This window comes from Microvirga sp. GN3 (assembly GCF_055792825.1).
The window spans coordinates 1-54,341 of sequence record NZ_JBVVAK010000033.1 but is presented as its reverse complement, the minus strand read 5'-3'; the positions used below and the strand labels follow the sequence as shown (position 1 = coordinate 54,341).

Annotated in this window: 57 protein-coding genes and 2 tRNA genes (1 of these 59 running past the window's edge); 39 read left to right on the top strand and 20 right to left on the bottom strand. The window is 62.9% G+C overall.

Features of this window, described 5'->3' with window-relative positions:
- Positions 1–399 carry the end of a tRNA dihydrouridine(20/20a) synthase DusA gene (dusA, locus tag ACS5Q1_RS17525; protein ID WP_473099382.1) on the top strand. The gene continues 600 nt to the left of window position 1, outside the view, so only the last 399 of its 999 coding nucleotides appear in the window; its start codon lies off the left edge, out of view; it ends in the stop codon at positions 397–399.
- A gap of 179 nt (positions 400–578) precedes the next feature.
- Here dusA and ACS5Q1_RS17520 read toward each other — a convergent pair whose 3' ends face one another.
- From ACS5Q1_RS17520 to cobS, 3 genes are read right to left on the bottom strand one after another with little or no spacing between them, the layout of a single operon-like run.
- Positions 579–1,286, bottom strand: a complete 708-nt coding sequence (locus tag ACS5Q1_RS17520) for a retropepsin-like aspartic protease family protein (protein ID WP_473099381.1) — start codon at positions 1,284–1,286, stop codon at positions 579–581.
- Positions 1,283–1,498, bottom strand: a complete 216-nt coding sequence (locus ACS5Q1_RS17515) for a DUF1289 domain-containing protein (RefSeq protein WP_473099380.1) — start codon at positions 1,496–1,498, stop codon at positions 1,283–1,285. Before ACS5Q1_RS17515 ends, ACS5Q1_RS17520 begins: the two co-directional genes overlap by 4 nt.
- A 15-nt stretch (positions 1,499–1,513) precedes the next feature.
- Complete coding sequence (cobS, locus tag ACS5Q1_RS17510; RefSeq protein WP_473099379.1) at positions 1,514–2,350, bottom strand: adenosylcobinamide-GDP ribazoletransferase; 837 nt, start codon at positions 2,348–2,350, stop codon at positions 1,514–1,516.
- Between the two features lie 77 nt (positions 2,351–2,427).
- Between cobS and cobT the strand changes: the two genes are divergently transcribed.
- Positions 2,428–3,453: a nicotinate-nucleotide--dimethylbenzimidazole phosphoribosyltransferase gene (cobT, locus tag ACS5Q1_RS17505; protein WP_473099378.1), complete on the top strand. Its 1,026-nt coding sequence runs from the start codon at positions 2,428–2,430 to the stop codon at positions 3,451–3,453.
- Entirely contained in the window at positions 3,450–3,962 is a 513-nt protein-coding gene (locus ACS5Q1_RS17500) for a thermonuclease family protein (RefSeq protein ID WP_473099377.1), read from the top strand. The genes cobT and ACS5Q1_RS17500 overlap by 4 nt, the downstream gene beginning before the upstream one ends.
- A 21-nt stretch (positions 3,963–3,983) precedes the next feature.
- On the opposite strand, the gene ACS5Q1_RS17495 is transcribed toward ACS5Q1_RS17500, so the two are convergent.
- Positions 3,984–4,406 (bottom strand): VOC family protein, encoded by a 423-nt coding sequence (locus ACS5Q1_RS17495; RefSeq protein ID WP_473099376.1) that lies wholly within the window; start codon positions 4,404–4,406, stop codon positions 3,984–3,986.
- A gap of 104 nt (positions 4,407–4,510) precedes the next feature.
- Here ACS5Q1_RS17495 and ACS5Q1_RS17490 point away from each other — a divergent pair, with 104 nt between their 5' ends.
- From ACS5Q1_RS17490 to ACS5Q1_RS17465, 6 genes are all read left to right on the top strand, one after another.
- Positions 4,511–5,146, top strand: a complete 636-nt coding sequence (locus ACS5Q1_RS17490) for a uracil-DNA glycosylase family protein (RefSeq protein ID WP_473099375.1) — start codon at positions 4,511–4,513, stop codon at positions 5,144–5,146.
- 171 nt (positions 5,147–5,317) lie between these two features.
- Complete coding sequence (locus tag ACS5Q1_RS17485; protein WP_473099374.1) at positions 5,318–5,479, top strand: hypothetical protein; 162 nt, start codon at positions 5,318–5,320, stop codon at positions 5,477–5,479.
- Positions 5,480–5,562: 83 nt separating this feature from the next.
- Entirely contained in the window at positions 5,563–5,919 is a 357-nt protein-coding gene (locus tag ACS5Q1_RS17480; RefSeq protein WP_473099373.1) for a hypothetical protein, read from the top strand.
- Between the two features lie 539 nt (positions 5,920–6,458).
- Positions 6,459–7,250: an enoyl-CoA hydratase-related protein gene (locus ACS5Q1_RS17475; protein ID WP_473099372.1), complete on the top strand. Its 792-nt coding sequence runs from the start codon at positions 6,459–6,461 to the stop codon at positions 7,248–7,250.
- 13 nt (positions 7,251–7,263) lie between these two features.
- On the top strand, positions 7,264–7,470 hold the full coding sequence (locus tag ACS5Q1_RS17470) for a hypothetical protein (protein ID WP_036352233.1): 207 nt from the start codon (positions 7,264–7,266) through the stop codon (positions 7,468–7,470).
- A 106-nt stretch (positions 7,471–7,576) separates the two neighbouring features.
- Positions 7,577–9,931, top strand: a complete 2,355-nt coding sequence (locus ACS5Q1_RS17465) for a caspase family protein (protein WP_473099371.1) — start codon at positions 7,577–7,579, stop codon at positions 9,929–9,931.
- A 63-nt stretch (positions 9,932–9,994) separates the two neighbouring features.
- On the opposite strand, the gene ACS5Q1_RS17460 is transcribed toward ACS5Q1_RS17465, so the two are convergent.
- From ACS5Q1_RS17460 to moaA, 3 genes are read right to left on the bottom strand one after another with little or no spacing between them, the layout of a single operon-like run.
- Complete coding sequence (locus tag ACS5Q1_RS17460) at positions 9,995–10,915, bottom strand: NAD(P)-dependent oxidoreductase (RefSeq protein ID WP_473099370.1); 921 nt, start codon at positions 10,913–10,915, stop codon at positions 9,995–9,997.
- Positions 10,916–10,921: 6 nt separating this feature from the next.
- On the bottom strand, positions 10,922–11,707 hold the full coding sequence (locus ACS5Q1_RS17455) for a transporter substrate-binding domain-containing protein (RefSeq protein WP_473099369.1): 786 nt from the start codon (positions 11,705–11,707) through the stop codon (positions 10,922–10,924).
- Positions 11,708–11,736: 29 nt separating this feature from the next.
- A complete protein-coding gene (gene moaA / locus ACS5Q1_RS17450; RefSeq protein ID WP_473099396.1) occupies positions 11,737–12,774 on the bottom strand; it encodes a GTP 3',8-cyclase MoaA in 1,038 nt (345 codons plus the stop codon).
- Positions 12,775–12,868: 94 nt separating this feature from the next.
- On the opposite strand from moaA, the gene ACS5Q1_RS17445 reads away from it, so the two are divergent.
- Positions 12,869–13,237, top strand: a complete 369-nt coding sequence (locus ACS5Q1_RS17445; RefSeq protein WP_203440370.1) for a gamma-butyrobetaine hydroxylase family protein — start codon at positions 12,869–12,871, stop codon at positions 13,235–13,237.
- Positions 13,238–13,308: 71 nt separating this feature from the next.
- Here ACS5Q1_RS17445 and ACS5Q1_RS17440 read toward each other — a convergent pair whose 3' ends face one another.
- Positions 13,309–13,893: a L,D-transpeptidase gene (locus tag ACS5Q1_RS17440; RefSeq protein WP_473099368.1), complete on the bottom strand. Its 585-nt coding sequence runs from the start codon at positions 13,891–13,893 to the stop codon at positions 13,309–13,311.
- 247 nt (positions 13,894–14,140) lie between these two features.
- Between ACS5Q1_RS17440 and ACS5Q1_RS17435 the strand changes: the two genes are divergently transcribed.
- Positions 14,141–14,215 (top strand) — tRNA-Val (locus ACS5Q1_RS17435).
- Between the two features lie 68 nt (positions 14,216–14,283).
- Here ACS5Q1_RS17435 and ACS5Q1_RS17430 read toward each other — a convergent pair.
- The gene (locus tag ACS5Q1_RS17430; RefSeq protein WP_473099367.1) at positions 14,284–14,985 is read right to left on the bottom strand and encodes an HAD family hydrolase; all 702 of its coding nucleotides are present in this window, start codon (positions 14,983–14,985) and stop codon (positions 14,284–14,286) included.
- A 229-nt stretch (positions 14,986–15,214) separates the two neighbouring features.
- On the opposite strand from ACS5Q1_RS17430, the gene ACS5Q1_RS17425 reads away from it, so the two are divergent.
- From ACS5Q1_RS17425 to ACS5Q1_RS17410, 4 genes are all read left to right on the top strand, one after another.
- Positions 15,215–15,646, top strand: coding sequence for a hypothetical protein (locus tag ACS5Q1_RS17425; RefSeq protein WP_203440367.1), 432 nt, complete (start codon positions 15,215–15,217; stop codon positions 15,644–15,646).
- A 126-nt stretch (positions 15,647–15,772) separates the two neighbouring features.
- The gene (rpiA, locus tag ACS5Q1_RS17420) at positions 15,773–16,468 is read left to right on the top strand and encodes a ribose-5-phosphate isomerase RpiA (protein ID WP_473099366.1); all 696 of its coding nucleotides are present in this window, start codon (positions 15,773–15,775) and stop codon (positions 16,466–16,468) included.
- A gap of 30 nt (positions 16,469–16,498) precedes the next feature.
- On the top strand, positions 16,499–17,005 hold the full coding sequence (locus tag ACS5Q1_RS17415) for a DUF2059 domain-containing protein (RefSeq protein ID WP_473099365.1): 507 nt from the start codon (positions 16,499–16,501) through the stop codon (positions 17,003–17,005).
- 213 nt (positions 17,006–17,218) lie between these two features.
- Complete coding sequence (locus tag ACS5Q1_RS17410) at positions 17,219–17,542, top strand: DUF2853 family protein (protein WP_203440364.1); 324 nt, start codon at positions 17,219–17,221, stop codon at positions 17,540–17,542.
- Between the two features lie 77 nt (positions 17,543–17,619).
- On the opposite strand, the gene ACS5Q1_RS17405 is transcribed toward ACS5Q1_RS17410, so the two are convergent.
- The 3 genes from ACS5Q1_RS17405 to ACS5Q1_RS17395 all read right to left on the bottom strand — a co-directional run bounded on the left by ACS5Q1_RS17405 (position 17,620) and on the right by ACS5Q1_RS17395 (position 20,641).
- The gene (locus ACS5Q1_RS17405; protein WP_473099364.1) at positions 17,620–19,119 is read right to left on the bottom strand and encodes a tripartite tricarboxylate transporter permease; all 1,500 of its coding nucleotides are present in this window, start codon (positions 19,117–19,119) and stop codon (positions 17,620–17,622) included.
- 8 nt (positions 19,120–19,127) lie between these two features.
- On the bottom strand, positions 19,128–19,601 hold the full coding sequence (locus ACS5Q1_RS17400; protein WP_473099363.1) for a tripartite tricarboxylate transporter TctB family protein: 474 nt from the start codon (positions 19,599–19,601) through the stop codon (positions 19,128–19,130).
- Positions 19,602–19,669: 68 nt separating this feature from the next.
- The gene (locus ACS5Q1_RS17395) at positions 19,670–20,641 is read right to left on the bottom strand and encodes a Bug family tripartite tricarboxylate transporter substrate binding protein (protein ID WP_203440361.1); all 972 of its coding nucleotides are present in this window, start codon (positions 20,639–20,641) and stop codon (positions 19,670–19,672) included.
- A gap of 230 nt (positions 20,642–20,871) precedes the next feature.
- Here ACS5Q1_RS17395 and gor point away from each other — a divergent pair, with 230 nt between their 5' ends.
- The 4 genes from gor (at position 20,872) to gltX (ending at position 27,494) form a co-directional block, all read left to right on the top strand.
- Complete coding sequence (gor, locus tag ACS5Q1_RS17390) at positions 20,872–22,257, top strand: glutathione-disulfide reductase (RefSeq protein WP_473099362.1); 1,386 nt, start codon at positions 20,872–20,874, stop codon at positions 22,255–22,257.
- Between the two features lie 334 nt (positions 22,258–22,591).
- Positions 22,592–23,977 carry a class II 3-deoxy-7-phosphoheptulonate synthase gene (locus tag ACS5Q1_RS17385; RefSeq protein WP_473099361.1) on the top strand — a complete coding sequence of 462 codons (1,386 nt, stop codon included), beginning with the start codon at positions 22,592–22,594 and terminating at the stop codon, positions 23,975–23,977.
- Between the two features lie 386 nt (positions 23,978–24,363).
- A complete protein-coding gene (locus ACS5Q1_RS17380) occupies positions 24,364–26,097 on the top strand; it encodes an NAD+ synthase (RefSeq protein WP_473099360.1) in 1,734 nt (577 codons plus the stop codon).
- Positions 26,098–26,153: 56 nt separating this feature from the next.
- On the top strand, positions 26,154–27,494 hold the full coding sequence (gene gltX, locus ACS5Q1_RS17375; protein ID WP_473099359.1) for a glutamate--tRNA ligase: 1,341 nt from the start codon (positions 26,154–26,156) through the stop codon (positions 27,492–27,494).
- 122 nt (positions 27,495–27,616) lie between these two features.
- Here gltX and ACS5Q1_RS17370 read toward each other — a convergent pair whose 3' ends face one another.
- The 3 genes from ACS5Q1_RS17370 to ACS5Q1_RS17360 form a co-directional block, all read right to left on the bottom strand.
- Positions 27,617–28,378 (bottom strand): ABC transporter permease, encoded by a 762-nt coding sequence (locus ACS5Q1_RS17370; protein ID WP_473099358.1) that lies wholly within the window; start codon positions 28,376–28,378, stop codon positions 27,617–27,619.
- A complete protein-coding gene (locus tag ACS5Q1_RS17365) occupies positions 28,375–29,346 on the bottom strand; it encodes an ABC transporter ATP-binding protein (RefSeq protein WP_473099395.1) in 972 nt (323 codons plus the stop codon). Before ACS5Q1_RS17365 ends, ACS5Q1_RS17370 begins: the two co-directional genes overlap by 4 nt.
- Positions 29,347–29,519: 173 nt before the next feature.
- The gene (locus ACS5Q1_RS17360) at positions 29,520–30,644 is read right to left on the bottom strand and encodes a DUF2865 domain-containing protein (RefSeq protein ID WP_473099357.1); all 1,125 of its coding nucleotides are present in this window, start codon (positions 30,642–30,644) and stop codon (positions 29,520–29,522) included.
- Positions 30,645–30,800: 156 nt separating this feature from the next.
- Here ACS5Q1_RS17360 and ACS5Q1_RS17355 point away from each other — a divergent pair, with 156 nt between their 5' ends.
- Complete coding sequence (locus ACS5Q1_RS17355; protein ID WP_473099356.1) at positions 30,801–31,184, top strand: VOC family protein; 384 nt, start codon at positions 30,801–30,803, stop codon at positions 31,182–31,184.
- A 62-nt stretch (positions 31,185–31,246) separates the two neighbouring features.
- Positions 31,247–31,756, top strand: coding sequence for a CreA family protein (locus ACS5Q1_RS17350; RefSeq protein ID WP_473099355.1), 510 nt, complete (start codon positions 31,247–31,249; stop codon positions 31,754–31,756).
- A gap of 15 nt (positions 31,757–31,771) precedes the next feature.
- On the opposite strand, the gene ACS5Q1_RS17345 is transcribed toward ACS5Q1_RS17350, so the two are convergent.
- Entirely contained in the window at positions 31,772–32,377 is a 606-nt protein-coding gene (locus ACS5Q1_RS17345) for a LysE/ArgO family amino acid transporter (RefSeq protein ID WP_473099354.1), read from the bottom strand.
- Between the two features lie 91 nt (positions 32,378–32,468).
- Between ACS5Q1_RS17345 and ACS5Q1_RS17340 the strand changes: the two genes are divergently transcribed.
- Positions 32,469–33,359 (top strand): LysR family transcriptional regulator ArgP, encoded by an 891-nt coding sequence (locus ACS5Q1_RS17340; RefSeq protein ID WP_473099353.1) that lies wholly within the window; start codon positions 32,469–32,471, stop codon positions 33,357–33,359.
- On the opposite strand, the gene ACS5Q1_RS17335 is transcribed toward ACS5Q1_RS17340, so the two are convergent.
- Positions 33,356–33,679, bottom strand: a complete 324-nt coding sequence (locus tag ACS5Q1_RS17335) for a hypothetical protein (RefSeq protein WP_473099352.1) — start codon at positions 33,677–33,679, stop codon at positions 33,356–33,358. The genes ACS5Q1_RS17340 and ACS5Q1_RS17335 overlap by 4 nt on opposite strands.
- A gap of 293 nt (positions 33,680–33,972) precedes the next feature.
- Here ACS5Q1_RS17335 and cysS point away from each other — a divergent pair, with 293 nt between their 5' ends.
- The 4 genes from cysS (at position 33,973) to ACS5Q1_RS17315 (ending at position 38,368) form a co-directional block, all read left to right on the top strand.
- Positions 33,973–35,442 carry a cysteine--tRNA ligase gene (gene cysS / locus ACS5Q1_RS17330; RefSeq protein WP_473099351.1) on the top strand — a complete coding sequence of 490 codons (1,470 nt, stop codon included), beginning with the start codon at positions 33,973–33,975 and terminating at the stop codon, positions 35,440–35,442.
- A gap of 142 nt (positions 35,443–35,584) precedes the next feature.
- Positions 35,585–36,094 carry a GNAT family N-acetyltransferase gene (locus ACS5Q1_RS17325; protein WP_203440341.1) on the top strand — a complete coding sequence of 170 codons (510 nt, stop codon included), beginning with the start codon at positions 35,585–35,587 and terminating at the stop codon, positions 36,092–36,094.
- Entirely contained in the window at positions 36,091–37,686 is a 1,596-nt protein-coding gene (cimA, locus tag ACS5Q1_RS17320) for a citramalate synthase (RefSeq protein ID WP_473099350.1), read from the top strand. The genes ACS5Q1_RS17325 and cimA overlap by 4 nt, the downstream gene beginning before the upstream one ends.
- A gap of 232 nt (positions 37,687–37,918) precedes the next feature.
- Positions 37,919–38,368, top strand: coding sequence for a DMT family transporter (locus ACS5Q1_RS17315; RefSeq protein WP_473099349.1), 450 nt, complete (start codon positions 37,919–37,921; stop codon positions 38,366–38,368).
- A gap of 5 nt (positions 38,369–38,373) precedes the next feature.
- Here ACS5Q1_RS17315 and ACS5Q1_RS17310 read toward each other — a convergent pair whose 3' ends face one another.
- The gene (locus tag ACS5Q1_RS17310) at positions 38,374–38,982 is read right to left on the bottom strand and encodes an LOG family protein (RefSeq protein WP_203440337.1); all 609 of its coding nucleotides are present in this window, start codon (positions 38,980–38,982) and stop codon (positions 38,374–38,376) included.
- 128 nt (positions 38,983–39,110) lie between these two features.
- On the opposite strand from ACS5Q1_RS17310, the gene ACS5Q1_RS17305 reads away from it, so the two are divergent.
- The 12 genes from ACS5Q1_RS17305 (at position 39,111) to ACS5Q1_RS17250 (ending at position 52,308) form a co-directional block, all read left to right on the top strand.
- Positions 39,111–40,412: a LysM peptidoglycan-binding domain-containing protein gene (locus ACS5Q1_RS17305; protein WP_473099348.1), complete on the top strand. Its 1,302-nt coding sequence runs from the start codon at positions 39,111–39,113 to the stop codon at positions 40,410–40,412.
- Between the two features lie 94 nt (positions 40,413–40,506).
- Positions 40,507–42,420, top strand: coding sequence for an ABCB family ABC transporter ATP-binding protein/permease (locus ACS5Q1_RS17300; RefSeq protein ID WP_473099347.1), 1,914 nt, complete (start codon positions 40,507–40,509; stop codon positions 42,418–42,420).
- Between the two features lie 166 nt (positions 42,421–42,586).
- The gene (locus ACS5Q1_RS17295; protein ID WP_473099346.1) at positions 42,587–43,288 is read left to right on the top strand and encodes a phosphatidylserine decarboxylase; all 702 of its coding nucleotides are present in this window, start codon (positions 42,587–42,589) and stop codon (positions 43,286–43,288) included.
- A gap of 138 nt (positions 43,289–43,426) precedes the next feature.
- Positions 43,427–44,281: a CDP-alcohol phosphatidyltransferase family protein gene (locus ACS5Q1_RS17290; protein WP_203440329.1), complete on the top strand. Its 855-nt coding sequence runs from the start codon at positions 43,427–43,429 to the stop codon at positions 44,279–44,281.
- Between the two features lie 106 nt (positions 44,282–44,387).
- Positions 44,388–45,038: a Maf-like protein gene (locus ACS5Q1_RS17285; protein ID WP_203440327.1), complete on the top strand. Its 651-nt coding sequence runs from the start codon at positions 44,388–44,390 to the stop codon at positions 45,036–45,038.
- A gap of 86 nt (positions 45,039–45,124) precedes the next feature.
- A complete protein-coding gene (gene yacG / locus ACS5Q1_RS17280; RefSeq protein ID WP_203440325.1) occupies positions 45,125–45,328 on the top strand; it encodes a DNA gyrase inhibitor YacG in 204 nt (67 codons plus the stop codon).
- Positions 45,329–45,429: 101 nt separating this feature from the next.
- A tRNA-Phe gene (locus ACS5Q1_RS17275) sits at positions 45,430–45,505 on the top strand.
- Between the two features lie 599 nt (positions 45,506–46,104).
- On the top strand, positions 46,105–46,350 hold the full coding sequence (locus ACS5Q1_RS17270; RefSeq protein ID WP_473099345.1) for a BrnA antitoxin family protein: 246 nt from the start codon (positions 46,105–46,107) through the stop codon (positions 46,348–46,350).
- 90 nt (positions 46,351–46,440) lie between these two features.
- Positions 46,441–46,647: a hypothetical protein gene (locus ACS5Q1_RS17265; protein ID WP_473099344.1), complete on the top strand. Its 207-nt coding sequence runs from the start codon at positions 46,441–46,443 to the stop codon at positions 46,645–46,647.
- 228 nt (positions 46,648–46,875) lie between these two features.
- A complete protein-coding gene (locus ACS5Q1_RS17260) occupies positions 46,876–47,628 on the top strand; it encodes an ImuA family protein (protein ID WP_473099343.1) in 753 nt (250 codons plus the stop codon).
- Entirely contained in the window at positions 47,546–49,054 is a 1,509-nt protein-coding gene (locus tag ACS5Q1_RS17255; RefSeq protein WP_473099342.1) for a DUF6504 family protein, read from the top strand. The genes ACS5Q1_RS17260 and ACS5Q1_RS17255 overlap by 83 nt, the downstream gene beginning before the upstream one ends.
- Entirely contained in the window at positions 49,051–52,308 is a 3,258-nt protein-coding gene (locus tag ACS5Q1_RS17250) for an error-prone DNA polymerase (protein WP_473099394.1), read from the top strand. The genes ACS5Q1_RS17255 and ACS5Q1_RS17250 overlap by 4 nt, the downstream gene beginning before the upstream one ends.
- A 93-nt stretch (positions 52,309–52,401) precedes the next feature.
- Here the strand turns inward: ACS5Q1_RS17250 and ACS5Q1_RS17245 are convergent, their stop codons facing one another.
- Both ACS5Q1_RS17245 and ACS5Q1_RS17240 read right to left on the bottom strand, forming a co-directional pair.
- Positions 52,402–53,169 carry a calcium-binding protein gene (locus ACS5Q1_RS17245; RefSeq protein WP_473099341.1) on the bottom strand — a complete coding sequence of 256 codons (768 nt, stop codon included), beginning with the start codon at positions 53,167–53,169 and terminating at the stop codon, positions 52,402–52,404.
- Positions 53,170–53,288: 119 nt separating this feature from the next.
- Positions 53,289–53,513 (bottom strand): hypothetical protein, encoded by a 225-nt coding sequence (locus ACS5Q1_RS17240; RefSeq protein ID WP_473099340.1) that lies wholly within the window; start codon positions 53,511–53,513, stop codon positions 53,289–53,291.
- Between the two features lie 321 nt (positions 53,514–53,834).
- Here ACS5Q1_RS17240 and ACS5Q1_RS17235 point away from each other — a divergent pair, with 321 nt between their 5' ends.
- Positions 53,835–54,212 carry a hypothetical protein gene (locus tag ACS5Q1_RS17235; protein ID WP_203440314.1) on the top strand — a complete coding sequence of 126 codons (378 nt, stop codon included), beginning with the start codon at positions 53,835–53,837 and terminating at the stop codon, positions 54,210–54,212.
- Positions 54,213–54,341 lie beyond the last annotated feature (129 nt).

Below are 54,341 nucleotides of genomic sequence, written 5' to 3'. Positions count from 1 at the left end.
ATCGCCATCAATGGCGGAATCAAGACCATGGCCGAGGTGCACGAGCACCTGAAGCATGTAGACGGCGTGATGCTCGGCCGCGTGGCCTATCACGAGCCTGAAATCCTGCTTGGGGTCGATCCCGAGCTTTATGGCGAAGCTTCCCCCGTTGTGGACGGGTTCGAGGCGGTCGAGGCCTATGAGCCCTATATCGCGGAGCAACTCGCGAAGGGCGAGCGCCTGCACAACATCACCCGCCACATGCTCGGCCTCTTCACCGGCCGCCCCGGCGCACGGGCCTATCGCCGTCATCTGGCGACGGAGGCGGTGAAGCCTGGGGCGAACCTGCAGACGTTGCGGGATGCGGTGGCGCATGTGGCGCGGGGCGAGGCGGTGCCTGCGCTCAACGCTGCCGAGTAAGTTTGCTGTCATCCCGGGGCCGCGCAGCGGGGCCCGGGATCCATAACCACAACCTTCAACCAGTTCGGCGCCGTCAGCATTTATGGATTCCCGCCTTCGCGGGAATGACAGTGTTGAGGTCAGACACCTCATCCTGCACCCGATCCCGAATCGGCTTTGCCGTCCAGGATGACGAGGCTCTACCCCGCGCTTTCCTTGCCCCGCAAAATCAGCCGGTTGCCCCGCACCTCGTAAGAGCCCAGCCGCTCGAGAAAGCTCATCCCGAGCAGATTGGCATGGAGTACGCCTGAACGGGCGATCAGCGCGCGGACGTTACGCTCGGTGATCGAGCCGATGGTCAGGCGGTCGATGATGATGGGGGCGGCGAGGGCGCTGCCGTTGGCGGTCGCGACGGGGATGGAATAGTTGAGGCTGTCCGGCTTGAAGCCGAGGGCTTCGGCATTCTCCGCGCGGAGCACCACGGTGCTGGCGCCGGTGTCGAAGATGAAACGGGTCTCGTGGCCGTTCACCTCGCCCCGCACCATGAAGCTGCCATCCGTCCGGCGTGCGGCCACCACCTCGCCCTCCGGTGTGACGACAGTGCGGCCGACCGCGATGTCGCCGATGGCGCGGTCGATCACGGTCTGCAATTCGCCTCGCGATGCATAGATCGCCAGCAGGGCGATAAGAATGCCGCCGCTGATCGCGATGGATTGAACGCCATAGGTCCAGTGCCGGGAAAAGCCGTCGACGATGGAACCGGCCATGAGGAAAGAAAGGCCGCCGAGGGCCAAAAGGCCGGATGCTTCGAGAGCCGAGAACTCGCCGACGGGATCATCGGCGAAGAGCCCGACCAAGAGGGCGGCCAGGAGAAGGAGGAAGCCCGCGCCGCGAATCCCCGGCATCATTCCGCCTTGTCGGGTTCGGGCGCGAAGGGCGATTCAAGGGCGAAGGCCTCGCGCATGCGCTCAGGCAAATCCGCCATGATGCGCTGGCGCTCCTCCTCCGGAATTCGATACCAGCTGGCGATCTCCTCCCGCGTGCGGCCGCAGCCTTCGCAGAGCCCGGTTTCAGGGTCGAGAGTGCAGACTCGGATGCAGGGGCTGGAGACGCGGGTCATTCTACCTTCATGTCGTCACGGCTGGATGATGGTCAAGAGGCCGATCAACGCAGCGATTTCCGCCACCTGCTGCGCGGCGCCCGCAACATCTCCCGTCTGCCCGCCGAGGTGGCGCGAGGCGAAGCCGGTGAGCGCAGCACCCGAGAGGGCCGACAGCACTAGCATCAGGGCGATGCCGAATGGAGGCAGGTCGGCAGTCGCCCCCAGAAGGACGGATATTCCGCCCGCGATTCCCGCCGCGAGCCAAAACGTCTCCCGCGCCGGCTGCCCGACAGACCGGGCGATTCCGTCCCGGCGGGCCGGGGAGAGGAAGACGAGGGGCATGAGGCCTGCCGTACGGGACAGGGAAGCGACGATGAGAACCACCGCGATAACGGCGCTGCCGTCGATGCGCGAAGCAAGTGTGGCGAGAGCGCCGATCCTGAGTGCGAGGGACAGGAACAGGGCCGAGGCACCGAAGGAGCCGATTCGGCTGTCCCGCATGATCTCCAGGCGCTTTTCGCGGGTCGAACCGCCGAAGCTGTCGGCCATGTCGGCAAGCCCGTCCTCGTGAAGCCCCCCGGTCGTGATCACCATGGCGGCGACCGCGAGGATGGCGGAGAGCCAGGGGCCGAGCCCGAGCGTCAGCGCCAAGCCCAGCAAAGCCGCCGGCAAGAGGCCGATCACGAGGCCAGCGAGGGGAATCATCCGTACCAAGCGCGGAAAACTCGGCAGCGCATGGGCGTTCTGCTCCCACGGCAGGGCTGGCACCGGAAGGCGGGAATAGAAGCGCACGCAATGGGCTAGGTCGGCCGCAGCCGCCTGCCAGCCGCTCAAGGTCGCGGCCTCACCCTGTTCAAATTGCTCCGACATGCTTCACCCCGCGTGCATGGGTCGTTATAGGTCACGCCTCTTCGCGTTCTGCAATGCCCCTTGGGCCGGAGCCCTCCATGTCTGATGCCGTGTCCTCACCTTTCGACGATATCCGCCGCCTGATCACGACCATGCCGGGTCCGGACGAGGCCGCCGTCGAGGCTGTGCGGCTGCGGGATCAGCAGCTCACCAAGCCCGCCGGGAGCCTGGGCCGTCTGGAGCGGATCGCCGAGTGGCTCGCCGCCTGGCAGGCCAAATCGACCCCGACCGTCGACCGTCCGCTCGTCTGCGTCTTCGCGGCGAGCCATGGCGTCACCGCCAAGGGTGTCTCGGCTTTTCCCTCGGACGTGAACCGCCAGATGCTGGAGAACTTCGCCGCGGGCGGGGCCGCCATCAACCAGATCTGCGCGGCCTACGGCCTGGGCTTCAAGGTCTTCGATCTCGCCATCGACATGCCGACCGGCGACATCACCGAAACTGAGGCCATGGACGAAAAGGCCTGCGTCGCCACCATGGCCTTCGGCATGGAGGCGATTGCCGGCGGCACGGATCTTCTCGCCATCGGCGAGATGGGCATCGGCAACACCACTGTTGCGGCTGCGATCTACACGGCGCTTTACGGCGGGCCGGCCGAGCATTGGGTGGGACGCGGCACGGGCGTGGACGACGAGGGCCTCAGACGCAAGGTCGCGGCGGTCGAGGCGGCCATCGCCCATCACGGCGACAACCTGAAGGATCCGCTTGAGGTGCTGCGCCGCCTCGGCGGACGCGAGATTGCCGCCATGGTCGGCGCGATCCTGGCCGCGCGGCTGCAGCGGATCCCGGTGGTGCTCGATGGCTATGTGGCGACGTCTGCCGCTTCCATCCTCCACGCCATTCACCCCTTGACCATCGATCATTGCATCGCCGGCCATTTGAGCGCGGAAGGCGCACACCAGGATGTGCTGACCCGACTGGGCAAGGTCCCGCTGCTCGCGCTCGGCATGCGGCTGGGCGAGGGCTCGGGCGCGGCTTTGGCCGTCGGTCTTGTGAAGGCGGCGGCGGCGGTCCACAGGGACATGGCCACCTTTGGGCAGGCAGGAGTTTCCGAGCGCCTGTCGTGAGGTTTCGACGTCGCCGCTCCCGGTCGAGCGGCATCACCTCGCTGATCGTTGCGCTGGGGCTCGCCGGCGGGGCCGGGCTCGTGCTGAAGCCGAGTGGGCGCTCGCTCGAGGGCAGGGCGCAGGTCACCGATGGGGATACGATCCGTATCGGCGAGACCCGCATCCGCATCAAGGGCATCGACGCGCCGGAGCTGGAGCAAAGATGCGCTCGCGCTGGGCGGACTTACGCCTGCGGCGAGATCTCACGCCGGGCGCTGATCGATCTCGTCTCCGGCGAGACTGTGCGCTGCCGCGCCACCGGCCGCGACCGCTATCAGCGCATCCTGGCGCGCTGCACGGTGGACAGTCGAGACATCGGCGCCCGTATGGTGGAGGACGGCTGGGCCGTCTCCTATGGGCGCGATTACGACTATGAGGAAACCCGCGCCCGCAATCGCTCGATCGGTCTCTGGGAGGGCGAGTTCGAGCGGCCGCAGGACTGGCGTAGGGCGCATGTTCACGGCGGCTGATTTTAGCCGAGACTGTTCCGGTCAATCGGTTGGGAGGAAGGCCGGATTCCAGACGATTTCCCAAACATGCCCGTCCGGGTCCTGGAAATAGCCGGCATAGCCGCCGTAGAACGTGTCCTGCGCTTCCTTGAAGATGGTTGCGCCGGCTTTCCGGGCCTGTTCCATCACCGCGCCGACTTCGCTCTTGCTTGCGACGTTGTGGCCGATCGTGAAGCCAGTCGGAGAGCGGGCCATCTTCGGGAGGCCCGTGTCATGAGCGATGTCGTTCTGCGCCCAGACTGCCAGCTTCAATCCCGATTGCAGGTCGAAGAAGGCGACGGCACCGTGTTCGAACTCCTTGCCAATGATGCCTTCGGTCGCGAGCCCCAAGCCATCGCGGTAGAAGGCAACGGATCGCTCGAGATCGTCGACGCCAAGCGTCAGCACTGAAATGCGCGGTTTCATGGATCCTCCCGACGGGCTCCTCGTTCCCGATGGCGACAAGCTGCCACCGCGCGGGAGCGCCGGCAATCCTCGATAAATCCCGTTCCGATCCCCATCTGGCGAGGATGGATTCCCCACACAATTTCGACGATCTCGCCTCACAACTGAGAGCCTGCCGCATCTGCCGGGACGCACCGCGCTATGGAACGGCCCTGCCGCATGAGCCGCGGCCGATCATCCAGGGCAGCGTGACCGCGCGCCTGTGCATCGCCAGCCAGGCACCCGGAACCCGTGCCCATGCGAGCGGAATCCCGTTCGACGACCGCTCGGGCGCACGGCTGCGCGACTGGCTCGGGATCGACAAGGCCACCTTCTACGATGCCTCCAAGATCGCTATCGTGCCCATGGGCTCCTGCTTTCCCGGGCAGGATGCCAAGGGCGGCGATCTCGGCCCGCGCCGGGAATGCGCCGAGGCCTGGCGCCAGCCGCTCTTCGAGGCGCTACCCCATCTCGATCTCGTCCTGCTGATCGGGCAATACGCCCAGGCCTGGCATATGGGCGACGATTTCAAGGATGGGCTGACCGAGACCGTCAGGCGCTGGCGCGAGATTCTTAGCAATCCGCGGCATCCCCGCATTTTGCCGCTACCGCATCCCTCCTGGCGCAACAACGGTTGGCTCAAGAAAAATCCCTGGTTCGAAGTCGAGCTTTTGCCTGCGTTGCAGGACAAAATTCGTATCCTGTTCTCTCAGAGTAGTTAAAATGCTTACATTTATTTTAAAAATACTTATATTTGAAAAAGTAAAATTTAATGAATCTGGCTATAATAACTTGGAACGATAGTCAGTTGGTACCGTTTCCATGTCGGAGAGTAAATACATTTTATGTCAAATATTAAAAAAGACGACGATAATATCTTTGCCGGACGGCACATGCGTGATGCTCAAGCCAAGTGGGATCGTCTGTCGCTGTCGGATCTCGCGCAGATCAAGACGAAGGCGCAGCTGATCGCCCGGATAGAAGAACGGTATGTGCTGCCTCACGAAGTGGCCGCCCAGGACGTCGAAATTTGGGGGCTGGACCGGCATTTCTGAGCTTATCGGCCTGTTGATTGACCGCAGGGAGTGAATGTCCGTTCGTGCATGGCGGCCTGCACGGACATCAAAGGAGTGGCCCCATGAAATCTCACCATTTTGCCGTTGGAGATCATGTTCTTTATACGGAGCAGCGTTTTCCTCATCTCGTCTGCAAACAGCCTTACACGATTGTCGGCTGCCTGGATTCAAGGCGTCCCGAGCCGCAATATCAGATCCGATCCGCCTCCCGGCCTTACGATTGTGTCGCCGGCGAAGATGAACTGCGTCAGGATGCATCGCCGATGAGCGCCTTCCAAGAGGTGGATATCCTGGAGCTTCTTGATGGCACCGGCATGGACGAGCCTGCCAACCTCAACCTCGTTCCTTGGCCGAGCCTGCCACGCAGGGCCCGGCACAAGAACGAGCCGGCTGATCCGGTGAGACGCTTGCAGCCGTGATGAGGCGCGGACCCGTTCTGACGGAGAACGCGCGGATGTCATTCATTCTCGCCGGGCTCGCCGTCGTTTTCTGCTTCGGCATTTTCTTCGTGATCTTTCTCTAATCCTCGAAACCATCCGGCGAGAGGCCTTTGCGGCAGGTCTCGTCGATCTCGAAAGGAATTCCTGTGTCCGAGTATCTTTATGCTCGTGGGCAGCATGTGATATTCACAGCCAAGCGGTTTATCGGTCCTGCCTGGACCGGTGCGTTCGTCGTCACCAAGCTTTTGCCGTCGGGAGGCGAGGAGCCTCGTTACGAGATCAGAAGCACAGGGGAAACCTATAGTCGAGCGGCGAGGGAGAGCGAGCTAAGTGCTCGGTTCGAGGTCTTCGAGCCGACCGATCTCTGACGCGACGCCGCGTGAAAGATGCCTGACTGATGGACGTGCCGATAGATCGGCTATCGGCTCCATTATCCTTCCTTAGTCTGAACCGGGCTTTTCCGGGTTCTCCGCTCGGAGATCCGTACTATGTTCCAGCTCAACAAAGGAGCTTGAGGCATGAGCCCGACCACCCTGCGCTGCACCGTCGACGGACCGGTCGCGACGATCACGCTGGCGCGGCCCGAGCGGATGAACGCGTTCAACGCCGCCATGCACGCAGAACTGCGTGAGGCGCTGGACCGGTGCGAGCGGGACGAGGCGGTGCGTGTCGTGGTCCTTACCGGCGAGGGGCGCGCCTTCTCCTCGGGCCAGGATCTGACGGTGGATTTGAAGCGCGATGAGCAAGGGCGCCTCGATCTCGGACCCGCACTTGAGCGGGATTACAACCCGCTGGTGCTCAGGCTCTCCAACTATCCGAAGCCGATCATCGCGGCCCTGAACGGGCCTGCGGTTGGCGCTTCCATGAACATCGCGCTTGCCTGCGACATCGTCGTGGCGGCGCGCTCGGCCTATCTGCAGGAAGCCTTTGCCAAGATCGGCCTGATCCCGGATGCCGGCGGCACCTGGATCCTGCCGCGCCTCGTCGGCCCCAAGCAGGCGCTCGCCCTCATGCTGAGCGCCGAGGCCGTTCCGGCCGAGGAGGCCCAGCGCATGGGGCTCGTCTACAAGGTGTTCGACGACGTGTCGTTTGCCGTCGATGTGGCGGCCTTCGCTGCAAGGCTGGCAGAAGGGCCGGGGCTCGCCTATCGCCTGACCAAGCAGGCGGTGGCACAAAGCCTGTCCAACGATCTGGAATCCCAGCTCAAACTCGAAGCCAGGCTTCAGACCGAAGCCGGATCGAGCCAGGATTTCATGGAGGGCGTCGCCGCCTTCCGCGAGAAGCGCGCTCCCCGGTTCGCGGGACGATAAGGAGATCAACCCGATGCGCCCCACCTACTGGATTCTCGGCCTTGCGACTTTAAGCATCGTGATCGGCCTCTTCATGTCGCGCGATCCGGAGCGCGCCGAGCGGCTCAACCAGATGTACCGAGACGCGGCACTCACGGGCGAGACGCGCCAGATGGTACTCATGGGACTCGCCATCGCGATCGGCGCCTTCGTCGTCTATCTGACGATGACGCGGCGGTGACGCTTCAACCAAGGCTGCTTGTCCCGTTTTGTTCACGGCCCATTCAACTGTCCTGACCTTTTCTGTTCGCGAGTACCCGCAGAGCGGGTGAAAGGGTGCGTGAACCGTGTCTTATCTGAAACGTGCTATCGTTTTTGTCGCCTTTGCTGTTGCCGCCGTCGTCGGTCAGGCGTCCCTGGCGTCCGCTCAGGATCGTCTCGCGCTGGTCGTCGGGCAGGGTACTTATCAGGGCCGCCCGCTTCCGACTACCGTCAACGATGCCGGCCTGATCGCCCAGACGCTCACCAGCGCCGGGTTCGAGGTCATCCAGGGTCGCGATCTTGGCGCCAATGATCTGCGCAGCCTCGTCCGCGACTTTCTCGACAAGGCTCAGGACCTGGAGCCCGACTCCACGGTGATGGTCTATCTGGCCGGACATGGGATGCAACTCGAAGGCGATAACTATCTCCTTCCGGTCGATGCCCGTATCGAGCGCGACGTGGACGTTCCGATCGAGGGCTTTCGTCTCTCCGATCTCGTCCGCTCCCTCGAGCGCAGTCCCGCAAAGGTGCGGGTGATCGTTGCCGATATGGGGCGGGAATATCCGCTGGGCTCCACCGGCGAGCCGATGGCCAAGGGCCTTGCTCTCATGGAGCCGCCAGCCGGTTTCGTGATGGCTTTCTCCTCGGCTCCCAACATCGTCGCCAGCGATGGACAGGGACCTTATGGTGCCTATGCGACGGCGCTTGCCGAGATGATCCGCCAGCCGGGCATGTCTCTCGACGAAGCCTTTGCCCGCACGCGGCTTCGCACGCACGAGGCCACGAACGGCCTGCAGATCCCATGGCATTCGGCCAATCTCGGCAATGCTTCCTTCGCCTTCTTCGAGCAGGCGGAAGCCGCGGCCCCGCTAGTGCGCGAGGTCCGTCGGATCGAGGATGTGCCTGCCGAAGAAGCCTATGCCATCGCTGTCGAGCGCGACACGATCCAGGGCTATCAGGACTTCCTGCGCCGCTATCCGGACCATCGCCTCGCCCGCCGGGTGACCGCGCTGCTGGCTGCGCGCCGTGAAGCCATCGTCTGGCGCCGCACGCTCGCGAGTAACACGCGGGAGGCCTATTGGACCTATCTGCGGCGCTATCCGACCGGCCCGCATGCGGCGGATTGCCGACGCCGGCTGCTGCGGCTTTCTGCGCCTTACGCTCCGCCGGCGGCTTTCGAGGAGGTGGTCTATGATGACCTCCCGCCGCCGCTGCCCGGCGTGGAGCGGGTCGAAGTGGTGGAGGTCGTGACGATCATCCGCGATGTGCCGCCGCCCCGCGCGCCAGCCTATCTTTTGCCGCGGTGGGACGAGGACGAGGAGTTCGTCACGATCATCCGTGAGCCACCTCCGCCGCCGATCATGGCCGGCGTGCTGCCGATCCCAATGGCGATCCCGGTTCCGGTGCGCGCCCGTCCTCCGCGCTCGTTCTATCAGCCTATCGCGCCGGTGACGCCGCGCGGGCCGATGGCCATTCCCGTGGCCGCCCCGCCGGTCTTCGGCGCCCTCATGGGCGACGAGCGTGGTCCCCGGCCACGCCGCGGGCTTCGTCCCGAGCCGGTCGTTCCGCGCCAGCCCGGGCTTGCCGCGCCGATCCGGCCGATCCCGGTCTCAGCGGAGCCGCGGGCTCCGCGCGAGGAGAGAGGCGCCCGCCCCGGCGAGCCGCCGCGGGTGCGCCCCGGCCGCATTCCCGCGCGCCCGATCCCGCTCGTGAACATCCCCGAGGAGCGGCTCCGTCCCGGCCGGTCCGATATCGGTGAGCCGGCCCGCCCGGATGTCACGCGCGGCTCGCGCCCCGAGGCGCCGGTGCGGGACGCTGCCCGTCCCAGGGATCAGAGACCCGATCCGGACGAGGTTCTTCCGCGGACACAAAGGCCCGAGAGGCCCCGGATCGACATCGACCGCGATCGCTCCGACAGGGGCAGAGATAGGGATAGGGTAAAGCCTGATTCCGACCGCCGCGATGCATCACGATCCGTGAGGCCGCTGCCGGATGCGCCAGGCCTGACGGTGCCGGAGGAGCGTCGTCGCTCACGGGACGTGGATGCTCCGCGTCCGCGCATCGAACGACCGGCTTCGGTGGAGCGGCCGGACAGGGAGCATTCGTCGCGTCCCCAAAGGCCGTCTCCGTTCGACGATCCGCGGTTCGACGGTCCTGCGCGTGGGCAGCCGCGCGGAGACGACAGGGCGGAACGGCGGATGCGCCAGCTCCAGGAGGAGCGCCCCGCCGCGCGGATTGCGCCTCCCGTGGAACGTCCACGTCCGTCACCTCGGATCGAGGCGCCGGCGCGCGAGGAACGCGCCTTCCGCGAGCAGCCTCGTTCAGGTCGGGACATGGACAGGTCGCCCCAGATCCGTCCCTCTCCCTCCGGAGGACGCCAAGGCGGCAACAATTCCGAGCGCTGCCGTCCCGGACGGCCCTGCGCCGAAGAAGTGCGCTGAATAGAAAAGCGCCGGAGCTGAAGGGCTCCGGCGCTTTGCTTTCGATATCGCTCTTAAAAAATCTTACTTGTCGAGCCGGGCGATCAGGCTCGACGTATCCCAGCGCTTGCCACCCATCTTCTGCACGTCGGCGTAGAACTGGTCGACCAGGGCGGTGACCGGCAGGCTGGCGCCATTCTTGCGGGCTTCGCCCAGCACGATGGACAGATCCTTGCGCATCCAGTCGACGGCGAAGCCGAAATCGAACTTGCCCTGGTTCATGGTCTTGCCGCGGTTCTCCATCTGCCAGGAGCCGGCGGCGCCCTTCGAGATCACCTCGAGCACCGCCTCGATGTCGAGGCCGGCCTTCTTGCCGAAATGAATGCCCTCGGCGAGACCCTGCACGAGTCCTGCGATGCAGATCTGATTGATCATCTTGGTGAGCTGGCCTGCACCGGCCGGGCCCAACAGACGCGAAGCCCGAGCAAAGCTCATGATCACAGGCTCGGCCTTGGCATAGACATCCGCGTCGCCACCGCACATGACCGTGAGAACGCCGTTCTCCGCGCCAGCCTGCCCGCCCGAGACGGGAGCGTCGATGAAGTTAAAATCCTTGTCCTTGGCGGCAGCATAGAGTTCGCGTGCCACTTCAGCCGAGGCGGTGGTGTGATCGACGAAGATGGTGCCTTTGCCCATGCCATGGAAGGCGCCGTCGGGACCGAGCGTGACTTGGCGCAGATCGTCGTCGTTGCCGACGCAGGCAAACACGATCTCCTGCCCCTCGGCTGCTTCGCGCGGCGTCTTGGCGGAGCGCCCACCGTTCTCCGACACCCATTGTTCGGCCTTTGCCGTCGTGCGGTTATAGACCGTCACCTCGTGGCCCTTCGCCTTGAGGTGGCGCGCCATGGGATAGCCCATTACGCCAAGTCCGAGGAATGCAACCTTCGCCATCGTCTGCTCCCTAGATTTCCTCTCGGTTCTAGGAAGTGAGAGGGCGTGGGTCAAACGCCTCTACTTGATATCGAAGGAAAAATATTTGGCGCGGATCCGGTCATAGGTGCCGTCGGCCTTCACCTGTGCGATGGCGCGGTTGAACTGCTCGCGCAGGCCGTCGTCCCCCTTGCGCAGGCCGATGCCGTAGGCTTCACGCTTATAGGCGGGCTCGGCCGGCGCGTCACCGAGGATATGGCAGCAGGCTCCCTCGCGGCTTTCCAGGAATTTCGACAGGAGCAGTTCGTCGGCGAAGACGGCATCGATGCGGCCGACGAGCAGATCGAGATTGGCCTCCTCCGCCTTGGCGAAGAGGACGATCTCGGAGTCCTTGTAGAAGGTCTTGAGATAGGTCTCGTGATCGGTGCGCTCGATGGTGCCGATCTTCTTTCCCACCATGGCGGCAGGCGTAACCTCGCCGGGGGCCGTCTCCTTGGAGCCGATAAAGACGGCTGGGATGCGATAGTAGGGATCGGAGAAGGCGATCCTCTTCTGGCGCCGCTCCAGGATCTCCAGCGACGACATGATCGCATCGTATTCGCGGTTCACGAGGCCCTTGACGATGCCGTCCCAGGCATGGGGCACCAGTTCGCATGTGGCCTTCATCGCCTCGCAGAGGCTCTTGAGTAGGTCGACCTCGAAGCCCTGCAGCTCATTGTTGGCATCGATGAAGTTGAAGGGCGGATAGGCGCCTTCGACGGCGACGCGGACCGTGGGCTTTTGTGCGGCGGCATCCTGCGCAAGACCCGCATGACTCCCGAATCCGATGAACAGGCCCGCAAGGATCGCGAGTCTTCGCGCGAACATTGAAACTCTCATACTCATGATAAAGCGCCTTATCCCCCTGTGACGCTCATGTGGCGGCTCAGCGCAGGGCGGGCATGGCGCCGGTCGATGATGAAGTCGTGGCCCTTTGGCTTGCGGGCGATGGCATCGACAATCGCTCGATCAAGAAGCTCGTTGCTCTCGGAGGCGCGCGCCGGCGCCCGCAGGTCGGCGGCATCCTCCTGGCCGAGGCACATGAAAAGCTGGCCGGTGCAGGTGAGGCGCACCCGGTTGCAGCTCTCGCAGAAATTATGGGTCATCGGCGTGATGAAGCCGAGCCGACCGCCGGTCTCCTTCACCCGCACGTAGCGCGCCGGTCCGCCGGTGCGGTCGGCGAGATCCTCCAGCGTGTAATGCGCAGCGAGACGTGCGCGCACCAGCGAGAGAGGCAGGAACTGGTCGATGCGCTGCCCGTCGATCTCGCCGAGCGGCATCACCTCGATGAGGGTCAGATCCATGCCACGTCCGTGCGCCCATTCAAGCAGCGACTCGATTTCGTCCTCGTTCACGCCCTTGAGGGCGACGGTGTTGATCTTGATCTTGAGACCGGCATTCTGCGCGGCATCGAGGCCTTGGAGCACCCTGGTCAGGTCGCCCCAGCGGGTGATGCGGCGGAACTTGTCGGCGTCGAGGGTGTCGATCGACACGTTGATCCGCTTCACGCCGCAGGCGGCGAGATCCTGCGCATGGCGAGCGAGCTGCGAGCCGTTGGTGGTCACCGTGAGTTCATCGAGCGCGCCCGAAGCCAGATGGCGGGACAGGGTACGGAAGAGTTTCATGATGTCCCGCCGCACCAGGGGCTCGCCGCCGGTGATGCGCAGCTTGCGCACGCCGCGGTCGACGAAAGCCGAGCAGATGCGGTCGAGCTCTTCCAAGGTAAGCAGGTCGCGCTTGGGCAGGAAGGCCATGTCCTCGGACATGCAGTAGACGCAGCGGAAATCGCAGCGATCCGTCACGGAGACGCGCAGATAGGTGATCGCCCGGCCAAACGGATCCAATAGGGACCGGCCGGTATCGGAATTCTCGAGATGAGCCGGAATGGCTCCCATGGCGGAGAAATCCTTGTTCGCGTGAGAACTTGCCTTCAACTTGATGATCAAGCAGTTAGCGTGAAATCGCAAACCAGGAAAGAGGTGTACGCCTATGACATCTGAGCGCTGGCCGACGGAGCTCCGGCTTGCCAAGGACAAGCGCAGCCTCCGCATCGCCTTCGACGACGGCAAGGCCTTCGACCTGTCGGCCGAGTATTTGCGGGTCACGAGCCCCTCGGCGGAGGTTCAGGGGCACAGTCCGGCCGAGCGTAAGACGGTTCCGGGCAAGCGGGAGGTGGAGATCATAGGCGTGGAGCCGGTCGGCAATTACGCGGTCAAGCTCGTCTTCGACGACATGCACGACACCGGGATCTACGGCTGGGATTATCTCTACCAGCTCGGGGCAGAGCAGGGGGAAAAGTGGCAGGCCTATCTCGACGAACTGGCGGCCAAGGGGCTGTCGCGGGACCGGCTGCGCTGACAGTGGAGAGGGTGCATTACCGGCGAAAATGGCCGGGACAAGCCCGGCCATGACGTGCAATTTCTGAACTCTTACCGAACAACCACGACACGCGCGCCGACCTTGGCGCGGTTGTAGAGGTCCGTCACGTCCTCGTTGGTCATGCGGATGCAGCCCGAAGAGACGGCCTCACCGATGGTCTCCGGCTCGTTCGAACCGTGGATGCGGTAGATCGTGCTGCCGATGTAGAGGGCGCGAGCGCCGAGCGGGTTGTCCGGCCCGCCCTTCATGTAGCGGGGCAGGTCGGGACGGCGCTTCAGCATGGCCGCTGGCGGGCGCCAATCCGGCCATTCCCGCTTCATGGTGACGGAATGGGTACCGGACCAGGTGAAGCCCGGACGGCCCACGCCGACGCCGTATTGAATGGCTTGACCGTTACCGAGCACGTACCACAAGCGGCGTTCGCTGGTGGATACGACGATAGTGCCGGGCGCGTAGCGGCCAGTGAAGGTGACGATCTCGCGTGGGACCGGCGTGGCCTGGGCCTTGAGGGCGTCTTCCGCGCTGTAGAGCGGCTGGCGGGTGAGAGGGTCGATTGCCGTAAATGCCGCAGCCGGCGTCGCGAGGGCGACGAAGGCGCAGACGAGCCCGGAGAGGGCAACGCGAGTGCGTCCCATAATTGCCTCAGATAAAACATGGTTGCTGGCAGGTTCTGCAATTGCTCAACGCAACAGCCCCGCTTCGGATCCAAGCTTTATCAAGGTTCTGCTATAAAATCCTAGTGCGGAAATGCCCCATTTTCGCCGCATCGTAAGCAACGGGTTAAAGTTACGGTGCCACAATTCGTGAGGCAAAATACTTCGCCTAAGGTGCGCTTCTTTGGCTTGACGCAGAGGGTTCTACGCCTTTAGAAGGCCCTTGTCAGGGCGCGTAGCTCAGCGGGAGAGCATTCGCTTCACACGCGAAGGGTCACAGGTTCAATCCCTGTCGCGCCCACCATTCCTTCCTGACAGACAAGCTTCACTTTTTCGTGTGCGCCACACCGCATGCACGATGGATGTTGCGTGTCAGGCCGCCAGCGGCCGCATGACGGCCCGAACGGCGGTGAACAGCTCATCGAAATGGTTGATGACGAGGTCCGGCCCCAATTCACGGACCGGCACATCGGTATAACCGAAGGGAACTGCGACCACCGGAATACCGGCGTTCTGCGCGGTCACGATATCCGTCCGGGAATCTCCGATCATTACTGCACGGCCCGGGTGTCCGCCGGCACGCTCGATGGTCAGGGTCAGGTGGCGCGGGTCGGGCTTGAAATAGGGAAACGTGTCGCGCCCGCAATTGGCCGCGAAGCGATGGCCGACACCGAGCTCGTCGAGCAGCTTGACTGAATGCTCCTCGACCTTGTTGGTGCAAACCGCCAGGATGAAGCCTGCCTGTTCCAGCCGGTCGAGGGCCGAGGCTACTCCGGGATAGAGGCGCGTCTGGACGCAGATATTCTCCCCGTAATGGATCATGAACTGTTGGAACAGCTCGTCCAGATAGGCGGGCGTCAGCTCCTTGCCGGCGGCTTCGAAGCCACGTTGGATGAGGGCGCGTGCGCCTGCTCCGATCATGTCGCGCGCCTTGGCCACCGGCAGGGAGGCGAGCCCCTCTCGCTCGAGGATGACGTTGAGGGTCCCGACGAGGTCGCCAGCCGTGTCGGCCAGGGTTCCATCGAGGTCGAAGACGGCGATGGGCGAGACGTTGTGCGGGGTATCAATGGCCATGAAGGTCGGCTACCTGCTGGAGGCAAGGGAATCAAGCTTCGGGATGATATGGTGCCGATGGTTGATTCGTTCTTACCGAATGGAGTGGTGAATGCGGCTATCAGCGCATCGCGCGAAAAAGTGGACCCGGTTTTTCGCACCGAACGATGCGCCATTTAAGGAGTTAGGCATCGGATTTGTCCCAAAAGTGGGAACCACTTTTGGGTCCGATGCCCTAGGTTCCGCGGCGTTGAGTTTGGCAGTCCTGGCGCTGGGAGGGCTTTTCGGTTCCGCCCTGGCCGCATCCTATGATTTTGTGCCCGCGCCTCAGACCGATCTAAACCGGATTTATAGGATCGATCGGATCACGGGCGAGGTGAGTTCCTGCCAGTATGGACTACAGGAAGGCACAATTGGGGTCACGCTGTGCTTCAGCGCGGGCGAGGGCGCAGGACCACAGGCTCCGGGCGAGTATGGGCTCGTCGCCTCCCGCCACGAGCGGGAAGGGGGCGTCTTCCGGGTCAATTTCCGGACCGGGCAGATGAGCATCTGCTACGTGTTCGATGAGCGGGTAGTATGTACACCTCAGATGACCCCATCGCCTGCCGCATCGACGGCTGCGCCGACCGCTGCGACGCCGAGCGTCGGCTCGGGGACGGGCGCCTCGCCGCAGCGTCCTTGAGGGCCGACGAGATTTTTCGGGCTCTGCCGAAGGTGAAACGTTCTTTCTTCCAGCCATCCTGACATGCTAGAGGCGAACAAAACAGTCTTTCACAGGCCAGAGCGGACATATTCTCAGAGGATTTCAGTGAGCGACAATCTCAAGCGTGCTGCAGCCGAACGGGCTGCCGAGCTCGTCACGGACGGCATGAGACTGGGCTTGGGCACCGGCTCGACCGCCGCGCATTTCGTTGCGGCCATCGGTGAGCGCGTCCGCAGTGGGCTCAAGGTGATGGGTGTTCCCACCTCCGAGGCGACCCGCGACCAGGCGCAGCGCGAGGGCATTCCCCTGTCGACCCTCGACGAAACCCCGGATCTCGACCTGACGGTCGACGGAGCCGACGAGCTCGATGACGACCTTCGCCTCATCAAGGGCGGAGGCGGCGCTCTCCTGCGCGAGAAGATCGTCGCGTCCGCGAGCCAGCGGATGATCGTTATCGCCGACGGATCGAAGCACGTCTCGAAGCTCGGCCGCTTTCCTCTCCCCATCGAGGTCGTGCCCTTCGGCCTCACGGCCACCGAGCGGGCCATCGTCCGGCTCCTGGACAGCCTGGGCATGAGCGGCGAGTTGCATCTCCGGCATGCTCCCGATGGTGCAGCCTACGTCACCGATGGCGGCCATTTCATTCTCGATGCGCATCTTGGGCGCATCGACAAGCCGAACGTGCTTGCCTCGACGCTGAACAACATTCCCGGCGTCGTGGAGCACGGTCTTTTCCTGGGCCTTGCCACCGGCGCGATCCTCGCAACGGGTGACGGGCTTGTCGAACTCGGTCAGCTCTGACCATAAGCTATGACGATTGGAGCCACTTCTATGATCCGCAACGCCTCCCGCCTGGCCGCGACCTCCGTCGCGCTGTTCATGCTCGCGAGCCCGGCTTTCGCGCAGCAGGCGCAGCAGCCCAGCGCCAGCCACCTTGCCGCCGGCCGCGATGTCGCCGTCAGCTCCGGTATGACGGCCGCCTTCGACGCGATGACCGGCCCGCTGCTCAACCAGCTTCAGCAGATGAACGTGACCCGACCGGAGATCCGGCAGGATCTGGAGCAGGTCGTGGCCATCATCCGACCTGAGGTCGAGCAGAAGAAGCAGGAGATGATCGATACCACCGCGCGCATCTTCACGACCCGGATGACCGAGGCCGAGCTGAAGGAGGTTGCGGCCTTTTACAAGTCTCCGGTCGGCCAGAAATACGTGCTGATCCAGCCCGGCGTCCTCGACGACGTGGTCCGCGATCTCTCCGTCTGGTCGCAGCGGACCTCGGAGTTCATCATGAGTCGTGCCCGCCAGGAAATGGGCAAGCGCGGACATCAGCTGAACTGAGGTTCTGCCCATTCACTTCCCAGTGCAAGGAAAGCCCGACTTGCCGGGCTTTTTCATTGCGGGCGCCAACCCTTGCCGCTGCCAAGCTCAGCACTAGCATTGTCTCTGCAGGGCTTTCTCCTCAGGTTTGCCGGCCCGCATGCCGCGCGCCACCAATGGACGAAGCCTTTCCACCTCCCCGCCCGCAGGGCAGGGGCCTCAGAGGAGTGGGTCATGGCTGAAGACTGGGCTGCCGATGTCAAGAAATATGCTGCGAATGCCGACGATAAGGCGATTGCCGGTATCGTTCGATACCTCGGCATTGCATTGCAGAACCGCGACTCCGCACTCGTCTCTTTCTCGGACAAGGAGGAGCTTGCTCGTGTGCGCGACAATTTCCTGAAGAAGAAGCTCGGGCTGACGGCATCGGACGCCGAACTCGATCAGGCCGTTCTCGCGGTCGGGGAAAAGCTCAAAGGCGACCGCAGCAAGAACCGGGTGACGGTTTATTACCTGCTGGCCGAACAATTCGGAAAGCTATCAGCCTTCTCATCGTAGACCGCTTACGACCCTCCTAAGGCCGCTGTGCTCCTCGCCCTCAATGAAGGGCGAGGAGGGGTTCGTGCAATGCGAGATTAATCCTCGACAGCCTTGAACCGGCTCAATCCCTTCAGGAAGAAGGGCAGGAGCAGGGCGATCAGGGCAATGACGAGCAGCGTCGCCGAGATCGGGCTCTGCAGCAGCACCATCGGATCGCCGAGGCTGATCGACAGCGCCCGGCGCAGCTGGCTCTCCGCGATCGGTCCCAGGATCAATCCGACGACGACCGGAGCGATGGGGAAGTCGAACCGCCGCATCAGGAAACCGAGCACGCCGAAGATCGTCAGCATGATGAGTTCCACCGGCGACGGATTGGCCGCGATGGTGCCCATGGTGGCGAAGACCAGAATGCCCGCATAGAGCCAGGGCTGCGGAATCTTCAGGAGACGGACCCAGAGGCCGACCAGCGGCAGATTCAGCACCAGCAGCATGACGTTGGCGATGAACAGGCTGGCGATCAGGCCCCAGACCAGTTTCGGCTGGTCGGCAAAGAGCAGCGGGCCTGGGTTGAGGCCATATTGCTGGAAGCCCGCCAGCATCATGGCCGCCGTGGCCGAGGTGGGAAGGCCGAGCGTCAGCAGAGGCACGAGGGTGCCGGCAGCGGCCGCGTTGTTGGCGGCTTCGGGGCCGGCCACGCCCTCGATGGCGCCCTTGCCGAATTCCTCAGGATGCTTCGTCAGGCGCTTCTCGGTCGAATAGGACAGGAAGGTCGGAATCTCTGCGCCACCCGCGGGAAGCGCACCGATCGGGAAGCCGAAGGCGGTGCCGCGCAGCCAGGGCTTCCATGAGCGCTTCCAGTCCTCCTTTGTCATCCAGAGAGAGCCGCGGACGGCTTCGAGCTTCTCCTCGTGAACGTGGCGGCGCGAGGCCACATAGAGCGCCTCGCCCACAGCAAAGAGGCCAACCGCCAGGGTCGTCACCTCGATATTGTCGTAGAGCTCCGGAATGCCGAAGCTCAGGCGCGACTGGCCAGAGAGAATGTCGATGCCGACAAGGCCGAGCAAGAGGCCGATGGCCAGGCTGGTCAGGCCGCGTACAGGCGAATCGCCGAAGGTGGCCGAGACGGTCACGAACGCGACGCACATGAGGGCGAAGTAATCCTCGGGTCCGAAGCTGACCGCGATATCGACGAGATAGGGCGCCAGGAAGGTCAGGCCGAGGGTAGCGACGGTCCCGGCAACGAAGGAGCCGATGGCCGCCGTGGCCAGCGCCGGGCCGCCGCGTCCGGCCTTGGCCATCTTGTTGCCTTCGAGCGCGGTCGCCATGGAGGCGCTTTCGCCGGGTGTATTGATCAGGATGGCCGTGGTTGAGCCGCCATACATGCCGCCATAATAGATGCCGGCGAACATGATGATTGATCCGCCTGGATCGAGCTTGAAGGTGATCGGCAGGAGCAGGGCCACGGTGAGCGCCGGGCCGATGCCAGGCAGAACGCCGACGGCGGTGCCGAGAAGAACGCCGATGAGCGCGAACAGCAGGTTCATCGGCTGGATGGCGACGGCAAGGCCGCTCGCAAGGGAGGCAAAGGCTTCCATGACAGGCCTCAGAATAGACGTTCAAGCGGCCCGGCCGGCAGGGACAGGGTCAGGAGCTTGGCGAAGAGCACATAGATGAAGACGGCAATCACCGCGCCGATCAGGAGATCGGTGAGGAAGGCGCGACGACCGAAGGCCGCTGAGGTCGTAGCGAACAGGATCGCCGTACCGATCATGAAGCCGCCGCCGATGGCGATGAGGATGATCAGGCAGGCGAGCCCACCAAGGATCAGGACAATCGGCTTCCAGTCGAGGTGGTCGCGGGCGGGCAAGTCGCCGCGCAGGGCGCCGATGGCGTTGCCGATGGTCAAGAGCGCAAGGCCTATCGAGACGATGACGGGCATCACCTTCGGGCCGAGGTCATAGGGAGAGAGAATCTGCAGCTTGGACATGTCCCACCAGACCACGCCGGCGAGGACAAGAAGAATGAGTGCGATGACGAGGCCTGCCACGTCGATGCGCCGCTGGGGAGATGGTGCCATGGAACGTCCCAAAAAAGAAGCGCCGCGCTCCGAGAACGCGGCGCTTCCATCGGCCTTTAACTTGAAATTTAAGACTTCACCAGCCCCACCGCAGTGAGCACTTCTTTCGTGCGGGACTGCTCGTCGGCCAGAATCTTAGTGAAGGCATCGCCGGAGATGTAGGCGTTTTCCCAGCCCTTGGCCTTCAGGATTTCCTGCCATTCCTTCGACTGGGCCATCTTGTCCATGGCGTCCGTCAGGGCCTTCTTCTGATCGGCGGAGATGCCTGGAGGGGCAACGACGGCGCGCCAGTTGGCGATCTCGAGATCGATGCCCTGCTCCTTGATGGAGGGCACGTCCACATTGGCCGTCTTGGTGGCTGAGGTCAGGCCGATGAGGCGCAGCTTGCCTGCCTTCACCTGGCTCTCGAACTCGCCATAGCCCGAAATACCCGCCGTCACCTTGCCGCCGAGGATCGCTGCCAGAGCCTCGCCGCCGCCGGAGAACGGAATGTAGTTGATCTTGGTCGGATCGGCGCCCGCTGCCTTGGCGAAGAGGGCAGCCGCGATATGGTCGACGCCGCCGGCCGAGCCTCCGGCCCAGGTCACCTTGGCCGGATCGGCCTTGATGGCCGCGGCGAGATCCTTGGCGTTCTTGATCGGCGAGTCGGCCGGAACCACGATCGCTTCGTATTCGGTCGTCAGGCGCGCGATGGGCGTCGTCTGTTCGAGGGTGATGGGCGACTTGTTGGTCAGGAGCGCGCCCACCATCACGTAGCCCATGACCATGAGCTGATGGCCGTCGCCCTTGGAATTGTTCACGAGCTGGGCGATGCCGATGGAGCCGCCGGCGCCGGGAACGTTGGTGACCTGTACGCTCTTGGCGATGCCGGACTGGGTCAGGGCCTGCTGCATGGAGCGGGCTGTCTGGTCCCAACCGCCGCCTGGCGCTGCCGGAGCCATGATCTTGAGCTCCATCTGAGCTGCAGCCGATGTCACGAATCCTGCCACGGCCGCCGCAGCGAGAGCGCTGCGCCAAAGACCTTTACGGAACTGGCTCATAAGTTTCCTCCCTTGACGCTGAAAATCGGGTCAGCGCGTCCGGGGCAGACCCTAATGAGGGAACGCGGGAGCGGCAAGCGGCTTGCTTCTTTATCGCTGTTGAACCTTCGCGTAAGAGCTTCACTCTCAGGCGGACAGCCATGTGCCCGAAGCAGGGCTGGCGGGCGACTTCGTCCGAAACCGTCACTATATGAATGATCAAGTTTACAGAATTGAGCGGAGACCGCGCCATGTCCTCATTCGACGTTGACCTATTCGTGATCGGAGGCGGATCCGGCGGTGTTCGCGCGGCGCGTATCGCGGCGAACTACGGCGCGAAGGTCATGCTGGCCGAGGAAGACCGGCTCGGCGGAACCTGCGTCATCCGCGGCTGCGTGCCGAAGAAGCTGATGGTCTATGCCAGCCGTTTCGCCGACGATTTCCACGATGCGGAAGGCTTCGGCTGGAGCGTCGGCGAGACGCGCTTCGACTGGGCGACTCTGATCCGCAACAAGGATAAGGAGATCGACCGGCTCGAGAGCATCTATCGGGCCAACCTGGAAAAGGCGGGCGTCGAAATCGTCGACAGTCGGGCCGTGATCGAGGATGCGCATACGGTCCGCCTGCTCAAGTCCGGCGCGCGCATCCGCGCCCGCTACATCCTGGTGGCGGTTGGCGCCCATCCGACCTTGGAGCCAGCTATTCCGGGCGGGGAACTCGGCATCACGTCCAACGAGGTCTTCCATCTCGAGAGCCTGCCGAAGCGCATCCTTGTGGTCGGCGGCGGCTATATCGCCGTCGAGTTCGCCGGCGTCTTCGCCGGTCTCGGCAGCGAGGTCACGCTCCTGCACCGGGGCGACAAGCTCCTGCGCGGATTCGATGATGATGTGCGGGAGGCGCTCGGCGAAGCCTACATTCAGCGCGGAATCAACGTTGCCCTGAACAGGACGGTGACGCAGCTCGCCAAGACGTCGGACGGCATCGCCGCGACCCTGTCCGACGGCTCCGTGCTGACGGTCGATCAGGCTCTCGTCGCCACGGGACGGCGTCCGAACACGAAAGGGCTCGGGCTGGAGAATGCGGGCATCACCCTCGACGAGGTCGGTGCCATTCCGGTCGACGGCTATTCGCAGACGATCATTCCTTCCATCTATGCCGTGGGCGACATCACCAACCGGGTCAATCTGACCCCCGTCGCCATCCGCGAGGGGCATGCCTTCGCGGACACGGTGTTCGGGGCTAAGCCGACCATCGTGGACCACGACCTGATCCCCACGGCCGTCTTCTCGACCCCCGAGATCGGCGTGATCGGCTGCGGTGAGGCGGTCGCACGGGCGGTTTATGGCGAGATCGACGTCTACAAGACTGCCTTCAGGCCGATGAAGGCCACGCTCTCGGGCGGGAAAGACCGAGTCTTCATGAAGCTCATCGTCGACAAGGCGACCGACAAGGTCGTGGGCGTCCACATCATGGGACACGACGCGGGCGAGATGATCCAGCTTGCTGGCATCGCCGTCACCATGGGCGCCACCAAGGCCGATTTCGACCGCACCGTCGCGGTTCACCCAACGGCGGCCGAAGAGCTGGTCACCATGCGCACCCCTGTGGTGGTCAAGAAGCCGGTGGCGGTGGGATAATGGTGTTGAAATTGATCTTGAGAGACCTGAAGCCATGACTCTCCTGGAAGCCTATGTCCACTTCGGCATCCCGGTCATCGCCGTGGCGATGGGGTTTGGCGCCCTCTGGATGTCCCGGCGCGAGAACCTTCAGCGCCACGCACGCTGAGGAACACTTTTCCCATTTCGCAGGATTCAAGATAAAATTGGGATGCTCGCAGCATGCGGTCTCCGAATGCGCGGCGTCTCTCTAACGCACTCGCCTTTTTGTTTATGTCGTGTATAGGTGCCCGTTCGTGCCGCTTGTTGCGGTGAACGATGAGGATATTTGAGAAAGGACACGGGGGTAAGGGTCATGACCGAGCGGTGGACGCCCGATAGCTGGAGAAACAAGCCGATCCAGCAGGTTCCGGCCTATCCGGACCTTGAGGCACTCGAGAGCGTCGAGCAGCAGCTCGCCGGCTTTCCCCCGCTCGTTTTTGCAGGCGAGGCCCGCAAACTGAAGCGGACACTCGGTAAGGTCGCCAAGGGCGAGGCCTTCCTGCTCCAGGGCGGCGATTGCGCCGAGAGCTTCGCAGAGCATTCGGCCGACAACATCCGCGATTTCTTCCGCCTCTTCCTCCAGATGGCCGTGGTGCTGACCTATGCGGGCGGCTCGCCGGTCGTGAAGGTCGGCCGTGCGGCCGGCCAGTTCGCCAAGCCGCGCTCGGCCCCGACGGAGACTATCGACGGTGTCGAGCTGCCGAGCTACCGCGGCGACATCATCAGCGACATCGCCTTCACCCCGGAGGCCCGCACGCCGGATCCGCGCCGCCAGCTCATGGCTTACCGCCAGTCGGCCGCGACGCTCAACCTGATCCGCGCCTTCGCTACCGGCGGCTACGCGAACCTTGAGAATGCCCATCGCTGGATGCTCGGCTTCGTGAAGGATTCGCCGCAATCCTCCCGCTACAGCGAGTTGGCCGAGCGCATCACCGAGAGCCTGAACTTCATGCGGGCCATCGGCATCGATCCCGAGACGCATCCCGAGATGCGCTCGACGGATTTCTACACCAGCCACGAGGCTCTGCTGCTCGGCTACGAGGAGGCCATGACCCGCGTCGATTCCACGACCGGCGACTGGTATGCCACCTCGGGCCACATGCTTTGGATTGGCGACCGCACCCGCCAGGTCGACCACGCCCATGTGGAATACATGCGCGGCATCAAGAATCCGATCGGCCTCAAATGCGGCCCGTCGCTCTCGCCGGATGGGCTGCTCAAGCTCATCGACACCCTCAATCCCGAGGACGAGGCCGGCCGCCTCACCCTGATCTGCCGCTTCGGCGCGGACAAGGTGGGCGATCACCTGCCGGGTCTCATCCGCGCGGTGCAGCGGGAAGGGCGCACGGTCGTGTGGTCCTGCGATCCGATGCATGGCAACACCATCAAGGCGGCCTCGGGCTACAAGACCCGGCCGTTCGAGCGGGTCATGGGCGAGGTCCAAGACTTCTTCGCCATCCATCAGGCCGAAGGCACCCATGCCGGCGGTATCCATCTGGAGATGACCGGCAAGAATGTGACGGAATGCACCGGTGGCGCCCGCGCGCTCACCGATGCAGACCTGCGCGACCGGTACCACACCTATTGCGATCCGCGCCTCAACGCTGAGCAGGCGCTCGAAATCGCCTTCCTGACCTCGGAGCTCATCAAGCGGGAGCGCCAATCAAGGGAACTACCGTCCGCCCTGGCGGCGGAATGAACGACTGGGCTGATTAAGAAAAAGGGGCGCCAAAAGCGTCCCTTTTTCTTTACGCATACGCAACTCTACTCGTATTCGCTATCAGCTCAGATAGCCCATGAAGAAGAGAATAAGAATGATCGGCAGCGGAATGCCGATGAGCCAGAGCAGGCCGCCTTTCAACATGTCAGTCTCCCAGTGTTTCGTGTGGAAACAACGAACTGAACTGTTGCAGGTTCCCATAAAGCTTGAGCTTTGCCGAAGTTATTGAAGCGCGAAATTCAATCCGCCGCGAGACCTATGCAAAGGCACCGGATCAGCCTTGCCCGATGAGCGTTTAAGAGTTCATGGGAAAGCTTTACCCTTGCATTGCTGCGCCCTCGGTGGCGCGCTAAGTCACTGGTGCCATGGCTCAGAACACGCTCAAGATCGCGCTCGCGCAACTCAACCCCATCGTCGGCGATGTGGCCGGCAACGAAGAGAAGGCGCGGGTAGCCCGCGCGGAAGCGGCCCGGCTCGGGGCCGATCTCGTGATGTTCGCCGAGCAGTTCCTTGCGGGCTATCCCGCCGAGGACCTCGTGCTGAAGCCCGCCTTTCAGGATTCCTGCCGCGCCGCTCTCGAACGGCTCGCCCGTGAGACGGCGGATGGCGGTCCCGGCGTGCTCATCGGCCTGCCATGGCGGGAAGGTGGTGAGCTCTACAATGCCTATGCGCTGCTCGACGGCGGCGCTATCTCCGTGCGTTTCAAGGTCGATCTGCCGAATTACGGCGTCTTCGACGAGAAGCGCAATTTCGCGGCCGGGCCTCTGCCAGGGCCGGTGAATTTCCGCGGCATCCGCTTAGGCCTTCCAATCTGCGAGGACATCTGGACCGGCGATGTGGTCGAATGTCTTGCCGAGACTGGCGCCGAGATGCTCCTCGTCCCTAATGGCTCGCCCTATTGGCGCGGCAAGACCGAGGAGCGGTTCAATATCGCGGCGGCCCGCGTGACCGAGAGCGGACTTCCGCTCGTCTATCTCAATCAGGTCGGCGGTCAGGACGAACTGGTCTTCGACGGCGCCTCCTTCGTGTTCAACGCCGATTGCTCTCTCGCCTGCCAGCTGCCCGCCAACGAGGAGATCGTCGCGCTCACCATCTGGGAAAAGGGCGAGGATGGCTGGGCCTGCCGCGACGCGCCCATCGTGACGGTGGAGGAGGGCGAGGAAGCGGATTATGCCGCCTGCGTTCTGGGCTTGCGGGACTATGTGAACAAGAATCGTTTCCCCGGCGTGGTGCTGGGTCTGTCCGGCGGCATCGATTCCGCTATCTGCGCCGCCATGGCGGTGGATGCGCTTGGGCCTGAGCGGGTGCATTGCGTGATGTTGCCCTACCGCTACACCTCGGGCGAGTCGCTCAAAGATGCGGAGGAATGCGCCAAGGCCCTCGGCGTTCGCTACGACATCCTGCCGATTGCTGAGCCCGTCGAGGGTTTCGAGGCCTCGTTGCAGCCTCTGTTCGCGGGCCGGGAGCGCGACATCACGGAGGAGAACCTCCAGAGCCGCGCCCGCGGCACCATCCTCATGGCGATCTCGAATAAGTTTGGCGCCATGGTGGTGACGACCGGCAACAAGTCGGAAATGTCGGTCGGCTACGCTACGATCTACGGCGACATGAACGGCGGCTTCAACCCGATCAAGGATCTCTACAAGATGGAGGTCTATCGCATTTCAGCCCTGCGCAACCGTTGGAAGCCGAAGGGGGCGCTGGGACCGGACGGCATCGTCATCCCCGAGAACATCCTGACCAAGGCGCCTACGGCTGAACTGCGCGAGAACCAGAAGGATCAGGATTCGCTGCCGCCTTACGAGGATCTCGACGAGATCCTGCGCGGCCTCGTGGAGGAGGAGCTTCGCGTTTCCGAGATCGTCGCGAAGGGCTACGACCGCGAGGTCGTTAAGAAAGTGGAGCGGCTGCTCTACATCGCCGAATACAAGCGCCGTCAGGCTGCACCCGGCGTGAAGGTCACCCGCAAGAATTTCGGCCGCGACCGCCGCTATCCCATTATCAACCGCTACCGCGATCAGGGATTGGAGGCGCACCAGAAGGATGAGGCGCTCGAGCGCGCCATCGGCAAGCCGCGCACTGGTTCGATGGATGTGTGATCTTTCCTTCCCGGCGCCCCCTTGCGCCGCGGTGCGCGCTTCGCCATAGCATCTGCATGTCCAAGCCCATCGTTCGCTTTGCCCCGTCCCCGACCGGGCACATCCATATCGGCAACACACGCGTTGCCCTGCTCAACGCGCTCTATGCGCGGCGGGAGGGCGGCACCTTCATCCTGCGCTTCGACGATACGGACGTGGCGCGGTCGAGGAAGGAATATGCGGATTCCATCGAAGCCGATCTGCACTGGCTCGGCATCCCGCCCGATGTGATCGTGCGCCAGTCGGACCGGTTCGACCTGTATGATGCCGCCGTCGAGCGGCTGAAGGCGGTCGGCCGCCTTTACCCCTGCTACGAGACGCAGGAGGAGCTGGAATTCCGCCGCAAGCGCCAGCTCGCCCGCGGCCTGCCGCCGATCTACGATCGGGCCGCCCTCAAGCTCACGGACGAGGATCGGGCGAAGCTCGAACAGGAGGGGCGCCGGCCCCATTGGCGCTTCCGGCTCGAGCCCACAAACGTGACCTGGGAAGACCTCGTGCGCGGCCATTGCCATGTGGATTGCAGCTCGCTGTCCGATCCGGTGCTGGTGCGCGAGGACGGGACCTACCTCTACACCCTGCCGTCGGTGGTGGACGACATCGAGCTTAACGTGACCCATGTGATCCGCGGCGAGGATCACGTCACCAACACGGCGGTGCAGATCCAGATCTTCGAGGCTCTGGGTGCTGACGCTCCCACTTTTGCCCATCACAGCCTGCTGATCACGGCGAGCGGCGAGGGCCTGTCCAAGCGTCTCGGGCACCTCTCGATCAAGGGCCTGCGCGATGCCGGGCTTGAGCCGCAGTCGGTAGCTTCGCTCGCCGTGCTGGTCGGCTCCGCGGAGGCCGTGCGTCCGGTGGCCGATCTCAACGAACTCGCCCGCCTGATCGATTTCTCCCACATCTCCCGCGCGCCGGCGAAATTCGACGAGAGCGAGCTGGAGCACCTGAATGCCCGCCTCATCCACGAGATGCCATACGGGGCCGCGCGGGAGCGCCTCGCGCAGCTCGATGCGGATGCCGGCGAAGCCTTCTGGCTCGCAGTGCGCGGCAACCTGACGAAGGTCCGGGATGCGGTCGAGTGGGCGAAGGTCGTGCGCGGTCCGGTAACGCCGGTGATCGAGGACAAAGCCTTCATCGAGGCGGCCACGGCCGTTCTGCCCGCGGAGCCATGGGATGCTTCGACCTGGAAGGCTTGGACGGAGGCCGTGAAGACCGCCACCGGCGTGAAGGGCAAAGCCCTGTTCATGCCGTTGCGCCTCGCGCTCACCGGGCTCGATCACGGGCCGGAGCTGGGAGCGCTGCTTCCTCTGATCGGACCTGAGCGCGCGAAGGCGCGGCTATCGGGGCAGGCGGCGTAATCGCGCCCAAACGTTATTCTCGTCATGCCCGCACTTGTTGCGGGCATCCACGTCTTTGAACCACCGCGCCATCAAGGCGTGGATGGCCGGGACAAGCCCGGCCATGACGACGTGGCGAAACCTTAAGCCTTGATCTTGTACCCCGTCCTGAAAATCCACCAGACGGCGGCGAGGCAGGTCAGCATGAATATAAGCGTCATGGTGAGGCTGATGCCTACGCCCACATCGGCGACGCCAAAAAAACTCCAGCGGAAGCCGCTCACCAGATAGACCACTGGGTTGAAGAGCGCGACCGTCTGCCAGAAGGGCGGCAGCATGTTGATGGAATAGAAGCTGCCGCCGAGGAAGGCGAGAGGCGTCACGATCATCAGCGGGACGACCTGCAGCTTCTGGAAGCTGTCGGCCCAGATGCCGATGATGAAGCCGAAGAGGCTGAAGGTGACGGAGGTTAGCACCAGGAAGGCGATCATCCAGAAAGGATGCTCGATGGAGAAATCCACGAAGAGCCGTGCGGTGATGAGGATGATGGTGCCGATGATCACCGACTTGGTGGCGGCGGCTCCCACATAGCCGATCACCGTCTCGACCGCCGAGATGGGCGCGGACAGAAGCTCGTAGATGGTGCCCGTGAATTTCGGCATGTAGATGCCGAATGAGGCGTTCGAGATGCTCTCCGTCAGGATGGAGAGCATGATCAGGCCCGGCACGATGAAGGCGCCGTAGCTCACGCCGTCGATATTGGCCATGCGCGATCCGATGGCGGAGCCGAAGACGATGAAATAGAGCGAGGTCGAGAGGACCGGCGAGGCGATGCTCTGCATCAGCGTGCGCCAGGTACGAGCCATCTCGAAAAGATAGATGGCCTTGATGCCGTAAAGGTTCATGGACGCCCCCTGACCAGGCTGACGAAGATCTCCTCGAGCGAAGACTCGGAAGTTTGCAGGTCCTTGAAGTCGATGCCGTGCTCGTTCAGGCGGCGCAGAAGTCCCGCGATGCCTGTTTCATGGGTTTGCGTGTCGAAGGTGTAGACGAGTTCGGTACCGTCGGCGGAGAGGTGCAGGCTTTCCGATTGCAGCTCGGGCGGCAGGGAGGAGAGAGGGTTCTGGAGGTGCAGAGTCAGCTGCTTCTGGCCGAGCTTCTGCATCAGGACATTCTTGTCCTCGACCAGGATGATCTCGCCCTTGCTGATCACCCCGATCCGGTCGGCCATCTCCTCGGCCTCTTCGATATAGTGGGTGGTCAGGATGATGGTGACGCCGTTCTCGCGCAGTCTCCGGACCATGTTCCACATGTCCCGCCGCAGCTCCACATCGACGCCGGCGGTCGGCTCGTCGAGGAACAGGATTTTGGGCTCGTGCGACAGGGCTTTGGCGATCATCACGCGACGCTTCATGCCGCCGGAAAGGGTCATGATCTTGCTGTCGCGTTTCTCCCACAGGGAGAGGTCCTTCAGGATCTTCTCGATATAGGCCGGGTTGGGCTTCTTGCCGAAGAGCCCCCGGCTGAACGTCACCGTCGCCCAGACGCTTTCGAAGGCGTCGGTGGTGAGTTCCTGCGGAACGAGGCCGATCTTGGTGCGTGCGGCCCGGTAATCTCGGATGATGTCATGGCCATCGGCCATGACATGGCCTGTGCTCGGGTTGACGATCCCGCAGACGATGCTGATCAGCGTCGTCTTGCCGGCACCGTTGGGGCCGAGCAGCGCGAAGATCTCGCCTCGGCGAATCTCCATGTCGATCGTCTTCAAGGCTTGGAAGCCCGATGCGTAGGTCTTGCTGAGGCCAGAGACAGCAATAATCGGATCGGACGCGCCCGTGGGCCGGGGCATCTCAAGGGAATCGAGCGGTTTCATGCCGGGGGTAATAGCATGACGGGGAGCGATGCGGAATGTGTACGAAATTGACACCCGCCACCGTCATCCCCGGGCTTGTCCCGGGGATCCACGTCTTTATCCCGCTGTGGTTCCTAAGACGTGGATGGCCGGGACAAGCCCGGCCATGACGCGAGAGGTGTTAATCCAAACAATCAATTCTGAGCGTGAGGAACCGGGATCAGGTTGGGGGCGATCACGCGCACGGTCTTCTTCTGGCCGTTGCCGGCGACGACCTCCTGCTTCGAGCCTTCGCCCTGGCTGACCACGGCGTTGGTCTCGATCGATTGCGGACCGATACCGGCTGATTCCTTGCTCGCGGTCGGAGCGGCAGCAGCGATCTCGGCGGCTTCCTTGGTCTCCTCATCGGCCTTCTTGTCGGCGGCCTTGCGGGCGGCCTGCACCTTCGGCCGGGACAGCTCCTCCGCCTTCTCGGCGGTCACGATCATGTCGCCCTTGCGCTGCTCGAGCATGCTCTCCGCCTTGCGCAGAACCACGGCCCAGCTCTCATCCTGCTTCTTGCAGGCGCAGCTCTCGTCGAAGGTCTTGCGGAACTTGAAGGCGTTCGCCAGCGACGTATAGGCCTGGTTCGTCGAGAGCGAGGCGGCGCGGTTGAGGCCGCTGTCGCCGCCCGGATAGGCAAAAGCCAGGGTTTCTGTGCCGGGGCAAAGAGACTGGCACATCTCGTTGGCGCTCTGTCCGCCGCCCGGGGGCGTGGTGAGCGGGAAGAAGGATCCGTCGCAGGTCTTGACGCAGATCAGGCGCCCGCCACCGAGGGAGGGCGGTCCGTCATCGGCGATGATCGGCTGTCCCTCCGGCATGATCTGCTGCTGCTGTTGCTGACGCGGGGCGCCGAACAGCGATTCGAAAAAGCCGCGAGGCTGGTCGGTGGAGCAGGTCTGCTGGATGGCGACCTGCAACTGCCGGCGGCGGGCCTCGATCTGGCCTGCATCAAGGGACTGCGAGGCAAGGCGGGCATAGCCGCCCTCGAGCTGGCGGATCTGCTGGGCGATCGAGCCGCATTCGGCCGGGGCCGGGCCGGAGAGGAACCCAAGGGGGCCGCGCTCGCAGCCGATATTGCGATAGTAGCCGACGAGACGGTTGATCTCAGCCCGCTGGGCCTGCATCTGGCCGCTCGGCGCGCTTCCGCCGCTGCGCTCCAGGGAGGCCAGTTCAGCCTGGAACCGCTGGCACTGCGCCGACTGGGCATAGGCGGCCTGGCCGGCGGCCAGGAAGGCCGTCACGGCGATGAGGGAGCGGAGAAAAGATGTCTTTGCCATAGAGCTGATCGCAGAACCGGTCCGTTGCGGCGTCAAATGCCTGGGGAGGCTCGTCATGTGCCGCTGGAATTTGACCCTATTGTGATTAACGCCTTGCCGCCTTTCGGGGAAGCTGTCTAGCTTTCACGGAACAGCGACTCCGAAAAGAGATCCAGCATGTACTCTCATACGACTATCGGAGCAAACGACCTCGACCGGGCGAAAGGCTTCTACGACGCCGTGCTGGCGCCCCTTGGGTTGGAGGTTCGCTATTCGGGAGACGACATCATCGGCTGGGGTTTGCCCGGCGGGCGGCCGCAATTCCTGATCGTCCGCCCCTTCGATGGCGGAGAGCCCAGCGTCGGCAACGGCTCCATGATCGCGCTGCTGGCCGCGAAGCGCAGCCTTGTCGATGCCTGTTATGCCGCCGCCATGAAACAGGGCGGGACGGATGAGGGCGCCCCGGGCCTAAGGCCCCAATACCATCGCAACTATTACGGGGCTTACTTTCGCGATCTCGATGGCAACAAGATCTGCATCGTCAGCCATCACGCCGAATAGGCTCTCGTCAAAGGCCAAAACCATCCCCACATGACAGCGTAAGCGTGGGAGTTGAATGGAAGATGATTGCTCGAATCGCTTTGGCCTTGGCCCTGGCCCTGACGATGGGTGCCGTCACCGGTGCCGCCGCTCAGGAGCCTGACCTGATTTTCAAGAAATCGACGGTCTGGCGGGCGCTGACTCCGGATGACAAGCTCGCGGTCTATGGGATCGACGATCCCGTGGTCGAAGGCGTGGCTTGTCATTACACGACCCCGGAGCGCGGCGGCATTTCCGGCACCTTCGGCGTCGCCGAGGAGGTCTCCGACATCTCGCTCTCCTGCCGGCAGGTCGGCCCGGTTAAGTTCAAGCAGAAATTCGGCCAGGGCGACGTGGTGTTCAGCGAGCGCCGGTCGCTGATCTTCAAGAAGATGCAGATCGTTCGCGGCTGCGATGCGAAGCGGAACACCCTGGTCTACATGGTCTATTCGGACCGGCCCATCGAGGGTTCGCCCAAGAACTCCACCTCGACCGTTCCGCTGATGCCCTGGGGCACGGAAGTGCCGGCGAAATGCGGGGAATGGCTGAAGTAAGCTGCGCCGCCCTCATCAGCCCTCGTTCAGCAGCAGCCTTGCTGCGGTCACCCACATGATCAGCCCGATGGCAACGTCGAGAATGCGCCATGTGACGGGCCGGGCGAAGAGTGGCTTCAGCAGACGGGCACCGAAGCCGAGGGACAAGAAGAAGGCGAAGGAAGCCAGCATGGCGCCTGCCGCAAACCATCCTTTCCCCTTCTCGAACTGCGTCGAGATCGAGCCGATCAGGACCAGCGTATCGAGATAGACATGCGGGTTGAGCCAGGTCAGGGCGAGGCAGGTAAGAAGCACCCGGCTGAGGCTTTCAGGTGCCGCCTCGGACGGCCTTAAGGAGGCGGACCCGAAAGCGGCTATGAAGTTGCGCGCGCCATAGGCGAGCAGGAACGCGGCACCGCCATAAAGCAGAACCGTCTCGGCCCAGGGCACGCGTGCGCTGAGTTGCGCGAAGCCGGAAACGCCGGCCAGGATGAGCACCGCATCCGAGAGCGCGCAGGTGAGACACACCGCGAGCACATGCTCGCCGCGCAGTCCGATGCGCAGCACGAAGGCGTTCTGGGCGCCGATGGCGAGGATGAGGCTAAGGCAGAGCAGAAAGCCTGCGAGAAAAGGAGCGATCATGTCGATTTTCCAAGGAGTCGACGCTTCCTAGCTCCGGCCTTAGGATTAGGATAGTTAAAGTCTCTGATCTCAATTTAGTAAAACTAATCCAATGCTGGATTACGCTCTCCTTTCCGCTTTAGCGGCAGTGGTCCGAACTGGCAGCTTCGAGCGCGCGGCGGAGCAGCTCAATGTGACGCCTTCAGCTGTCTCCCAGAGGATCAAGCTGCTGGAGGAGCAGATCGGGACCGTTCTTGTCGTCCGGGGCCAGCCCTGTCTGGCGACTGAGGCTGGCCAGCACCTGTGCCAGCATGTGGAACAGGTCGCGCTGCTCGAAAGCTCCCTACGTCAGAATCTGCCTGGCCTGGAGCCCGAGAGCGGTCCGGTGACCCTGCGCATTGCCGTCAATGCCGATAGCCTTGCCACCTGGTTCATCCAGGCGATGGCCCAGACGGAGGGCTTCCTGTTCGATCTCGTGGTGGACGACCAGGACCACAGCGCCGAATGGCTGCGGCGCGGCGAGGTCGTGGCGGCCGTGACCTCCCACGGCAAGCCGATCCAGGGCTGCAATTGTTATCCTCTCGGCGCCTTGCGCTATCTCGCGACGGCTAGCCCGGGATTTGTGAAACGGTGGCTGCCGGATGGGCTGAACGAGCAATCGGCTGCCCGGGCGCCGTGTCTCGTCTTCAATCGGAAGGATCAGCTCCAGGCGCTTTGGCTTCGGCGAGCCCTTGGGGTCGACATCAGGCCGCCAGCCCACTGGCTGCCGTCATCGCAGGCCTTCGTGGATGCGGCTCACGCCGGATTGGGGTGGGGGATGAACATGGAAACGACGATTCAGGAGCATATTCGCTCAGGGCGCCTCGTGGCGCTCGAACCATCAGAGCCGCTGGAAGTGCCTTTGTTCTGGCAGCAGAGCCGGATCGTCGGTCCTCTGCTTGCCGATGTAACCCGGGCCGTTCTGACGACCGCCCGGGCCATGCTTTCGCCGATGCCGACTTAGTTCGAGCAGGTCACAGAGACCGGCCGTTCCTTGGAGTCGAGGGACGCCTTCTGGATGCTGCCCGTCACCTCGTCCGGGATGATCTGCCGATAGGAAACTGCCTTGACGTAGCCATGGGCCTCGCACCAAGCGTTTGCCACAACTTGGCCACAGGCCTGGTTTGTGATCAGGCATTCCGCAACGCCGTATCCGTCGGCGGCAGGAACCATGAAGGTCGCTTGGGTCGAAGAGGCCTTGGTGCCGTTGGGAAGCAGCGTCAGGGACGCGGCTGCAAGAAACACGACAGTACCCATTCCGAGCATGGTGAATGCGCGGCGCATCGAAGACCTCTTTGGTTGAACTCGTGCCATAATGTCACGAGTGTGCGTGAACAAAGCTCTAACGCGCTTGGCTGGAACGCGTTTCATGCGGCTGTGCAAATAAAATATGCTTATCAAATAGGAAACCTTGACGTCCCAAGGCTGAAAAGGCATTGATGGCTTCATGAACACGGCAACGATCCTCATTTCCGGGATTATTTGCGGCTAGCGCATTTCGCTGGCTGGAGCCGTCTCGTTCTCATTCCAAGATCGAAACCACCCTCCGGCCTGCGGCCTGACAGGGATTTGGTTTCATGGCGGCAAGCTTGAGGCTCTACAACACGCTGACCCGGTCGAAGGACGCTTTCGTTCCGATCGATCCTGAAAACGTGCGCCTCTACGTCTGCGGACCCACCGTTTACGACTACGCCCACATCGGCAACGCCCGCCCGATCATCGTCTTCGACCTTCTCTTCCGTCTGTTGAGGCATGTTTACGGTAAGGAAGCCGTCACGTATGTGCGCAATATCACCGATGTCGACGACAAGATTAACGCTCGCGCCGCCCGGGATTACCCGGATCTGTCGCACAACGAGGCCATCCGCGCCGTCACCAGCAAGACGGAAGAGCAGTTCCACGCCGATATCCGGGCGCTGGGCGTGCTCATGCCGGAGGACGTGAACGAGACGGGGAAGGCTTCGCGCTTCATCGAGCCCCGGGCGACCGAGCATATCGACGAGATGCGCATGATCATCGAGCGGCTGATCGCTCGCGGAGCGGCCTATGTAGCCGAGGAGCATGTGCTCTTCTCCGTCGCTGCCATGCAGCGCCTCTCGAACGTGCCCAAGTACGGCACCCTCTCCAAGCGCTCCCTGGACGAACTGCTCTCCGGCGCCCGCGTGGATGTGGCGCCCTACAAGCGCGACCCGATGGATTTCGTGCTCTGGAAGCCTTCGGGGCCACAGGATCCCGCATGGCCGTCGCCGGCCGGCATCGCGACGCCGGGTCGTCCGGGCTGGCACATCGAGTGCTCGGCCATGTCCTGGAAGCATCTGGTCCAGGCTTTCGAGACGCGGCTTTCATGCACCGATCCGACAGCTCGCGAGATCTTCGACATCCATGGCGGCGGCATCGACCTCGTCTTCCCGCACCACGAGAACGAGATCGCGCAGAGCTGCTGCGCCTTCGACACGCCGCGCATGGCCAATGTGTGGATGCACAACGGCTTCCTGCAGGTCGAAGGCGAGAAGATGTCGAAGTCCCTCGGCAATTTCTTCACCATCAACGAGCTGCTTCAGGATTGGCCCGGCGAGGTCTTGCGTTTCAACATGCTGCGCACCCATTACCGCCAGCCCATCGACTGGACGGTGAAGGGGCTCGAGGAAAGTGAGAAAACCCTCGACCGCTGGTACGAGCTGGCGGGCAGGGGAGAGACGGCTTTTCTCTCCGACCATATCGTCGATGCGCTCACGGACGATCTCAACACGCCGAAGATGTTGGCGGAGCTCCATGCTCTCGACGGACAGGGCGCTCATGAGGAACTCGGCGCAAATCTTCGTGCGCTCGGTTTCCTTCTCGAAGGAGCCGAGGTCTGGAAGGCGCGCAAGCAGGCTTCGCTCAGCGTCGATCCCGCACAGGTCGAGGCGCTGATCGCAGCCCGCAAGGAAGCACGCGCTGCCAAGAACTGGGCCGAGTCCGACCGCATCCGCGACGAGCTCGCGGCGCTGAATGTCGTCGTAAAGGACAACAAGGACGGCACGACCACCTGGGAAGTCGCGCGATGAGCGCTCTTATCCCCTCCACCGTCATCCCCGGGCTTGTCCCGGGGATCCACGTCTTTTCGGCGCTGCGGTTCCAAGACGTGGATGGCCGCAACAAGTGCGGCCATGACGTGCGTTGTAGCCTAACCGAGAGAAGGGCACGCTGATGGGACAGGCTTTGCCGAAACCGGGGCTTCGTCCTTTCCTGCCGGCAGATCTGCCGATCCTCGTCGACATCTATGAGGAGAGCATCGCGGAGCTGACGGGCGAGGATTACAGCGAGAGTCAGCAGGAAGCCTGGATTGCTCGTGCCGAGGACGATTCTTTCGCTCAGAGGCTGACACAGAGCCTCACGCTGATCGCGACCGTCGAGGGTTCTCCCGTCGGCTTCATCGCGCTCAAGGACAACGAACTGATCGACCTGTTCTACGTGCATCCGGCCGTGGCCGGGCAGGGGATCGGCACGATGCTCTACGATGCCATCGAGAAGCTTGCCGGCGCGCGCGGCGCGGCGCGCCTCGTGGCGGAGGTCAGCGACAATGCACTGCCCTTCTTCCAGAAGAACGGATTTCAGCCGCAGCGCCGCAACACGATGCCGCTTGGTGACGAATGGCTCGGCACCACCACCATGGAAAAGCGCCTGGCGCCGCAGGAAGACAGGAAGTTGTCGTCATGAGCCGTGAACGCGTCTATCTCTTCGACACCACCCTGCGCGACGGAGCGCAAACCACCGGCGTCGATTTCTCCCTAGAGGACAAGAAGGCGATCGCCACGCTCCTCGACAAACTCGGCATCGATTACGTGGAAGGCGGCTATCCGGGGGCGAACCCGCTGGATACCGCCTTTTTTTCTGAGAAGCGCACGAAGAACGCCAAGTTCACCGCTTTCGGCATGACGAAGCGGGCTGGGCGTTCCGTCTCCAACGATCCCGGCGTCGCGGCTTTGCTTGAGGCTGAGGTCGATGCGATCTGCTTTGTCGCGAAATCCTGGGACTATCATGTGCGCGTTGCGCTCGAGACGACGCCGGAAGAAAACCTTGCCGGCATTCATGAAAGCGTCGAGGCCGCCCGTGCGAGGGGTCGTGAGGTGCTCGTCGATTGCGAGCATTTCTTCGACGGCTACAAGGCCAATCCCGATTACGCCCTGTCCTGTGTGAAGACGGCCTACGAGGCTGGGGCGCGCTGGATCGTGCTCTGCGACACCAATGGCGGCACGCTGCCTCACGAGGTGACGGAGATCGTCACGGTGGTGACGAAAGTGGTGCCGGGCGCGCATGTCGGCATCCATGCGCATGACGATTGCGGCTGCGCGGTCGCCAATTCCCTTGCTGCGGTTGAGGCAGGTGCACGTCACATTCAGGGCACGCTCAACGGCCTCGGTGAGCGCTGCGGCAACGCCAATCTCATCACGCTTATCGGCGCCCTGAAGCTGAAGGATGGCTATGCCGCCCGCTTCGATCTCGGCGTCACCGAAGATTCACTGAGCCAGCTCACCCATGTCTCGCGGCAGGTGGATGAGATCCTCAACCGACAGCCGAACCGCCATGCGCCTTTCGTGGGCTCGAGCGCCTTCGCGACGAAGGCCGGCATCCATGCCTCCGCCGTGCTGAAGGATCCGCGCACCTACGAGCATGTGGAGCCGGAAGTCGTTGGCAATGTGCGAAAAGTCCTGGTCTCGGATCAGGGCGGGCAGTCGAACATTCTCGCCGAACTGAAGCGCTGCGGCTTTGAGCTCGAAAAGGGCGATCCACGCATTGCGCGTGTGCTTGATGAAGTGAAGCGCAAGGAGGCGCAAGGCTTCGCCTTCGAGGGCGCGGACGCGTCATTCTATGTGCTGGTCAAGCGCATGCTGGGCGAAGTGCCGGCTTTCTTCGACGTGGAGCGCTTCTCCGTCAACGTGGAGCGCCGCTTCAACGCGGTCGGCGAACTCGTCACCGCCTCGGAAGCCATTGTGAAGGTGCGCGTGGGCGACGAGGTGCTGATCTCGGCCGCCGAGGGCAATGGTCCGGTGAACGCTCTCGACGTGGCTTTGCGCAAGGATCTCGGCAAGTATCAGCACCTGATTCAGGATCTGGAGCTTGTGGACTATAAAGTGCGCATCTATCAGGGCGGTTCGGACGCCGTCACGCGCGTGCTGATCGAGTTCATGGACGGCTCCGGCGAACGCTGGACCACCATCGGCGTCTCGGCCAACATCATCGACGCTTCGTTCCAGGCGCTGACGGATTCGATGGTCTACAAGCTTCTGAAGGGCGGCGCTTCGCTTTGACGCGAGGCGCGTTCTCCCTTCCCCTTGTGGGGAGGGGGCAAGGGTGAGGATGTGAGCGGTGGCCAATCCACGTGTGGCGCCGACACCCCCACCTCCAACTCCTTCCTACAAAGGAGGAGAGTTCCAGTGCTCTCTGGATCCTCTTCGAGACGCAGCCTGACGGCTGCTCCTCAGGATGAGGCGGGTGTGTGAATTTATCTGTCGCTGAAATCGAACCTGCTCCAGGCGTCCCATGAACATCTCGATCCTGCTGCCGCTCTTAGGGATCCTCCTGGGCGGCATATTTCTCTCCTCTCAGGCACCCATTAATGCGGCGCTGGCTCGATCTCTCGGCGATCCGGTGCTGGCGGCCTGTGTCTCGTTCGGAATCGGCTTCGTCATTCTGGCGGCGAGCAGCGTCTTTCGCGGCGCATGGCCGTCCGGCGCTGCCGTTGCGGCGGCGCCCTGGTGGTCCTGGTTCGGCGGCTTTCTCGGCGCCTTCTATGTTGCCGTCGTGATCTGGGGTGTGCCGCAGCTCGGTGTCGTCAGCACCGTGGCCGCATTGATCCTGGGACAGGTCGCGGCCGCCTTGGTGCTCGATGCGGTGGGAGCCTTCGGCCTTCCCGTGCAGCCGATCACCTGGCAGCGGCTTCTCGCAGCCGCCATGATCCTGGGCGGGCTCGTTCTGTCCCGCGTAGGGTAAGAACCTCAGAAGTGGCTTTCGATGGCCTCATCGTTGCTTACGATCCCGACGCGCCGAGCAGCGTTCTCGAGCATCGGAATAACCTCTTCGACCCGCTCGGCCACGAGGTAGTTGAGTTCCAGGCCGGGGCGGATGAAACCTTGTTCGCGCATATGGGCGATCAGCGTGAGAAGCGGCTTCCAGAAGCCCTTGGTGCTCAGCATCAGGATCGGTTTGGTATGCCGGCCGAGCTGCGACCAAGTCATCTGCTCGACGAGCTCCTCCAAGGTCCCGATGCCGCCGGGCAGGGCGACGAAGGCGTCGGCCTTCTCGAACATCAGTCGCTTGCGGGTGTGCATGTCGGGCACGACGATGGTGTCCTGCACATCGTCGAGAAGCTTTTCGCGGGACTTCAAAAAGTCGGGAATGATCCCTGTGACATATCCGCCATGGTCGAGGACGGATTGGGCCACCGTGCCCATGAGGCCCACATTGCCGCCGCCATAGACCAGATTGATCCCTTGCTCGGCCATGGAACGGCCCAATACCGCCGCATTCTCGGCGAAAACGGGGTCGTCCCCGAAGCCGGAGCCGCAATAAACACAAATCGATTTGATCGTTCTGGTGGATGACATGGGCATTTCGGGGAAGCGGGGAGCCTCCCGCGCTGAATCATAGGGCATTATTTGTCCTTTATGGCCGTAGCCTTTTGAAAGATAAACGGTTTAAATGCACGAAAGTGCCGCGTTCGAGAAAAAGCACCATGGCGCATCCGAAGGAAATTAAAGGTACAATTGCGTTACTGGGTGCCGCTGCGGCAGCCGTTGTCGCAGTCCTTCTCGGGGTTCTCTACTGGTCATGGTCCGGCAAGCCCGAGACCTCGCAGAATACGGCTCCGGCCCAGACGGCCCAACCCTCTACTCCGTCACAGGCAGCACCGGGACAGCAGGCAGCTGCCAAGCCGGCTGCTCCGAGCGAGGCTCCCGCGGCTCAGCCCAAGGATGCATCCATCGCGCCTTCCTTCGATCTGGTGCGGGTCGAGCCGGATGGCGAGAGCGTGATTGCCGGGCGCGCAGCTCCCGGTGCAACCATCGAATTGTTGAGAGGCGATCAGGTCCACGCTCGTGCTGCGGCCGATGCCTCAGGCCTGTTCGCCATCGTGCCTCCACCCTTGCCGCCGGGCTCCCATCTGGTGGTGCTGCAATCCATCGCGCCGGACGGTACCCGCCAGCGCTCCGCCCAGAGCGTGACGGTTGTCATCACCGATGCCAAGACACGACCGCTCGTGACTTTGACGGCTCCGGACAAACCGACGGTGGTCCTGTCCAATCCCGAGCCGCCGGCCAAGGTGGCAGAGGAGCCGAAGCCTGACACGAAGACGGCCGAAGCCCAACCTGCAGCGCCTCAGCCGGCTCCGCAGCAGCAGGCCGGCGCTGCGCCGACGGTGTCTCCGCCTCCAGCGCCTGCGCAACCGGCGCCACGACCCGAGATCAAGATCGTGACCGTCGAGGCCGAGGAGGGGAGACTCTTCGTGTCCGGCCAGTCGGCACCCGGTGCGACCGTGCGTCTTTACCTCAACGAGAGCCTGATTGCTCCCGGCGGAGCCGGCAGTGATGGCAAGGTATCCTTCTCGATCGCCAGTGGCGTGAAGCCCGGCGATTACCGAATCCGCCTCGATGATGTGGATCCGGTCTCCGGTCAGGTGAGATCTCGCGCCGAGGTGGGCTTCAACGTGCCCGTCCAGGTCGCTTCTGCACAGCCGCAGGGGCCGGCATCTTCTCAGCCGACCGCTCCGACCGCCCAGTCTCAGGCTTCGCAGGATGTGGCCTCCGCTATGCCCCACGGACAGGTGGCCGGTGCCGGAACGGTCGTGATCCCCAACATCAACACCACCATCGTGTCTCGCGGAGACAATCTCTGGCGCATCAGCCAGCGGGTCTATGGCAAGGGTTTGCGCTATACGGTGATCTATGGCGCGAACCAGGAACAGATCCGCAATCCGGACCTGATCTATCCCGGTCAGGTTTTCGTGCTGCCCGGCGAGCAGGAGCCGAAGAGCAACTAAGCTTCCGACACACTGGAACAATTACAGACTTAGGGTGAATTCATCCCGTCGATAGCTTATATCGAGGTCCAAGATTTCGATTGGATTCTCGCATATGCCTCCCTCCACCGCCGTCCCACCGACGAGCGCTGCTGCGCCAAAGCCTAACGGCTTGGCGGCCACCTGGACAAAACTCTGGCCCTATCTCTGGCCCCACGGCAGGCCCGATCTCCAGCGACGGGTCTTCCTGGCCTTCGGCCTTCTGCTGGTCGCGAAAGGCGTGACCATGGTGACACCGTTCGCCTTCAAATGGGCAACGGACGCACTCGTGGCGGTCACGAGCGGCGGTGGTCAGGGTGCCGAGGCGGCGGCCACCGCAGGCTCATGGATCTGGAAGGCGCCGATCCTGCTGACTGTGATCTACGGAATCACCCGCATCCTCATGGCGGTGCTGACGCAGGTGCGCGACGGCATCTTCGCCAAGGTTGCCATGCATGCGGTGAGACAGTTAGCCCTGCAGACTTTCGAGCATATGCACCGCCTGTCCCTGCGTTTTCATCTCGAGCGCAAGACCGGCGGCCTGACCCGCGTGCTGGAGCGCGGCCGCGAGGGCATCGAGGAGTTGTCGCGGCTGGTGGTTTTGACCCTGCTGCCGACGATCCTCGAATTCGTCCTGGTGCTGGGCCTGCTCGCCTGGGAGTTCAACTGGCTTTATTCCGCCGTCGTCTTCGTGATGGTGGTCGTCTATCTCGCCTATACCTACAAGGCGACCCAGTGGCGGATCTCGATCCGCAAGCAGATGAACGACTCCGACACGGACGCCAACACCAAGGCAGTCGACTCGCTGCTCAACTACGAGACGGTGAAGTATTTCGGCGCCGAGCAGCGGGAGACCGCCCGTTACGACCGCTCCATGGAGCGTTACGAAAAGGCCTCGACCCAGACCTATACGTCGCTTGCCGTGCTCAATGCGGGCCAGGCCGTGATCTTCTCCATCGGCATGGCCATCGTCATGGTCCTGGCGGCGCGGGACATCATGGAAGGCCGCGCGTCCATCGGCAGCTTCGTGCTCGTCAACGCCATGCTGGTGCAGCTCTATATACCGCTGAACTTCATGGGCATGCTCTATCGCGAGATCAAACAGGCTCTCATCGATATCGACGACATGTTCGCAATCATCGAGCGCAATCCCGAGATTCAGGACAAGCCCGGCTCTAAGCCGCTGCAGGTGGCGGAAGGCGTGGTGCGCTTCGAGGATGTGCATTTCGCCTATATCCCCGAGCGCCCCATCCTCAAGGGTGTGAGTTTCGAGGTGCCGGCGGGCCATACGGTCGCCATCGTCGGGCCTTCGGGCGCCGGCAAGTCGACCATCTCCCGCCTGCTGTTCCGCTTCTACGAGCCCACCAGCGGCCGCATCCTCATCGATGGACAGGATATCGCCGGGGTGCAGCAGGCAAGCTTGCGCAAGGTCATCGGCATGGTCCCGCAGGATACGGTGCTGTTCAACGACACTATCGGTTACAACGTCCAGTACGGACGCTGGGACGCAACGCCGGAGGAGGTGAGGGAGGCTGCCCGCCTCGCCCAGATCGACCGCTTCATCGGCCTCCTGCCGGAGGGCTACGACACGCCCGTGGGCGAGCGCGGCCTGAAGCTCTCAGGCGGCGAGAAGCAGCGTGTGGCGATCGCCCGCACGATCTTGAAGGCACCGCCGATCCTGGTTCTCGACGAGGCGACCTCGGCGCTCGACACCTTCACCGAGAAGGAGATCCAGGACGCCCTCGACCGGGTCAGCCGGGGGCGGACCACCCTGGTGATCGCCCATCGGTTGTCCACAGTCATCGGAGCCGACGAGATCATCGTTCTCGACCAGGGAAGGGTGGTTGAGCGCGGCAATCATGCGAGCCTGCTGGTCCATGGCGGGGTCTATGCCGCCATGTGGAACCGCCAGCGCGAGGCGGATCAGGCCCGAGAAACCCTCAAGCGGGCCGAGGAGGAAGAGCGCAGCCCCGAGAGCGTGGCAGGTTGACGGACGCTCTTTCGCCTGCCATCCCACGCTAGAGCATCGGACCCAAAAGTGGATTTGCACTTTTGGGACCCATCCGATGCTTATTTTTGACTAGGCGCATCGTTCGGGGCGGAAAACCGAGGCCACTTTTCCGCACGATGCGCTGGCGCTCTGAGGCTGTGAAAATATGACCGATATCCTGGAATCGATGCGCCGCATCTTCGTGCCGATCCACAAGGAGGGTTATCCCTTCATCCTGATCGCGCTGTTTGCGACGATTGTCCTGGCGTGGCTCTGGTCGCCCTTGGGCTGGATCGGCGCGATCCTGACCGTGTGGGTCTGCTATTTCTTTCGCGACCCGCCGCGGGTGACGCCCCTCCGGGAGGGTCTTGTCGTTTCTCCCGCCGATGGGCGAGTGAACCTCATTACCCCTGCCGTGCCGCCGGCCGAGCTCGACCTGCCGCCCGAGCCGATGACCCGCATCTCGGTGTTCATGAACGTGTTCGACTGCCACGTGAACCGCTCGCCGGTCACGGGTCGGATCGCCCAGATCCTCTATACGCCGGGCCTCTTCCTCAATGCCGAGCTCGACAAGGCGAGCGAAGACAACGAGCGCAATGCCCTCGTGATCGAGACGGCGGGCACCAAGATCGGCGTGGTTCAGATCGCGGGCCTCGTGGCGCGCCGCATTGTCTCCTTCGTGAAAGTGGGTGAGCAGTTGAGCACCGGCGAGCGCTTCGGTCTCATCCGGTTCGGCTCCCGCCTCGACATTTTCGTGCCGCTCAACGCCCAGGTTCTCGTGGGCCTTGGCCAGACAGCGGTCGCGGGCGAGACGGTGCTCGCGGATCTCACCGCCAACGAGCCCGCGCGCCAGTACCGGGTGGGCTGATGCATTGCGTCGGCAGGGGAAAGCTTTCCCTGCCGGCCCCCTGGACGGAACCGTCCACAGCAGTTTGCGCTTCTTCCATCACCCGCAAACTGCCCAGCTCTGCTTGTCGGTCAGGCTGGCTCCTCTTAGGTTGTTGCCATGAGTGACCTTTTCCCGCCCTTCGCCCCGGATCCGAACGAGCCGCGCAAGCGGCTCTTCAAGCCGGTTCCGTTCCGGATGATTGCGCCCAACATCATCACATTGATCGCTCTCTGTCTGGGGCTCTGGGCGATCCGGCTGGCCTTCGACGGGCAGTATGAGAGGGCGGTCGTAGCGGTCATCGTCGCCGCCTTCCTGGACGGCGTCGACGGGCGCATCGCCCGGCTGCTGAAGGGCACCTCCCGCTTTGGCGCGGAACTCGACTCTCTGGCTGACTTTCTGAATTTCGGTGTCACCCCGGCCCTGATCCTCTACAGCTTCGTTCTGCACGAACTGGGGCGCGTGGGCTGGATCGGCTCCATCGTGCTTGCGATTGCGGCGGCGCTTCGCCTGGCCCGGTTCAACGTCATGATCGACGATCCCAACCGGCCCGAATGGAAGAAGAACTTTTTTGTAGGCATGGCGGCACCCATGGGCGCCATGAGCGCGCTGCTGCCGCTTTACCTGTCGTTCCTCGGCATGCCGATCCAGGATTCCTCGGTCGCGCCCGTGATCCTCGTTTATGTGGTGGGCATCGCGTTCCTCATGGTCTCGACGATCCCGACCTATTCAGGAAAGACCATGGGCAAGTACGTACCGCGCCAGTGGGTTCTGCCCATCTTCGTCCTGTCCGTTGCGGCGTTCGGCCTGCTCGTCAGCTTCCCCTGGGAAATGCTGAGCCTGATCACCGTCATCTTCCTGCTGACGATCCCGGTCAGCGTGATGCGCTATCGCAAATTGGAACGGGCCGGTGCCGCGCGCGATGATGAGACCACGTCGTCCCCATCCGGTACTGAGCCGCCGCCTGTCGCTTGATCGACTTGATTCAACTGTCTCCGGTGCCATGTTGTCGCCGGGACAAGCTTAGACGGTTTGAGCATTCTTGAGGGGTCTCGAAGGATCCCGGAGCGTGGAGAGAAAAGTGGCGTCTTCTTCCGAGGTGTCGAAGCCCAGCGGGCGTCCGAAGCTCATTCTCGCCTCCGCCTCACCGCGCAGGCTCGCCATCCTGCAGCAGGCCGGCATCGAGCCCGATGCCCTTCTGCCCGCCGACGTGGACGAGACCCCGTTGAAGAACGAGGGCGTCAAGGAACTGGCGAAGCGCCTGGCCCGCTCGAAGGCGGAAGTGGCCCGGAAGGTTGCCCGCACCCGCGAGGACCTGAAGGATTCCTATATCCTCTCCGCCGACACGGTCGTGGCGGTCGGGCGGCGTATCCTGCCCAAGGCCGAGGTGGTGGACGAGGCGGCAGGCTGCCTGCGCCAGCTCTCGGGCCGCCAGCACCGGGTCTATACCTCGATCTGCCTGATCACGCCGAAGGACTCCGTCCGCGAGCGTCTGGTGGAAACCCGCGTGCGCTTCAAGCGCCTCTCGCGGGACGAGTTCGAGCGCTATCTCGCCTCCGGCGAGTGGCGCGGCAAGGCGGGCGGCTATGCCATCCAGGGCCTCGCTGGAACCTTCGTGGTCAAGCTCGTCGGCTCCTACACCAATGTGGTGGGCCTGCCCCTCTACGAAGCGGCGACCTTGCTCGACGGGGAGGGCTATCCCGTCCGGTTCAGCTGGCTCGACGCGGCCTGAACTCGCTCTCTGCATTTATAGGCCGCCTTGCACAATGATGAGCCGGTAACCACGTAGTTGCTCCGCAATGGAAGGAAGCGCGAGGCATGAACGCCGCCAATGAAAACAATCCCCTGGCTTCATCCGGCAAGTGCCCGATCTGCGGCAAGCCTACTCAAGCTGAATACCGGCCCTTCTGCTCCAAGCGCTGTGCCGACGTAGACCTGAACCGCTGGCTCTCCGGCAGCTACGCGATTCCAGCCGTTGAAAGCGAGGAAAACGACCGGGATGAGGATGACCGGGAAGCCTGAACACATTTCCCGGAATTTTTGTCGCCTGAACCGCTGGACATGCGATCCATGTCTGACTATACACCCCTCCACGACGCGCACGGCTCCGCCGCGCATCGGATGCCCAGGTAGCTCAGTTGGTAGAGCATGCGACTGAAAATCGCAGTGTCGGTGGTTCGATTCCGCCCCTGGGCACCATTTAATCCTTGAAAACTTTAGACATCAGTTTCGCACGCAACCGGGTTAGACACTCTCGCGTGCCCAACGGTCCAATTTCTCCACAGCCCTTCAAACCGTCGACCTTTTTCGCTCGCTCCGAATAGTGCTGTGCCATGGCACGGGTCCTTTGCACCCGGCGCCCTAACCCGATCTTGTCCAGGCCGGCTTCCGACGCCGCCAGCATCTCGCCAACCGTGTGACGCAGGCCCTGGATTGTCAGGCCTTCTCCGATATCCCCGTTCTCGTGCAGCTTTTCCTTAAAGCGGCTCTAACCCTCAAGAGCCGCCAGCCATCCATACGATTAGGAATTCTCATCTCTCAACTTACAATTACCTGAAAGCTGAGCAATATGTGGATACCTGAGCGCGAGTTTTGGGAACACCGAAGAGGACACGGAATGACCTTGCACCAGCACATGCAGAGACACTGGAAGACCGCTGCCCTCCTCGTTGTGGCCGGCATCCTTGCTTATAGCATCTCTTCCTTCTGGTGATGTGGCGGCTGTCCTCGCTACGGGAGATCCGACGCCTGAAGAAAGCGTAGAGGGCTCACTGCAGAAGAAGTTAGGGAGAGAAACGATGTCGAGGTCACCAAGCGGCCGGCGCCCAAGCGATCCGATGAAGGCCGCCGAGGCCGCCTTCAAGAAAGCTACAGCGAAGCCGATCGAGGGGCCTCCGAAGGCTGCAGCGATCCCAGGCGTGAAAGAGACAGTTACCCTCCGCATTGATCAGGATGTGCTTGAGTTCTTCCAGGAGGATGGTCCCGGCTGGCAGGATCGCATCAATGCGGCCCTGCGAAAGGCCGCTGGCAAGTCCGATGATTGAGAAGTGGCTGCCACGCTGAAACCCGACCTTCGCGAGCGGGTTGCCTCATCAATATGGGTTAGGGGAATGCCAGGCAAACGGAGCCTGGTCATGCTGACTGATGACGAGCAGATCCAGGGGCTTCGGCTCCCCGATACCCTTGAGCTACCGCCAAGCCATACAGCTGCGATGGTGGGACATTTTCTCAAGGGCTTCTATGCCGACACCCTTAGGGCAGATCATCCTCGCCACCTGATGGATCTGGTTGAAAAGATCGATATAGCCGAGCGCAGGTCTATGAAGTCGAGCCGGCGCTGATTTCAAACGGGAATGCGAAAACGGCAAGTTGGAACTTGCCCTTTTCCGCCAGAAGTTGTTTTACCAGGAATCCCCATCCTTTTCCACAGGCCATTCCGGGGTGCTTCCCCTGCGGAAATTGGGTCTTTGTCCACACAACCCGCTGCTCCCGCTGCGTCAGTTTGACTCTGAGGCGAATGAGAACATAATAGGAACATCTTGAAACGACGGACAGGTTGAGCAAGGCGCATGCGGGCCGGGCAACAGACGACGCTTGCCGATTTGCGGCACCGGATCGAGCGCCTGGAAGGGGGGCGGCACAGGCGTCGCCCTCTGCCTTTTGCCATTGCTGCCGTCGACAGGCGGCTTCCTCAAGGAGGCCTTGCTCTTGGGGCTCTGCACGAGATGGTCGAGGGCGGTCCTGCGGCGGAGTTCGCGGGCGCTGCGACCCTCTTCGTCGCCGGCATCGCCGCACGGCTGAAGGGCCCCGTGCTCTGGTGCCTCAACCGCCGCGATCTATTCGTGCCCGGCCTGATGAGCGTGGGCCTGCATCCCGACCGTGTGATTTACGCCGAGACCTTTCGCGAGCGCGAGGTTCTGGCCGTCATGGAGGAGGGGCTGCGCGAGCGGGGGCTTGCCGCCGTCATCGGCGAGGTGACGAGCCTCGGCCTCACCGCATCCCGCCGTCTGCAGCTCGCGGCCGAGGCCTCGGGCGTTCCGGCTCTTGCGCTGCGGCGCTGGTGGACTGTGGCCGAGAAGGAGCTGACAGGCCTTCCCTCCGCAGCCGTCACGCGCTGGCGCATCTCACCCTTCGCCTCTCATGCTCCACCGACACCGGGCTTAGGTTGTGCCCGATGGCATGTCGAACTCCTGCGCTGCCGTGGCGGCGAACCTTACTCCTGGATTGTCGAGGCATGCGATGCGAAGGGTCGTCTCGCTCTATCTCCCGACCTGGCCGACCGACCGGATCAGGCGCCGCACAGGCGCGCCGCCGCCCGATGAGCCGCTTGTCACCGTGAAAACGGAAGGTTCGCGCCGCCTGGTCGCTTCTGTTGATGAAGCGGCAGGCAAACTTGGCTTGCGTCCCGGTCAGACCATCGCTCATGCGCAAGCGCTGGTGCCGAACCTGCATGTCGTCGATGCGACACCGGAGGAGGACGAAGCCTCTCTCACTGAGCTGGCGCGCTGGTGCATCGGCTACTCGCCCATCGTCGCTCCCAATCCTCCTGACGGCGTGTGGATCGACATTGCCGGTGCGGATCATTTGTTCGAAGGAGGTGAGAAAGGTCTCATCGCCGATCTCGTCGGACGTCTTCGTGACCAAAAGATTGAGGCGGATGCCTGCGTGGCCGATGCGCCGGGCACGGCCTGGGCTGTCGTGCGATACGGCAACCAAAGCGTCGTTCCACCAGGACGTTCCATCGAAGCAGTAACAAGCCTGCCAGCTCCTGCACTGCGGTTGCCGACGGCAACAATCGAGGCTCTCTATCGTCTTGGAATCGAGCGCATCGGCCAGCTTGCAGCGATGCCGCGGGCACCGCTGGTTCGCCGGTTCGGCAAGGAAGTGGCGCTTCGGCTCGATCAGGCTTTCGGGCATGTCTTCGAGCCGCTCAATCCGCTCGTTCCGACAGAAATGCCGGCACGGCGCGTCACCTTCGTCGAGCCGATCGGGCGGCTCGAGGATCTGCAGAGTGTGGTGAAAAGGCTTGCGGACAGGCTCTGCCGCGATCTCGAACGCGCATCCCTCGGTGTGCGCCGTCTCGATCTTGTGTTCGAGCGCATCGACCGGCGCAGCACTGCGCTTCGCGTCGGAACCGCGAAAGCGACCCGCGAGGCGGGCCATCTTGCAAAGCTATTCCACGAACGCCTGCAAACGGTCGATCCTGGCTTCGGTATCGAAGCGGCCATGCTTATTGCCAGCAAGGTCGAGCCGCTGAGCGAGAGGCAAATCAAGGCGAATGGATTGACGGAGGGCGACACGGCCGATGTGGATTTGAGCCGCCTTGACGATCGACTCAGTGCACGGCTCGGGCCAAAGCGCGTCTACCGTCTCGCTCCCGTCGAAAGCCGCGTGCCGGAGCGGTCCATGAAGCGCGTTCCGCCTCTCTCTCCTGCAATAGGCGTTGTCTGGCCGGAGAACCTGCCGCGGCCGACGCGTCTTCTCGATCCGCCCGAGCCTGTGACGGCCATGGCACTGCTGCCGGATCATCCGCCCCGCTTTTTCGTCTGGCGCCGGGTGCAGCATCGCGTGGTGAGAGCCGACGGACCGGAGCGCATCACGGGCGAGTGGTGGAAGTCCGAGCGTGAACGCGCGTCCCTGCGGGACTACTACCGGGTCGAGAATGAGCAGGGTGCGCGTTTCTGGCTCTTTCGCGATGCGCCAGCAGCTCAGGGCGGGCGCTGGTGGCTGCACGGGCTGTTCGCATGACCTATGCGGAGCTCCAGGTCACGACGCATTTCTCGTTCCTGCGCGGCGCTTCGAGCCCGCGCGAGCTGTTCGAACAGGCGAAGCTCGTCGGCTTGTCCGCGCTCGGAATTGTCGACCGCAATTCCTTGGCCGGAATCGTGCGGGCCTATGAAGCTGCCAAGGAAACGGGCGTGCGCCTCGTGGTCGGTTGCCGGCTCGATCTCACGGATAATACTTCGCTTCTTGTTTATCCGACGGATCGGGCGGCCTATTCGCGCCTGTGCCGGTTGCTGAGTCTCGGCAAGAGCCGGGCAGGGAAGGGCAAATGCGCGCTTGCGTGGGAGGATGTGGAGGTCTGGAACGATGGCCTCCTCGCGGTGCTGCTCGGCGATCATGCCGATGAAAGCCTGTCGTTCAATCTGCAGAGATTGAAGCACACCTTCGGCAATCGCGCCTATATGGCGCTGATCCGCCGCTTTGCACCCAATGAGCATCTTCGTCTGTGGCAGGTCGAGCAGGCGGCGCAAGCTGCGGGCGTGCCAACAGTCGCGATGGGCGATGTCCTCTATCACCATCCCTCGCGCCGGATGCTACAGGACGTCGTGTCCTGCATCCGCCAGGGTTGCTCCATCGACGAGGCTGGCTTCCGTCTGGAGCGGCACGCGGATCGCTTCCTCAAGGATCCGGCTGAGATGGTGCGTCTGTTCGAGAGGCATCCTGAAGCGCTCGCACGAACGGACGAAATCGTCAGACGCTGCCGCTTCTCCCTTGATGAACTGCGCTATCAATATCCGAGCGAGACAGAACTGGGCGAGACCGCACAGGGGAAACTGGAGCGGTTGACCTGGGAGGGGGCCGAGAGACGGTACGGCAAGGATTTGCCGGATCGAGAGGCATCGCAACTGCGGCATGAGCTCAAACTGATCGAGAGCCTCAACTACGCTCCTTATTTCCTGACCGTTCATTCCATCGTGAGCTTCGCCCGTGGCCAAGGCATCCTGTGCCAGGGACGCGGCTCGGCAGCGAATTCCGCCGTGTGCTACGTGCTCGGCATCACCTCCATCGATCCCGTCCGCTCCGGTCTTCTCTTCGAACGCTTCATCTCGCAGGAGCGCAACGAGCCGCCCGACATCGACGTGGATTTCGAGCACGAACGGCGCGAGGAAGTGATCCAGTGGATCTACGACACCTATGGCCGCAACCGGGCTGCGCTCACCGCCGTCGTGAGCTGTTACCGCGCCCGTGGGGCGGTGCGCGAAGTCGGTAAAGTGCTGGGCATGCCGGAGGATGTGACGAGTGCTCTGTCAGGCCTTGTCCGAGGCTGGGGTGCGGAAGGCGTGAGCGAGAAAGAGGTCAAGGACTTGAACCTCAACGTCGATAATCCGCGCCTGCGGTTGGCCCTTGAACTGGCCCGCGAGTTGATTGGCACGCCGCGCCATCTCTCGCAGCATCCGGGTGGCTTCGTGCTGACGCAGGACCGTCTCGACGATCTGGTGACCATCGAGCCCGCCGCCATGGAGAACCGGCAGGTCATCGAATGGGACAAGAACGACATCGAGATCCTGAAATTCATGAAGGTCGATGTGCTGGGCCTCGGCATGCTCGGCTGCATGCGCCGGTCCTTCGAGCTCCTGCTGGAGCACAAGGATATCAGCCACGATCTGGCGTCCATTCCGGCGGAGGATTCTGAGACCTACGCCATGATCCGCCGCGCAGATACGATCGGCGTGTTCCAGATCGAAAGTCGCGCGCAGATGGCGATGCTGCCGCGGCTGAAGCCGAAGACCTTCTACGATCTCGTGATCGAGGTGGCGATCGTCCGGCCCGGACCGATCCAGGGCGACATGGTTCATCCCTTCATCCGCAGGCGGGAGGGCCGCGAAGAAGTATCTTATCCGACACCGGAGCTTGAAAACGTTCTCGGCAAGACGCTGGGCGTGCCACTCTTTCAGGAACAGGCGATGCGCGTCGCCATCGAATGCGCAGGCTTCACACCCTCGGAGGCCGATCAGCTACGGCGCTCCATGGCGACCTTCAAAGCCCACGGCGATGTCTCGAAATTTCAGACCAAGCTCATCCAGGGGATGCTGGCTCGAAACTACACGCAGGAATTCGCCGAACGCATCTTCAAGCAGCTCGAGGGTTTCGGCTCCTATGGCTTCCCAGAGAGCCATGCGGCAAGCTTCGCTCTGATCGCCTATGCCTCGTCCTGGATGAAATGCCATCATCCGGACGTGTTCTGCTGCGCTCTTTTGAACTCGCAGCCCATGGGTTTCTACGCGCCGGCGCCGATCGTACGCGATGCGAGGCAGCATGGGGTCGACGTCCTGCCGGTGGACGTGAATCGTTCGCGCTGGGACTGCACGTTGGAACCGACTGGCCGAAAGGACCGCTATGCTGTACGCCTCGGGCTTCGCATGGCAAAGGGGCTCGCCAATGGCGATGCCGCCTCGATTGTTGCGGCACGCAGTTATGCCCTCTTCGGTTCAATCGAGGATATGTGGCTTCGCGCGAAGGTGAAGGTTGCCGCTCTCGAACGGCTCGCCGAGGCCGACGCCTTTGGCTCCTTGGAGCTCAATCGCCGGGATGCGCTTTGGACAATCAAGGGGTTGAGCGACACCCCGTTGCCGCTCTTTGCGGCGGCGGACGAGCGTGATGAACAATTCCGTGCGGAAGGGTTCGAGCCGGACGTGTCCTTGACGCCGATGACGGCAGGGCGCGAGGTAGTCGAGGATTACCGCTCGAAAGGCCTGACACTGCGGCATCATCCGGTCGCCTTCCTGCGGGAGGAACTGGAGCGTCGCCGTATGATCCGTTGTGCGGATCTCAAGAACATCCATGATGGCCGGCGCGTCAGCCTCGCCGGTTTCGTCCTCGTGCGTCAGAGACCGGGATCGGCGCAGGGCGTGACGTTCATGACGATCGAGGATGAGACCGATGTGGCAAACCTCGTCATCTGGCCGTCCCTCTTCGAGCAGCAACGACGGTTGATCCTGTCATCGGGGATGATTGGCTGTCGTGGCCGCGTGCAGAAGGAGGGAGACGTGATCCATGTGGTGGCGGAGCACATGCTGGACCTCTCCGATCTTCTCAGGAGTGTCGGGGACCGTGAGGAGCCATCCCCCTTGCTGTATGGGCGTGGCGACGAAGCCATGCATGACAGCCGCTGCGATTCGCACAAAGCGCCGGCGATCGAGGACAAGCTTCGAAACATGGATACCATGCATCAGCGAGTCGGGAACGGGATCAGGATCAAGGCACGGGATTTTCGGTAATGATGCCGCTCCAGTCTTCGTGCCAAAAAGGCGGCTCCATTCAGGGCCGCCTTTCACTATGAATGCCTTATTAAACCTTCGTGCCCGAAGGGATCAGAGCACGAAGTAGGATTTGGAGATGCTGGCGATATTCTTCATGTGGATCGAAAAGTCCGCATTGCCGTCGCCATTGACGTCGCCGCTGATCAGGACGCCGCTGCCATATTTCTCGTAGCGCAGCTCGCCAGCCTTCTCGTGAAAGTCGTTGCGGCCGATGAAGGTGAAAGCCTGGTTGCCGGCAGCGGTCGTCTTGGCGTCGATGGAACGCAGGTCGATCCTGTCCTTCTGGGAGGCCGAGAAGTCCTGGATCGTGTCGCGCTCGCCGGCATCGACAGTGCTGTCCCTGACGGACTTGAACGTGAACGCATCGGCGCCGGAGCCGCCATAGAGTCTGTCCGCACCTTGCCGTCCATACAGGACGTCATTGCCGCCGAAGCCTTCCAGCTTGTCGTTGTAGCTGCCGCCCGTGATCCTGTCGCTGCCGGAGAGAACGGATCGGAAAACTTTGAGGTCGTCCGAGCTCGAACCGGTCGCGGCCGCATTCGCCAAAGTTGTCACGGCAATCGATGCGCCATCGATCGAGCCGACCTTCCGGCCGAGATCGTAGGACGCATAGCTGGTGACGACACCCCCTGTCGGAACACCATCGACATTATAGGTGAAGCCGGAGCCCCGGAATTCATCCCGCGTGGAGCCGCTGTAATTGTATTTGACGACAAAGCGGGTCGAGGTTTGGGTGTAGTCGATCCCATAAGCAAGATTGCTCAGATCGAGGTCGGCTAGGTTGAACCCGAACGAGCCGTTCCACGTGAGTGTCGCCATTGCTGCCCCCTATGAATGGATTGGGCGCTGTAGCTCGTCACACGAGGTGACGCAATGCCACAAAAGGATCGAGGGCACCATGTCTCCAACGGGAGACGCTAATGCTGCCGCCATGGCGATCAGGACAGAAGTTGAGCTGCTTCCTTCTCATGCGCGGGCTCGGACATCTTCGTCCGCATGAGGGATGCCCGGCAGTGGGAGATCTGCTGTTGCAGGAGCGTGATGGCCGTGCGGGCCAGATCCCTGAACTGCTCCTGCAGGGGCTCGGGAGCGTCGTCCCAGTCGCCGGAATGCTCGGCAGCGTAAAACGCCTGCGCGACAAGCTCAACCTGGTTTGGCGTCATGCAAGTTCCCCCTGCACCTATAACCAGATAGGTACCAAGAGAGGCATTCGTTCCCCGACTCTTTGGGATTACCACTTATGAGCAGATAGAAGTCATTGATATTATTAGACTTGCTACCGCTTTCGAGTAAGAGGCGATCTTAGGACCATTTCCATAGTCGAATAGGGACGCGTCCGACGTATTAGATCTGTCGCCAGCAAGCTCGACTTAGATGCGACACATTGAAGGATCTTCTCTACTACTCTTGGGTTACACCTATATGCTATTACGAGCTTCGTAATGCAGTCCCGGTGCGCGATTGCACAATCTGAGACACGGGCGATGACGGATTTGGACCAACTGAAGAAGAGTATTGTCGCGACGTGGCGCGACGAGGAAATGGTGTCGTCCGCGTGCTACGGCGTCGATGCCTATTCGAGACTCTGGCCTCATGTCTTCATGGTCAATGATTGGCGTGTCTGGAACGAGAGCGGGCGAGATCTGAACCATGAAGTTGTCCGATGGCTCGACGAACAGGGAAGTGCCTGGGACTTCTATCACCTGCTCGATGAGTGGGGTCTGGTGGGTTTCGACGACCTGAGGACCGCAACGCGCTTCAGGCATCGCTGGTTCGGTGCACTCAAAGTCGTGTCATCATCCGACAGCACTTGGAACCCGCATCCGCTCAACAGCACCTTTGCTCCGAGCCTCGTGGGCTGAGGGTACTAGAGCAACGGCGGTTCAGACGAATCCATATCCGGCCGCGGTGAAGTAGTTGCGGCATTCCTCAGCCTCGACCCCATCGCAGATGTCGCCGATGGCCCGCCAGAGCGCGTCAAAGGTGCGGGC

Coding starts and splice junctions, on each gene's coding strand:
- ACS5Q1_RS17520 (WP_473099381.1), bottom strand. CDS start 1,286: ATGATGCCGGGGATTCGCGGCGCGGGCTTCCTCCTTCTCCTGGCCGCC.
- ACS5Q1_RS17515 (WP_473099380.1), bottom strand. CDS start 1,498: ATGACCCGCGTCTCCAGCCCCTGCATCCGAGTCTGCACTCTCGACCCT.
- cobS (WP_473099379.1), bottom strand. CDS start 2,350: ATGTCGGAGCAATTTGAACAGGGTGAGGCCGCGACCTTGAGCGGCTGG.
- cobT (WP_473099378.1), top strand. CDS start 2,428: ATGTCTGATGCCGTGTCCTCACCTTTCGACGATATCCGCCGCCTGATC.
- ACS5Q1_RS17495 (WP_473099376.1), bottom strand. CDS start 4,406: ATGAAACCGCGCATTTCAGTGCTGACGCTTGGCGTCGACGATCTCGAG.
- ACS5Q1_RS17490 (WP_473099375.1), top strand. CDS start 4,511: ATGGATTCCCCACACAATTTCGACGATCTCGCCTCACAACTGAGAGCC.
- ACS5Q1_RS17485 (WP_473099374.1), top strand. CDS start 5,318: ATGCGTGATGCTCAAGCCAAGTGGGATCGTCTGTCGCTGTCGGATCTC.
- ACS5Q1_RS17480 (WP_473099373.1), top strand. CDS start 5,563: ATGAAATCTCACCATTTTGCCGTTGGAGATCATGTTCTTTATACGGAG.
- ACS5Q1_RS17475 (WP_473099372.1), top strand. CDS start 6,459: ATGAGCCCGACCACCCTGCGCTGCACCGTCGACGGACCGGTCGCGACG.
- ACS5Q1_RS17470 (WP_036352233.1), top strand. CDS start 7,264: ATGCGCCCCACCTACTGGATTCTCGGCCTTGCGACTTTAAGCATCGTG.
- ACS5Q1_RS17455 (WP_473099369.1), bottom strand. CDS start 11,707: ATGTTCGCGCGAAGACTCGCGATCCTTGCGGGCCTGTTCATCGGATTC.
- moaA (WP_473099396.1), bottom strand. CDS start 12,774: ATGGGAGCCATTCCGGCTCATCTCGAGAATTCCGATACCGGCCGGTCC.
- ACS5Q1_RS17445 (WP_203440370.1), top strand. CDS start 12,869: ATGACATCTGAGCGCTGGCCGACGGAGCTCCGGCTTGCCAAGGACAAG.
- ACS5Q1_RS17440 (WP_473099368.1), bottom strand. CDS start 13,893: ATGGGACGCACTCGCGTTGCCCTCTCCGGGCTCGTCTGCGCCTTCGTC.
- ACS5Q1_RS17430 (WP_473099367.1), bottom strand. CDS start 14,985: ATGGCCATTGATACCCCGCACAACGTCTCGCCCATCGCCGTCTTCGAC.
- ACS5Q1_RS17415 (WP_473099365.1), top strand. CDS start 16,499: ATGATCCGCAACGCCTCCCGCCTGGCCGCGACCTCCGTCGCGCTGTTC.
- ACS5Q1_RS17410 (WP_203440364.1), top strand. CDS start 17,219: ATGGCTGAAGACTGGGCTGCCGATGTCAAGAAATATGCTGCGAATGCC.
- ACS5Q1_RS17405 (WP_473099364.1), bottom strand. CDS start 19,119: ATGGAAGCCTTTGCCTCCCTTGCGAGCGGCCTTGCCGTCGCCATCCAG.
- ACS5Q1_RS17400 (WP_473099363.1), bottom strand. CDS start 19,601: ATGGCACCATCTCCCCAGCGGCGCATCGACGTGGCAGGCCTCGTCATC.
- ACS5Q1_RS17395 (WP_203440361.1), bottom strand. CDS start 20,641: ATGAGCCAGTTCCGTAAAGGTCTTTGGCGCAGCGCTCTCGCTGCGGCG.
- gor (WP_473099362.1), top strand. CDS start 20,872: ATGTCCTCATTCGACGTTGACCTATTCGTGATCGGAGGCGGATCCGGC.
- ACS5Q1_RS17385 (WP_473099361.1), top strand. CDS start 22,592: ATGACCGAGCGGTGGACGCCCGATAGCTGGAGAAACAAGCCGATCCAG.
- ACS5Q1_RS17380 (WP_473099360.1), top strand. CDS start 24,364: ATGGCTCAGAACACGCTCAAGATCGCGCTCGCGCAACTCAACCCCATC.
- gltX (WP_473099359.1), top strand. CDS start 26,154: ATGTCCAAGCCCATCGTTCGCTTTGCCCCGTCCCCGACCGGGCACATC.
- ACS5Q1_RS17370 (WP_473099358.1), bottom strand. CDS start 28,378: ATGAACCTTTACGGCATCAAGGCCATCTATCTTTTCGAGATGGCTCGT.
- ACS5Q1_RS17365 (WP_473099395.1), bottom strand. CDS start 29,346: ATGAAACCGCTCGATTCCCTTGAGATGCCCCGGCCCACGGGCGCGTCC.
- ACS5Q1_RS17360 (WP_473099357.1), bottom strand. CDS start 30,644: ATGGCAAAGACATCTTTTCTCCGCTCCCTCATCGCCGTGACGGCCTTC.
- ACS5Q1_RS17355 (WP_473099356.1), top strand. CDS start 30,801: ATGTACTCTCATACGACTATCGGAGCAAACGACCTCGACCGGGCGAAA.
- ACS5Q1_RS17350 (WP_473099355.1), top strand. CDS start 31,247: ATGATTGCTCGAATCGCTTTGGCCTTGGCCCTGGCCCTGACGATGGGT.
- ACS5Q1_RS17345 (WP_473099354.1), bottom strand. CDS start 32,377: ATGATCGCTCCTTTTCTCGCAGGCTTTCTGCTCTGCCTTAGCCTCATC.
- ACS5Q1_RS17340 (WP_473099353.1), top strand. CDS start 32,469: ATGCTGGATTACGCTCTCCTTTCCGCTTTAGCGGCAGTGGTCCGAACT.
- ACS5Q1_RS17335 (WP_473099352.1), bottom strand. CDS start 33,679: ATGCGCCGCGCATTCACCATGCTCGGAATGGGTACTGTCGTGTTTCTT.
- cysS (WP_473099351.1), top strand. CDS start 33,973: ATGGCGGCAAGCTTGAGGCTCTACAACACGCTGACCCGGTCGAAGGAC.
- ACS5Q1_RS17325 (WP_203440341.1), top strand. CDS start 35,585: ATGGGACAGGCTTTGCCGAAACCGGGGCTTCGTCCTTTCCTGCCGGCA.
- cimA (WP_473099350.1), top strand. CDS start 36,091: ATGAGCCGTGAACGCGTCTATCTCTTCGACACCACCCTGCGCGACGGA.
- ACS5Q1_RS17315 (WP_473099349.1), top strand. CDS start 37,919: ATGAACATCTCGATCCTGCTGCCGCTCTTAGGGATCCTCCTGGGCGGC.
- ACS5Q1_RS17310 (WP_203440337.1), bottom strand. CDS start 38,982: ATGTCATCCACCAGAACGATCAAATCGATTTGTGTTTATTGCGGCTCC.
- ACS5Q1_RS17305 (WP_473099348.1), top strand. CDS start 39,111: ATGGCGCATCCGAAGGAAATTAAAGGTACAATTGCGTTACTGGGTGCC.
- ACS5Q1_RS17300 (WP_473099347.1), top strand. CDS start 40,507: ATGCCTCCCTCCACCGCCGTCCCACCGACGAGCGCTGCTGCGCCAAAG.
- ACS5Q1_RS17295 (WP_473099346.1), top strand. CDS start 42,587: ATGACCGATATCCTGGAATCGATGCGCCGCATCTTCGTGCCGATCCAC.
- ACS5Q1_RS17290 (WP_203440329.1), top strand. CDS start 43,427: ATGAGTGACCTTTTCCCGCCCTTCGCCCCGGATCCGAACGAGCCGCGC.
- yacG (WP_203440325.1), top strand. CDS start 45,125: ATGAACGCCGCCAATGAAAACAATCCCCTGGCTTCATCCGGCAAGTGC.
- ACS5Q1_RS17270 (WP_473099345.1), top strand. CDS start 46,105: ATGTCGAGGTCACCAAGCGGCCGGCGCCCAAGCGATCCGATGAAGGCC.
- ACS5Q1_RS17265 (WP_473099344.1), top strand. CDS start 46,441: ATGCTGACTGATGACGAGCAGATCCAGGGGCTTCGGCTCCCCGATACC.
- ACS5Q1_RS17260 (WP_473099343.1), top strand. CDS start 46,876: ATGCGGGCCGGGCAACAGACGACGCTTGCCGATTTGCGGCACCGGATC.
- ACS5Q1_RS17255 (WP_473099342.1), top strand. CDS start 47,546: ATGCGAAGGGTCGTCTCGCTCTATCTCCCGACCTGGCCGACCGACCGG.
- ACS5Q1_RS17250 (WP_473099394.1), top strand. CDS start 49,051: ATGACCTATGCGGAGCTCCAGGTCACGACGCATTTCTCGTTCCTGCGC.
- ACS5Q1_RS17245 (WP_473099341.1), bottom strand. CDS start 53,169: ATGGCGACACTCACGTGGAACGGCTCGTTCGGGTTCAACCTAGCCGAC.
- ACS5Q1_RS17240 (WP_473099340.1), bottom strand. CDS start 53,513: ATGACGCCAAACCAGGTTGAGCTTGTCGCGCAGGCGTTTTACGCTGCC.
- ACS5Q1_RS17235 (WP_203440314.1), top strand. CDS start 53,835: ATGACGGATTTGGACCAACTGAAGAAGAGTATTGTCGCGACGTGGCGC.